Raw genomic sequence first — 52481 nt, 5'->3', positions numbered from 1 at the left:
TCATGTCGGCCTCGCGCCGGCTGCCCTCGAGCTCGATCGTCAGCCCCGGATGCGCCGCGCTCAGCGCGGCGACGGTGGGCATCAGCAGCTCGGCGAGCAGCACCGGCGGCGCCGAGAGCCGCACCCGCCCCGCCATCGGGTCCTGTTCGCGCGCGATGCGCGCAAGGCCGAGGATCTGCGCCTCGACCGTGGCCGCCTTGCCAAGCAGCTCCTCGCCCTCGGCGGTCAGGCTCCAGCCCTTGGCAAGCCGGTCGAAGAGGCGCAGCGCCAGCGCCGTCTCAAGGCTGGTGACGCGGCGCGCGACAGTCGAATGCTCGACCTGCAGCGCGCGGGCCGCCCGCGACAGGCTGCCCGCGCGGGCAAGCGCCAGGAAGAAGCGGATATCGTCCCATTGCAGCGCGGAAAGCTCGTCCATATGGCCCTCGGTCGGTGTCGCGGGGGACAGAAAGCAGGGATCGGCGCCGGCGCCAACCCCTGCCGTGCCGGTCAGGCGCGGGCGCGGGTCAGCGCGTCGCTGTCCTCGTAGAAGTGATAGAGCGTCAGCTTGCCGCCCTCGACCCGGGTAATGAGCGCCCAGTCACTCGCGAAGGGCTTGCCGGTTGCGCGCACGGTGTGGCGGAACTGGCCGTAAAGCGCGGCGTGGTGGTCATCGCCGAAGGCCGCCTCGACGGTGAAGTCGCCCGGCTCCAGCAGCGCGCCGAAGGCGCCGAAGAAGGCCTTTGCCCCCTCGGGGCCGACGAAGGTGCCGTGCAGCGGGTTCGCCGCGCTGTCGCGCGGGCTGACCGAGATGAAGCGCGCCTCGGGCGCGGTCAGGGCGAGGGCCTCCTCGAGCTGGCCGGAAAACACCGCGCCGAGGAAGGATTGGGTCAGGTCGACGGCAGACATTCGTATCTCCTTGTCTTGTCGGGAAAGTCAGAAGCCGGACAGGACGATCTTGCCGATCGTGCGGCCGCTCTCGATCCGGCGGTGGGCTTCGCGCAGGGTGTCGGCCGAGATCGGTGACAGCGTCTCGGTGCCGGTCGGGCGCAGCCGCCCCTCGGCCGCCATCTGTGCGACGCGGGTCAGGATCTCGCCCTGCCGGGCGCGGTCCGGGGTGGCGAACATCGGTCGGGTGAACATGAATTCCCACACCAGCCCCGCGCTCTTGCGCATCAGCGCGCCGATGTCGGGCGGGCTCGCGAAGGGCACGATGCAGCAGATCCGGCCGCCGGGCGCGATCAGCCGGGCGAGGGCGGGCAAGTGCCGGTCGGGGTCGTTCGCCAGCAAGACGAGATCGGGCGGCGCAAGGCCGAGGTCGGCGATCTGCGCCTCGAGGTCGGCGAAATGGTCGATCACCGCATCGGCGCCAAGCGACAGGCACCAGGCGCGCGATTGCGGCCGCGAGGCGGTGGCGATCACGGTGAGCCCCGGCACCAGCCGCGCGAGCTGGATCGCCATCGAGCCGACGCCGCCCGCGCCGCCGACGATCAGCAGGCTGCGCGGGGCGGGGGCGGGCACCGCGCCGGGCGTCAGGCCGAGCCGGTCGAAGAGCGCCTCCCAGGCGGTGAGCGCGGTGAGCGGCAGGGCGGCGGCGGTCGCGGGGGCAAGCGCCGCGGGCCGCCGCCCGACGATCGCGCGTTCGACCAGGTGGTATTCGCTGTTCGCGCCGGGGCGGGACAGGTCGCCCGCATAGAGCACGGGGTCTCCCGGGGCGAAATCGCGCACGCTCGCGCCGGTTGCCACCACCGCGCCCGCCACGTCCCAGCCGAGCACCGCAAAATGGCCGTCGTCGGTCTTGCGCAGCCGGGTGCGGATGTCGGCCGGGTTGACCGAGATCGCCGCGACCCGCACCAGAAGGTCGTCGGGGCCGGGCTCCGGCACCGGGATCTCGCGCTCGACGAGCGCCTCGGGGTCGTCGGCGGGCAGGGCCTTCCAGATGCCGATCGCTTTCATCTTGCGCCTCCGTTGCTGCGGTGGGGCACAGATACGGCGGGCCGGCGCGCGCGGGCAGGCACAGAAAATCGTCGGGGGATGGGCGAAAATGCCCGGAAACGCGCGGCGGGCCGCCGGTCATTGCCGCCGCCGGCGCGAAGCGCGATGATGGCCCGGCATCGACGGAAGGACATCATGGACAGGCTGCGCGACTTTTACCCCGAGATCGAACCCTACGAGACCGGCTTTCTCGACACCGGCGACGGGCACCGGGTCTCTTACGAACGGGTCGGCACGCCCGGGGCAAAGCCGGCGGTATTCCTGCATGGCGGGCCGGGCGGCGGGATCAATCCCGATTACCGGCGCTTTTTCGATCCCGCGCGCTATGACGTACTGCTTTTCGATCAGCGTGGCTGCGGGCGCTCGACGCCGCATGCCGCGCTCGAGGCGAACACCACCTGGCATCTGGTGGCCGATATCGAGCGGCTGCGGGCGCTGGTCGGTTGCGAGAGCTGGCTGGTCTTCGGCGGGTCGTGGGGCTCGACCCTGGCGCTCGCCTATGCGCAGACCCATCCCGAGCGGGTCAGCGCGCTGATCCTGCGCGGCGTCTACACCGTCAGCCGGGCCGAGATCGACTGGTATTACCGTTTCGGCGTCTCCGAGATGTTCCCCGATGCGTGGGAGAAATTCGTCGCGCCGATCCCCGAGGCCGAGCGCGGCGACCTGATCGCCGCCTTCCGCAAGCGGCTGACCTCGGAGGACGAGGCCGAGCGGCTCGAGGCGGCGCGGGCCTGGGCGATCTGGGAGGGCACGACGATCACCCTGCTGCCGCGCGGCGAGGTCGAGGCGCACTATGGCGACGCGCAGTTCGCGCTGGCCTTCGCGCGGCTGGAAAACCACTATTTCCTGCATGACTGCTGGCTGCGGCCGGGGCAGTTGCTGGAGGATGCGCCGAAGCTGGCCGGTATCCCGGGCGAGATCGTCCATGGTCGCTATGACATGCCCTGTCCGTTGCGCACGGCGTGGGAGCTGCACCGGCGCTGGCCGGAATCCCGGCTGCACATCGTCGAGGGCGCGGGCCATGCCGCGACCGAGCCCGGCATCCGCGACCGGCTGATCCGCGCCACCGACCGCTTCGCCGCGGGCGTCTAGGCGCTGCCCCGGTCCGCGCGGATCAGCGCGCGATACGCGGCGGGCGTGCGGCCCATGTGGGCGCGGAAGGTTCGGGTCAGGTGGCTCTGGCTCGAAAAGCCGCAGGCCGCCGCCACCGTGGCGATCGGCATCGGCCCGCCGAGCAGCGCCTGCGCTCGCGCTATGCGGCGCGCCGTGACCCAGGCATGCGGGGCACTGCCGCGCGAGAGCTGGAACATGCGGTGGAAGTGATAGCCCGACAGGCCGGCAAGCGCGGCCAGATCGTCGAGGTGGATCGCCTCTTCGAGATGCGCCTCGATCCAGTCGTCGACCCGGCGCAGCTGCGCCGCGGTCAGCCCGCCGCGCAGCTGCGGGCGGTGGCGTGCAAGCCCGCCGATCAACCCGGCGACCGCCGCCTCGGCCAGGAGCACATCGCCTGTCGCGGCGGCCGCGGCGAGCGTGCGCAGCCCCGCGGCCAGCCCGGTATCCTCGGCGAAGGTGATCTCGCGCAGGTCCAGCCGCCGCGCGTCGCAGTCGTGGATCGCCGAGAACCCGGCGCGCAGCCGGGCGTCCGACAGGTAGAGATGCACGAAGCGGAAGGGCGCGGTGATCTCCCAGTCCGAGCCGCAGCCCTCGGGCATCACGCAGATCGCGCCGGGATGCCCGGCGATGCCCCCGGCATCGAGCCGCCGGGTGCCGGTGCCGCCCTCGAGATAGAGGCTGAAGGTGTGGTTTTGCGGCGTCTCGTAGCGGACCCGGTCATCGTGGTTGTGCCAGACCGCGACCGCACAGCCCGCCCCGAGATCGAGGCGCGCGGTGCTCTGTGCGACGGCAGAGCGGCCGAGGAAATCGTGGACCGTGGGGCGCATGAGACATCGGTAGCGCCGCGCCCTGCGCCGCGAAAGCCCCGCGCGCGATTTCACCGCAAGAACGTGCAAAACAACGGGGGCGCGGATGCGCTAGAGGCAGGGCATGAACACGCTTTTCCTTTTCGCCGCCACCGTCCTGATCTGGGGCACCACATGGATCGCCATCGCTGCGCAGGTCGGGCCGGTGCCGCTGATCGAGTCGATCTTCCTGCGCTTTGCCCTTGCGGGGCTCGTCATGCTGGCGGGGCTTGCGGCGCTGGGCCGGCTGCGGCGTCCGGCGCAGTGGCGCTTTGTCATCGTGCAGGCGCTGTGCCTGTTCTGCTTCAATTTCATCGGCCTTTACAATGCTGCGGCGCTGATCCCCTCGGGGCTCGTCTCGGTGGTGTTCTCGCTCGCCTCGATCTTCAACGCGGTGAACGCGCGGATCTTCTTTGGCGAGCGGATCACCGGGCGCACGCTGCTTGCCGGGGCGATCGGGGCGGCGGGGCTGGGGCTGCTGTTCCGCGACGACCTCGGTGGCGCGGCCATGGGCGACACCCTGCGCGGCATCGGCTGGGCGGGCTTCGGCACGCTGATGTTTTCCTTCGGCAATATGGCGTCGCGCAGGAACGGCCAGCTCGGCGTGCCGCCGGTGACGGCGAATGCCTGGGGGATGGGGATCGGCGCGCTCGTTCTGCTCGTGCTGATGACGGCGGGCGGGCAGGGCGTGGTCTGGCCCGAGGGGGCGCGCTACTGGGCGGCGCTGGCCTATCTCGCGCTGATCGGCTCGGTTGTCGGCTTCACCACCTACCTGCTTTTGGTGGCGCGGATCGGGTCGGCGCGGGCGGGCTATGCGACGGTGGTCTTCCCGGTGGTGGCGCTGCTGCTCTCGACCCTTTACGAGGGCTTCCACTGGACCCCGGGGGCGTTTCTGGGCCTCGGGCTGACGCTGCTTGGCAACGTGGTGATGTTCGCGCGGCGCTGAAACCGTGCGGGACCGTTGCCGCGGGCGGCCCGAGCCGGGATCATCCGAGGGACGGCGCGCCCGGAGGTCATCAGCAGCTGAGCGATCTTTTGCGCCAGCAGGGCACCTTGGCAATTGCCGCCGATGGACAGGGGGCCCGCCAGCGCCGCAGAACGGAGTTCCGCCGCGCACATGAGCGCCATATGCAGGTGGTTCTCGGCGCTGGTCTCGACGACCAGATGCCCCGATCGCATGCCGTAAAGGGGCTGATCCGGCCCCGGGGCGTCGGCAAAGGCGGCAAAATCCGCATACCCCTGGAAGCACCAGACCAGAGGGGGCGGGAACCGCCAAGATTGACGCCGTAGATCAGCCCGTTCTCGCCGACCACCTCGCCCTGCCAGACGCGGCCCCGACCAAACACGCCGATCATTTCGGCTGACCCGACATTGAAAATGCCCAACATTGCCAGCTGTTCCGACCTCTTTGCCCGATCTCGGGCCGCCCATGCGATCGGCGCGCGCCGACCCGGCATTTCCCAAATGGCTTGCCGTTGCGGAAAGGGAAGCATCATCGCGAGATCAGCGGGCCAAGAGCTTTGTGGCGCCCATGGGGGCTGCGGTCGTGGACGCGCCGGTGAGACCGGGGCCGCGGCGCTTTCACTGCCCCGGCGTCGGCACGCGAAACTGGGCGACCTGAGCCCCCTGGGCACCAAGGTGCGCGCCATGCTGGTCTGAGCTGCTGTCGATGAAACCAGCCGCCGCCCTGTGGAGCGCTGGAGAAACTTCAAGCATCTGGTGACGCGCGTATTCTGGGCTTTTTTGGGGGGGGGTCTGGTGCTGCAGGAGAGGATTGAACTCTCGACCTCTCCCTTACCAAGACAGCGTTTCACCTCTTGGACCTAGGAAAGCGGCCGACTTAGACGGCATCGCTCCCCCCTCTGTTTCTGATATGTTCCGCGTTTTCTGTGCGGTTTCTGTGCGCGGCACTTCGCCGGCTGGCGGTGCCGCATGAGCGTTCAGGAACGGTTCCGGGTCTCTGAAACGGAAAACCCCGGCGCGCTGGCGGGCGCGACCGGGGCAGACTTCGAAGCGGCTCGCTTCAAGGGGGAAGGCTATCGGCTGCGTGCCGAATGGGCAAGGGCCGTCTGGTTCGCGCTCGACCACTGCCACCCCGAGGACGCGGCCCAGGTCTGCGCGGGATACCTCGACACGCTGAGCACGGGCGGGCCTGCGCTCGGCGCCCCCTTCGGCACCACGGCGGGCGAAGCGATGATCTGGGCGGAAAGCGCCCCGGTCAACGAACTCGCGGCCTATGTCGCCGCGGGGCTCGACCGGCTGCGCGGGCTCGCACTTGCCCGCAACGCCCGCAAGCGCCTGTTCTGGGCGATCTGGAAGAGCTTCAGCCCGGAGGACCGCCGCGCCTTCCTCGCCCAGGTGAACGGGAGGGGCCGCGCATGACCGATCGGCAGCAACTCCACGGCAAGGATGCCATGCGCGCCGCCCGCAGCTGGGCCGAGGCCGCGAGCGTTGACGAGCTGAAGGCCTACGCCCTCGCCGCCTTCGAGGCGATGACCCCGCAGGATCAGGCGAAGTTTTGGTTTCACATCAGCGAGGTCGAGTTCTGACCATGACGATGCACAGCCAGATTTCCCCGAATGCGCCGAGCCTCGAAGAACTGCTCTGGAGCTGGAAGGCGGTGATCCGTCGCGCCCCCGAGGGGTGGGCCCGGAACTTCGCACTCAGCATCGCCCGGCAAGCCCGGCGCAAGGACTGGGCGCCCTCGGCCAAGCAGCTCGGCATCATGCAGCGCATGGTTGCCGACCTCTACCGCGAGCAGCGCCCCGAAGACGATGACGACTGGAACCCGATCGAGGAGGACGAGGAGGGCACCGGCGCCTGACACGAGACCATGTGTCGCTCGGACGGTTCAGACGGTGGCGTTCGACACATCAAGGCCTGCCACGGGGCGATCCCATAGGCCAACCGCAGCCCGAAAGCTCGAAGCGGGGGATCAGGTGCCAGACCCGGCGCCTTCAAGTCGCGAGCAAGCCCGAGGCGGGGTCAAACGACCTCGGGCGCCCTAAGCGGTGGCCGGCTCCGTCGAGCAGGACTTCACGCGGCGGGATAGGGACCAACCTGAGGCAATGCCTCGGGCTGGTCGCCCTATGCCCGTCACAATGGCCTCACCATCGAGCAGAACAGGAAAGGTTAAGAGATGAGAGACAGCACACACACGAGCGACGACGGAGCCGTGACGGCCTCTGCGCAGATCCCGCCCGATGACGGATGGCAGCACATCGGTCAGCTGGCGGACCAACTGCGCCGCCGCGATCGAGGCCCCCGCCAGCCCGCGCGGGTCCTTCCGCACCCTCGCGCCGCGGGTAATTCGCACCCCGACGTTTCAGCCTATGCACAATAAAATCAAAGGGTTAAATTTATGAAGATCCTGGACGAGTTCGAGCTCGGCGGGCGCGCGGTCCAGCGGATCGGCGGCGCCGACCTGTGCGACCTTCTCGATATTTCGCCCGCCACCCTGACCGACCTCAAGAAGCGCGGCATCGCGGTTCACCTCGCGCATGACAGCTACGACCTGCGCGCCACGGTCCGGGCCTATGCCGCGCATCTTCGCAGCACGGCGGCACGGTGGGGCAACGAGGAACAGGCCGAGAGCCTGACCGCCGCCCGCGCCCGCCTTGCCCGCGAGAAGGCCGACGAGGCCGCGCGCCGCAACGCCGTGGCCCGGGGCGAGCTGGTCGAGGCCGCCGAGGTGCTGCGCGGCTGGACCGAGATCCTGCGCCAGGTGCGATCGCGCATCCTCGCCGTGCCCTCGCGGGTCCGCTCGGCGCTGCCCCACCTCGATGCGGCCGAGGTCGAGACGATTGACCGCGAACTGCGCACCCCCCTGGAGGAACTTGCCCATGCCCACGATTGACGAACTCTGCGCCACCGCGCTCGCCTCGCTGACGCCCCCGCCGCGGCTGCGCCTCTCTGACTGGATCGAGCGCGAGGTTCGCCTGCCCGAGGGGGTCTCTAGCCAGCCCGGCCCCGTCCGCCTCTGGCCCTTCCAGCGCGAGATTGCCGACGCGATCGGCGATCCGCTGATCGAGCGCGTCACCCTGGTCAAGCCGGTGCGCGTCGGTTTCACCACGCTCCTGTCCTCGGCCGTGGCGAGCTTCGTGGCGAACGACCCGGCGTCCATCCTCTGCCTGCTGCCGGCCGAGAGCGACTGCCGCGATTACGTGGTGTCGGATATCGAGCCGATCTTCGCGGCCTCCCCGGCCGTGGCCAGCGCCCTCGGGACCGAGCAGGACGAGGCCGGCCGCAACACCCTCCTGTCGCGCCGCTTCCCGGGCGGCTCGCTCAAGGTGGTTGCCGCGAAGGCGCCGCGCAACCTGCGCCGGCACAACGTCCGCTTCCTGCTGATGGACGAAGTGGACGGCATGGCCCCCACGCCCGAAGGCTCGCCGCTGCTGCTGGCCGAGCGCCGCACCCTGTCCTTCCCCGATCGCAAGATCATCCTCGGTTCGACGCCGGTGCACGAGGAAACGAGCCACGTCCTGCGCGCCTACGCCCAGTCGGATCAGCGCGTCTTCGAGGTGCCGTGCCCGCACTGCGGCACCTTCACGGAAATCGCGTGGGCGCAGATCAGCTGGCCCGAGGGGCGGCCCGAGGCGGCGTTCTGGTGCTGCCCGCATTGCGCGGCCGAGGTGAGCGAGCGCCACAAGCCCGCGATGATCGAGGCCGGCCGCTGGCGCATCACCCGCCCCGAGGTCGAGGGCCACGCGGGCTTTCGCATGAATGCGCTGATCAGCCTTCACGCGAACGCGGCATGGGGCAAGCTGGCGGTCGAGTTCATTGCCTCGAAGGACGATCCCACCTTGTTGCAGACCTTCGTGAACACGATCCTCGGCCAGGGCTGGCGCTCGGAAGGCGACGAGCTCGACGAGGACAGCATGGCGGCGCGGGCCGAGCCCTTCGGCCTGGCACAGATCCCGGCCGAGGTGCTGGCGCTCACCCTGGGTTGCGACGTGCAGCACGACCGGCTGGAACTGACCTATGTCGGCTGGACCGAAAGCGGCGCCATGCTGGTGCTCGGCCATCGCGTGATCTGGGGCCCGTTCGACGCGGAAGAGACCTGGGCAGAACTCGATGCCCTCTTGCGCGAGCGCTTCCCGCACGCCCTCGGCGGCAAGATGGCGATCGACGCCACCGCGATCGACGCGGGCGACGGCACCTCGATGAACATGGTCACCGGCTTCTGCCGCCCCCGCACCGCGCGCAAGGTCTTCGCGATCAAGGGCGCGTCGGGCAACCGCCCGGTGATCGAGCGGGCCGGCTCGAAGACGAAGACCGGCGCCCGGCTGTGGATCGTCGGCGTGGACACGGTCAAGACACAGCTCTTCGCCCGCCTGCCGCGCCCGGGCCAGGTCCGGTTCTCGCAGGATCTGCCCGCAGTCTGGTATGAGCAGGTCGCCTCGGAACGGGCGGTGGTGCGCTATTCCCGCGGCCAGCCGCTGCGCAACTTCGAGCGCATCCCCGGGCGCCGGGCCGAGGCGCTGGATTGCGCCGTCTACGCCTTCGCCGCGCGGCAGATGGTGAACATCAACCCCGAGGTGCGGCGCGAGGAGCTGGCCCGGGCCGAGGCGACGCCGGCCGCCCGCAAGGGGCCGGTGCTGCAGTCGGACTGGATGCGGAGGAGGTGAAGCGAGGACGTAAACTTGAAGGAATCTACCCGGGCAGATCTCCTTTAGCTTCGTCAAACACGTCTCTAAGCTGCCGGGCCAGCATACCAGCCATTAGCTCTTCCATTTCTCTGACAATATCGTCGGGGAAACCGTCGCCCTGCGCGCTCTTCCACTGACGAAGCCGTGCGTCCGCCGCCTCAAGTGCAGAGTAATAAGGCGCCCTATCCCGGACAACTTGTTCTGGTATTGTGTTGGCCCCAGGAAGCAGCGCCCGGGATCGACAACAAAGAACAAGATAGGATACGGCACGGGAGGTTCTGCCATTCCCATCCGTGAATGGGTGGATCCAGTTCAGGCGCCACATGACGAACGACGCCAAATGAATCGCCGTCCTCTTGTCCCATTTTTCGCTAACGTAATCGCAAAGTTCTTCAACAAGATACGGCACTGCGCCAGCAAGCGGCGGCAGGTGAGAGCTAAGATTAATAGCGACATCACCAGGACGCCAATTTCCTGCATAAGGGCTCAGGCCTTGAATGGCCTCACGGTGAAGATCCAAAATCGTGGAAGGACGCAGCTTGAAAGCATGGCGCTCCAAGCTGGACATGACCATTTCGATCACACGCTCTGCTTGCCGGAGACCATTAGCCGCCTCCGTACGCGCGCGCGCTTCCTCTCCGTCTACAACGCCAACCTCTTCAGCTTGGCTATGCCGGCGTTCATCAGACAAGATTTCTACTCCGCATCCGACGGCATCAAAGACCAAGCCGCGTGGCTTCCTCTTCAACCATTTGCTTGGTGATGTAGGGATTTTCTATTGCAGTGTTCCCATAGGCAAAACTGCGGCGCTGAGCTGTTGTCTGCTCAGGTGTCATACGCACCTTGCGTGCCCACTCAACGAGGTAGTCAAGGGCGGCCATGTCTTGTTGCGTCATTCTTTTCCCCTGTTCAGCTACTTAGCTCGTATTTCAGAAAAGCACGTGCGTGTCTGATTTGACCAGCACCTTGTGCGTCACCGCTGGTAATTTCCCGTGAACACTCGCGTGCGCCTCCGGCCCGCCATTACAGACCGCCAATGCCTTCCGCAACAGCAATTGCGGTATCAGTTCAGATCTTGCTCCGTTCTCGCCGCAACCGAACACCGGCACCACCGCCGTTCTCTGGGATAAACTCGACGCCGGCAGCTTCAAGGGCGGACTGAAGCTTGCGGAGCGTTTCGGCTTGCCCGCCTGACTGCCCGTTCTCGAAACGACTGATGGTCATGGTGGAGACCCCGGAAAGGTCTGCAAGTTCTCTGACCCCGAGGCGCAGCGCCGCCCGTGCCATCCGACATTGCTCAGGTGTTATCATGGTATTCAAAACCGTTGACAGGGTATGCAGTCTGTGCTTTTGAATACAGTGTAGTAGAAACCGCATGCCATGACAACGGAGTCCCATGATGCCGAACCATGTTCCGGCAGCCGCCCCCGGCTTGCCTGCCGCCCGCCTGGACGTCATCCACGATTGCCTCGCGCTTGCCCTCGACGCGACCGAGCGCCCGGCCGGCTACACCCGGACCGAACGCGAGGCCCGCTCCTATATCCGCTCGGCCCTGCGCCAGACCTGCAAGCTGATGGAGGCCCGGGCATGAAACGCCGCAGCTTCCTCGCCGCCGCACCGGCCTTCGGCCTGATCGGCCTTCCCGCGCCCATGCTCGCCCGCCCCGCGCCGAGCTTCGAAGAGCGCGCCGAGGAAATCGCCGAGATGATGCGCCAGCACTTTCGCCCGACCCTGCCCGAGGGGGTCGAGCGCTACGCCATCACCATTCAGGACGCCCCGGGCATCCCCATGGGGCCGAACGACTGCCGCATGATCGGTTACGCCGGGGCGCTGAACTGGTTTCCGGTCGGGGGCGGGTGGCGCTGAGCGGGTGGCGGCAAAAAGTGGTTTCACCAAACAGGGTTTGCATAAAACCGTTTCAGTGTTATTGTGGGTTCAGAAAAACCCCTTTTAGGAGCCTATTCCATGGCCAGCACGACCGTTCGGCTTGATCCCCTGTCGAAGATCACCCACCGCCCGAAGGAGGCGATCCGCAACATTCAGAAGGGCAAAGATGCCCCGTGGCATGACGAAGAGGAGTTCGGCGACGCGACGCAGCGCCGCTACACCGGCTTTCACGCGCTCGCGCTGGTGCTGGCCGAGATGATCGGGGCGCAGGGGTGTTCGGTCAGCCTCACGGGTGAATTCATGCGCGCCCACAAGTCCGCGATCAACAAGTTCCTGGACGAGATCGAAGGCGACCTGCCGCCCAAGCCGCGTTTCGTCCTGGCTCTGCAGACTGCCATTGAGGATGAGTGGGTGGGCATCACCTGGCAACCGATGATCCTGTGCGGTTACGGTTCTGTCGAAGAGGTCGAAAGCGCCATTGCGGCGGAGATCGCGAAGGTCGGCCGCGTCATCGAAACGCGCGACGGCCGCGTGAAGGATCGCGTCGTCGGCGGCCCGTGGATCGCGCTCGCCTCCATTCCCGAAGCCTATCGCCTCCTGCGCCAGCGCGCCAAGGCGGAAGGCTACATGATCGAGGGCCGCCAGATCTTCAAGATTGCCGACGATATCGAGGGCGAGTGAGGAAGAAATGGCCTTCCTCTTCAACATCATCGAGAGGCTGTTCAAGCGCTCCGGCATCGAGGCGGGGGGCGGCGGGGATCGCTGGAAGGGGGTTGCTACACTGACGGCCCCTCAGCAGCAGACCCTCGCCGCCCGGATGGCGTCGAAGGGCCGGGCGGCCGCGCTCTACCTCAACACCGCGCTTGGCAACCGGATCGTGGAGTGTCTGGCCTCGGCGCTGGTCGGCAAGGGCTGGCAGGCGCGCCCGCAGCACCCCGATCCGGTCGAGCGCCGCGCCCTGTCCGAAGCCTTCGAGGCGCTGACCCGCCCCATCATGCAGCCGATCGCCCGCGCTATCGTCCGTGACGGCGAGGCCTTCGTTCAGCTTGTCGTTGGCGAGGGCGGCACGTTCCGCCCGAAGCTGCTGGCCTCTGACCAGATTGACCCGTCCCTGACCCGCGACCTTGGCGACGGGGCGCGGATCGTCGCCGGGGTCGAGTTCGACGCGGCCGATCAGGTCGTGGCCTATCATGTTCTGCGCGACGCCCCGGGAACGCCCTTTGCCACCTACAGCGCCCCGGTCCGGGTTCCCGCGCAGGACATGCTGCACATCTTCGACACGCTGTTCCCCGGCCAGGTGCGCGGCCTGAGCTGGCTTACGCCGGTGCTGCTCAAGCTGCGCGACCGCGACGAGGCTTCGGACGCCATGCTGATGCAGCTCAAGGTTGCCTCGCTGATCACCGGCTTCATCCGCGACCCCGAGGGCGGCGCGGCGGGCTTCGCGGCAGAGGACGGGACGATGAACGTCGCCCTCGAACCCGGCGCGATGCGCATTCTGCCGGTCGGCGCGGATGTGACCTTCTCGCAGCCAGGTCAGGGGCTCGCCCAGGCGATCGAGTTCTTGCGCGCCCAGGACCGCGAGATCGCGGCCGGTGTCGGCCTGACCTTCGAGGCGCTGACCGGCGATTTGGGCGAAGCGAACTACAGCTCGGCCCGCGTCGGGATGCTGGAATTCCGCCGCCGCGCCGAGGCGATGCAGCAAAACCTGATCGAGGCGCAGTTCCTCCGCCCGCTGTGGAAGCGCTGGACCGACGTCCGCGCCCTTACCGGGGAACTTCCCGCCAACCCCGCCAGCCTCGCCGATTACCATGCGGTGCGCTTCGTGGCGCCGGGCTGGGCCTGGGTCGATCCGCAGAACGAGGTGACGGCCGATGTGGCGGCGATCGCCGCCGGCCTGAAATCGCGCGAGGAGGTCGTGGCCGGCCGTGGCCGCGACATTGACGAGCTGGACGAGGAGCGCGCCCGCGACGCGATGCGCCCGCAGACCGCGGAGGTGCCCGCATGACGCTTCACCTTCGCGCCGCTGCCCCCGCCGCCTCGACCGTCGACACCGAGGCCCGCACCGTCGAGGCGATTGTCTCGACCGGGGCCGAGGTTCGCCGCCCGGGCTACATCGAGCGGCTGGACCTCGCCGGCGCCGACCTGTCGCGGCTGATCGGCACCCCGGTTCTCGATGCGCATCGCTCCGCCTCGACCAGCGACCAGCTCGGCGTTGTCGAGGCGGCCGAGATCCGCTCGGAAGGGCTGTGGGTGCGGATGCGCTTCCGCAGCAACGATGCCGCCAAGGCGGTGCTGACCGATATTGCGGACGGCACCCTTCGCGGCCTGTCCATCGGCTACAGCGTGGCCGAGTGGAAAGACGAGAGGCGCGGCAACGACCGCATCCGCGCCGCAATTCGCTGGACGCCGATCGAGGTGTCCGTTGTCCCGGTGCCGGCCGATGCCGGCGCCCATTTCCGCAAGGGGAACACCACCATGCCCGAAGCCCTCGAACAGACCACCCAGACGCGCGCCGAGATCAACGGCGCGATCCGCACCATCGCCGAGACTGCCGGCCTTACGCGCGCTTGGGCGGATGCCCAGATCGACGCCGAGGCGAGCCTCGACGACGTTCGCATTGCCGCGCTCGATGAGATGCAGCGCCGGTCGGCCGCCCAGGCCACGCGCACCACCCGTGCCACGATCGGCACCGACAACACCGACCCTGCCGTGATCGCCGCCCGTGCCGGTGAGGCGCTGTTTGCGCGGTCTCACCCCGAGCACGATCTTTCCGGCGCCGCGCGGGATTTCGCGCATATGAGCATCATGGATCACGCCCGTGCGTCGGTGCAGCGTTCTGGTCAGGCGACCACCGGCCTGTCGCAAGACGCGATCCTGACCCGCGCCATGCCCGGGCTGCACGGCACCTCTGACTTCCCGCTGATCCTGGGCGATGCCGTCGGCCGCGAGTTGCGCCGCGCCTATGAGGCGGCGCCCTCGGGTATCCGCCAGCTCGCGCGTCAGTCCTCCGCCCGCGACTTCCGCGCCAAGAGCTCGATTGCCATGGGGGAGTTCTCGACGCTCGAAAAGGTCCCGGAAGGTGGCGAGTTCAAGAGCAGCACGATCGACGAAAGCGCCGAGAGCTACAAGATCGAGACCTTCGGCAAGATCTTCGGGATTACCCGTCAGGCCATCGTGAACGATGACCTCGGCGCCTTCACCACGATCCCGAACAAGATCGGCACTGCCGCCAGCGCTTTCCAGGCTGATATTCTCGTCGGCATGGTGACGAAGAACCCGGCCATGTCGGATGGCAAGCCGGTGTTCCACGCCGACCGCGGCAACCTCGCCGAGATTGGCGCGGCGCCGAACCTCACCACGCTTTCGGCTCGCCGCTTGGCGATGCGCCGTCAGACCACCCCGCTCGGCGTCCTGATCAACGCGACGCCGCGCTTCCTGCTGGTCGGCCCCGAGCTGGAGACCCTCTCCGAGCAGATCCTGACCCAGATCAACGCGACGAAGACGGAGGACGTGAACCCCTTCGGCAACCTGTCGCTGATCGTCGAGCCGCGTCTGAATGGCACGGAATGGTATCTCGCGGCCGACCCCGCCACGATCGACGGGCTTGAATATGCCTACCTTGAAGGCGCGCCGGGCCCGCAGGTCGAAACGCGCACCGGCTTCGAGGTCGATGGTGTCCAGTTCAAGGTGCGCCTCGACTTCGGTGCCGGCTGGCTCGACTTCCGCGGCTGGCAGAAGAACGAGGGTGTGTGATGGCCGTTGATCTGTCCGAACTGATCGAGCTGCGCGACAGGCTGGTGATGGAACGAGGCCGTGGGGTCTCTGCTCTCCAGCTGGGAGACGAACGGATCGAGTTCAAGAACGATGCCCAGATGGCCGCGGCCATTGCCGATCTGGAGGCGCGCATTCGTCGCGCCTCCGGCACCTCGCTCACCTCGAACGTGGTCAGGTTTTCGACCTCAAAAGGCATGTGAAGTAAAGGCTTAGACTGATGGACTTTCGCCTGATGACCATAGAGGAAGCCGCTTCCGAGCTTCATAATGGCATCCCCGCGACGGCGCTCCACAAGGCGCGCCGCAACGGGAAACTGTGGGCAAAGAGGATCGGCAAGCGGTTTTACACGAACGAACAGGCGTTGAAGGAGTTCCTTGCATGCCCCGACACCGAAAGCCCGCTCGCCTCTACTTCCGAGACGACGAACAGCAATGGGTCATTCGTGACGGAAGCACCCAGAAGCGGACAGGATTTGGCCCTCGCGAGCTTGCGGAGGCTGAAAACGCACTCGCCGAATACGTCGCGCGAAAGCAAGTCTCAGCCCGGCGCGGGCCGGCTCACCCGGGGGAGCTGACCGTGGGGGAGGTTCTGGCGCGATATGCTGATGACAAGGGGGCGACTGTGGCTGCGGTCAAGACGCTCATTTATTCGATCCAAGCCCTTGTCCCGTTCTGGGGCAACCTGACTTGCGATGCGGTGAAGGGCTCGACCTGCCGTCGCTATCAGCGTGAGCGCGGGAAGCCCCGCCTGTCGGAGATGACGACGAAGACCGGAAAGACGATCTCGCGCTTGCGCACGGCCAGCGCCTCGACGGTGCGTCGCGAGCTTGGGGTTCTGCAGGCTGCGCTCAACCATGCCCATTCCGAAGGCCTGCTGATCCATCCGATTGCGGTGACGCTCCCGGAGGCAGGTGAGGTGCGGGACCGCTGGCTGACCCGGTCGGAAGCGGCGAGACTGGTCTGGAACGCCGAGCCCCACGTCCGCAGGTTCATTCTGCTGTCCCTCTACACCGGGCGCCGGGCGACGGCGATCCTCGAGCTTTCCTGGACCCGGGTCGACCTCGAGAAGGGGACGATTCGCTTTCGCGCCGATGGCGAGCAGGAGACGAATAAGCGCCGGGGCAGCATCCGCATTCCGCGCCAGCTCTGGGGGCATCTGCGGCGCTGGAAATGCTACCGGGGCGCGAATGTCGTGACCTATCGGGGAAAATCCGTTGAGAGCGTCAAGACCGGCATCCGGCGCGCTGCCGAGCGGGCGGGGCTGGAAGGCGTCACCCCGCATGTTCTCAAACACACTGCAATCACTTGGGCGGTGATGAAGGGCCTCGGGGTCGAGGACGCCGCCGAATACTTCAACACGTCCCCTGAAACCATCCGCAAACACTATTGGCATCACAGCCCGCACCACCAGGAACGGGCGCTCGAAATCATCGAGCGGCGCTGATGCTGTGCGGATAACTGTGCGGAAAGGATCGCGAAAGTTGGATAAGTGCTGGTGCTGCAGGAGAGGATTGAACTCTCGACCTCTCCCTTACCAAGGGAGTGCTCTACCACTGAGCTACTGCAGCGCCGTTTCGGTCGGCGTCGACCGTGGGCGGGGATTTAGAGGACATCGCGCGGGTGCGCAAGGGCAAATTTTCACCCTCTCTCGACACAAATTCCCGGCCGGGGTAGAGAGGGCCAATGACAGAGGATACCCCCGAGAAGAAACCCGGCAAGGGCGGTGCGAAAGCCGCGCCCGAAACCCGCGAGGAGCGGCTGCGTGCCGCGCTGCGGGCGAATCTGGCGCGGCGCAAGGCGCAGGCGCGCGGGCGCGCGGCGGATGCGGCCGAGACGGAATCGGGTCGGGGCGGGCAGGAGAACGAGTAGATGGATTCGATCATCGTGCGCGGCAACGGGCCGCTTCACGGCCAGATCCCGATTGCCGGGGCGAAGAACGCCTGCCTCGCGCTGATGCCGGCGACGCTGCTGAGCGAGGAGCCGCTGACGCTGACGAACGCGCCGCGGCTGAGCGACATCCGCACCATGACCGAGCTGCTGGCCAGCCTCGGCGCCGAGGTGACGGGGCTGCAGGACGGCAAGGTGCTGGCCACCTCCTGCCATGGCGAGATCACCCCGGTCGCGGATTACGACATCGTGCGCAAGATGCGTGCCTCGAATCTGGTGCTCGGTCCGCTGCTGGCGCGGCTTGGCCATGCCGTGGTGTCGCTGCCGGGCGGCTGCGCGATCGGCGCGCGGCCGATGGACATCCACATCGACGCGCTCTCGGCGCTCGGCGCCGAGATCGAGCTGAAGGACGGCTATCTGCACGCGCAGGCGCTTGGCGGGCTGCGTGGCGCGCTGCACGAGATGCGATTCGCCTCGGTGGGCGCGACCGAGAACTTCCTGATGGCCGCGGTGCTGGCGAAGGGCACCTCGGTGCTGAAGAACGCCGCGCGCGAGCCCGAGATCGTCGATCTCGCCCGCTGCCTGCGTGCGATGGGGGCCGAGATCGAGGGCGAGGGGAGCTCGACGATCACCATTCAGGGCGTCGACCGGCTGCATGGCGCGACCCATCCGGTGGTCACCGACCGCATCGAGCTGGGCACCTACATGCTCGCCCCGGCGATCTGCGGCGGCGAGGTCGAATGCCTCGGCGGCAAGATCGAGCTGGTCGAGAGCTTCTGCGAGAAGCTCGACGCGGCCGGGGTCTCGGTCGAGGAGACGGCGACCGGGCTGAAGGTGAAACGCAAGAACGGCCGGATCCGCGCCGTCGACGTGGTGACCGAGCCCTTCCCGGGCTTCCCGACCGACCTGCAGGCGCAGATGATGGCGCTTCTGGCCACCGCCGAGGGCACCTCGGTGCTCGAGGAGAAGATCTTCGAGAACCGCTTCATGCACGCTCCCGAGCTGATGCGCATGGGCGCGCGGATCGAGGTGCAGGGCGGGCAGGCGACGGTGCATGGCGTCGAGAAGCTGAAGGGCGCGCGGGTGATGGCCACGGACCTGCGGGCCTCGGTGTCGCTGATCCTCGCCGGGCTTGCGGCCGAGGGCGAGACCGTGGTGAGCCGCGTCTACCACCTCGACCGCGGCTATGAGCGGGTCGAGGAAAAGCTCGGCGCGGTCGGCGCCAAGATCGAACGGGTGAAGGGCGAGTGAGGACGCAGGGGCGTGCCGCGACCGGCACGCTTGAAGGGAAAACCTACAAGGAATGGGAGGCCGAGACGCTCTCGGTGCTGCCGCAGGAGGACGCATGACGACTGACGCGCGATTCGAGGACGGGGCAGAGGGCGCGCTCGCGCTGCGGGCCGAGACGGCGGAGGACCTGAAGGTCATCGCCGCGCTGGTGCAGGACGCGGTCTTCTCCGCCGCCGACATCGCCTGGGAGGCGAAATCGCGCCGGCTTGCGTTGCTCGTCAACCGCTTCCGCTGGGAGGACAAACCCGCGGCCGAGGCGGAAAAGCGCCCCTACGAGCGGGTGCGCGCGCTTCTGGTGATCTCGGGCGTCACCGGCATCGCCTCGCAGGGGATCGACCGCAAGGACCGCGATCTCGTGCTGTCGCTCCTCGATCTCGGCTGGGAGCCGGGCGAGGAGCCCGCCGGCCGCGTGCTGCTGACGCTGGCGGGCGACGGCGCGATCGCGGTCTCGGCCGAATGTCTCGAGGTCGACCTGCACGACGTGACGCGGCCCTATCGCGCCGTCTCGGGCGCCGCGCCGCATCACCCTGACTGATCTGGCCTTTTTCTTGGCCGAAATACTCTCGGGGGTCCGGGGGGCGAGCCCCCCGGGCGCCGGCCCGGGCCGAGAGGCCGCATGAGTATTTGGGCCAGGAAAAAGCCGGGCGCATCGGGGCGGGGACACGAGCGCTTGCCCCGCGCGCGGCAAGGTCTTAATCCATTGGGCAAGAAGGAGCCTCCCCATGCCGCATTTCCTTGCCACCGCCGACGCCGATTTCGAGACCCGCTTCACCGCGCTTCTGGGGATGAAGCGCGAGGACAGCCCCGATGTCGATGCGGCCGTCGCCGCGATCATCGCCGATGTGCGCACGCGCGGTGATGCGGCGGTGATCGCGCTGACCGAGAAATTCGACCGGCTGTCGCTGACCCCCGAAACGCTCGCCTTTTCGCCCGCCGAGATCGAGGCGGAAATCGCCAAGGTGCCCGCGGCCGAACGCGCGGCGCTCGAACTCGCGGCGGAACGGATCCGCACCTATCATGCGCGGCAGATGCCGAAGGCCGAGGAGCGCTGGAACGAGCCGAGTGGCGCCGAGCTTGGCTGGCGCTGGACGCCGGTCTCGGCGGCGGGGCTTTATGTGCCGGGCGGGCTGGCCTCCTATCCGTCCTCGGTGCTGATGAATGCGATTCCCGCCAAGGTCGCCGGGGTCGAACGGCTGGCCATCGCCTGCCCGACGCCCGGGGGCGCGGTGAACCCGCTCGTGCTGCTTGCGGCGCGGCTCGCGGGCGTCGACACCGTCTACCGCATCGGCGGTGCGCAGGCGATCGCGGCACTTGCCTATGGCACCGAGACGATCACCCCGGTCGACAAGATCACCGGGCCCGGCAATGCCTTTGTCGCGGCGGCGAAGCGGCGGGTTTTCGGCAAGGTCGGCATCGACATGATCGCCGGCCCCTCCGAGATTCTGGTGATCGCCGACGGCACCGCCAACCCCGACTGGGTGGCGATCGACCTGCTCAGCCAGGCCGAGCATGACCAGTCGGCGCAGGCGCTGCTGCTGACCCCCGACGCGGGCTTTGCGACGGAGGTCGTCGCGGCGCTCGAGGCGCGGCTTGCCACGCTCGAGCGGCGCGAGATCGCCGGCGCGAGTTGGCGCGATTTCGGCGCCGTCATCGTCACCCGCGATCTGAGCGAGGCGGCGGCGCTGTCGAACCGCGTCGCGCCCGAGCACCTCGAGCTGTGCGTTGCCGATCCCGAGGCGCTGAGCGCCGAGATCACCCATGCCGGCGCGATCTTCCTTGGCCAGTGGACGCCCGAGGCGATCGGCGATTATGTCGGCGGGCCGAACCATGTGCTGCCCACGGCGCGCTCGGCGCGCTTCTCCTCGGGGCTGAGCGCGATGGACTTCCTCAAGCGCACCACGCTCGCGAAGATGACGCCCGAGGCGCTGCGCGCGATCGGCCCCTCGGCCGAGATCCTCGCCACCTCGGAAAGCCTGCAGGCGCATGGCCTGTCGGTGCGTGCCCGGCTCGACGCGCTGAACTGCGCCGAGGCGCTGACGGAAGGGGATGCCTGATGGCCCGCATCACCCGTCTCGAGATCGATGACAGCGGCCTGCCGGCCCCCGCCCCGGAAATCGAGCAGGAGCGCCGCGTCGCGGTCTTCGACCTGCTCGAGGACAACAGCTTCACCATCCCGGGCCGCGACGGTGCGCCCGCGCCCGCGGGGCCCTTCGCGCTGACGCTTGCGGTGCGCGACGGCCGGCTGGTCTTCGACACCGCGACCGAGGCGGGCGAGAAGGTGGCCGAGTTCCACCTCAGCTTCGGCCCGTTCCGGCAGGCGGTGAAGGATTACTTCCAGATCTGCGCCAGCTATTTCGACGCGGTGAAGAAGCTGCCACCGAGCCAGATCGAGGCGATCGACATGGCCCGGCGCGGCATCCACAACGAAGGCGCGCGGATCTTGCAGGAGCGGCTCGAGGGCAAGGCCGAGCTCGACATCGACACCGCGCGCCGTCTTTTCACTCTCGTCTGTGTTCTTACTCCGGTAAAATGATGGCGTCTCTTCCCCATTCGGTCCTGTTTTGCTGCGACCACAATGCCACGCGTTCGCCGATGGCCGAGGGGATGATGAAGAAGTTCTACGGCCGCGAGGTCTATGTGCAGTCGGTGGGGCTGAAGTCGGATCTGGAGATCGACGGCTTCACCATCGCCGTGTGCCACGAGATCGGCGTCGATCTGACCCGCCACCGCGCGCGCGATTTCAACGAGCTTGCCGATTTCGGCGATGAGCTTGAATCCTTCGATCTGGTGGTGGCGCTGACGCCTGCCTCGCGGGCGCTGGCCGAGGAGATGGCGCGGGCGCATCACGTCTCGGTCGAATACTGGCCGATCACCGACCCGACCGGCGTCGGCGAGGGGCGCGAGGCGCGACTGGCCGCCTATCGGCTGACCCGCGACCAGATCCGCGCCCATATGGTCGCGCGCTTCGGCGCCCCGAAACAGCCGATCTGAGCCAGCCTTCCCGGTGACGGTTTCGCGCGCCCGCGCGTCGGTTGCGGGGTTTGACGCGGGCCCCCGCCCGTGCGACATCTCGGTCAGTTTCATCCGACCGGAGTTCGCCGATGCCCCGCGCCGAAGCCCTTGCCGCCGTCACCCGCTATTACGAGGCCTTCAATGCCGGCGATACCGCCGCGATGGAGGCGCTGATCGCCGATGAGTTCGAGCATCACGTCAACGAGGGCGAGATCCGCCGCGGCGCCGAGGCCTTCCGCGCCTTCAACGCCCACATGACGCGCTGCTACCGCGAGCATCTGGCCGATGTCGTGGTGATGGCGAATGACGCGGGCACCCGCGCCGCGGCCGAATTCGTCGTGCATGGCGTCTATGTCGAGTCCGACGACGGGCTGCCCGAGGCGCGCGGGCAGAAATACGTGCTGCCGGCGGGTGCCTTCTTCAGCCTGACGGACGGCCGCATCACCCGGGTGACCACCTATTACAACCTCTCCGACTGGGTCCGGCAGGTCAGCTGATGGTCGAGGTCCGCAGCCTGACCGGCGCGGCGCTCGACGCGGCGCTTGACGACGTGGCGCGGCTGCGCATCGCGGTGTTCCGCGACTGGCCTTACCTTTACGACGGCTCGCTCGACTACGAACGGCGCTATCTCGAAAGCTATCGCGCCTCGGAGACGGCGGTGGTGGTCGGCGCCTTCGACGGTGCGCGGCTCGTCGGCGCCGCGACCGGCACGCCGCTCGAGGATCACGCCGAGGATTTCGCCGCGCCCTTCGGGGACACCGGGCTGCCGCTCGAGACGGTCTTCTACTGCGCCGAGTCGGTCTTGCTGCCCGAGTATCGCGGCCATGGCCTCGGCCACGCCTTCTTCGACGCGCGCGAGGCCCATGCCCGGGCGCTCGGCCGCAGCTTCTCGGCCTTCTGCGCGGTGATGCGGCCGGCCGATCACCCGCTGCGGCCCGCGGACTATCGCCCGCTCGACGGGTTCTGGCGCAAGCGCGGCTATGAGCTGATGCCGGGCGTCGTGGCGCGGTTCCGCTGGACAGATCTCGGCGACAGCGCGCAGACCGAAAAACCGCTGCAATTCTGGGGGCGCGCGCTGTGAGACATGTGACCGTGGCGGCCGCCGCCTATCCGTTCGATCAGGTCGCCGATGTCGCGCAATGGGCGGCGAAAGTGCGGGCCTGGGTGCAGCAGGCGGTGCTGAAGGGCGCCGATCTGCTGGTCTTTCCCGAATACGGGGCGATGGAGCTTGCGGCGCTTGGCGGGCCGCGCGTGGCCGCCGATCTCGAGGCGGCGCTGAACGAGGTGGTGCGCCACCGCGCCGCGATGGAGGCGACCTTCGAGGGGCTGGCGATCGAGTTCGGGCTGACGATCCTCGCCCCCTCGGGCCCGGTGATCGAGGCCGGGCGGCGGCTCAACCGCGCCACGCTCTTCGGCCCGGCGGGCCGCATCGGGCATCAGGACAAGGCGATGATGACCCGCTTCGAGCGCGAGGAGTGGTCGGTCGAGGCGGGCGCGGGGCTCGCCCTTTTCGACACCGCGCTTGGCCGCATCGGCGTGCTGATCTGCTATGACAGCGAGTTCCCGCTGCTCGCCCGGGCACTCGCCGAGGCGGGGGCCGAGATCCTGCTTGTGCCGTCCTGCACCGACACCGAGGCGGGGTTCTGGCGGGTGCGGGTGGGGGCGATGGCACGCGCCCTCGAAAGCCAGTGCGTCGTCGTGCAGGCGCCGACCGTGGGCGAGGCGCTGTGGTGCCCGGCGATCGACGTGAACCGGGGGGCGGCGGCGATCTACGGCCCCTCGGACACCGGCTGGCCGGCGACGGGGGTGATCGCCGAAGGGGCGATGGACGTGCCCGGCTGGGTCGTCGCCACCGTCGATCTCGAGCAGGTTGCGGCGAGCCGCGCGGGCGGCGCCGTTCTGCCCTTCGCGCATTGGCCCGAGCAGGCGGCACAGGCGGCGCGCCTTCACATTGTGCGGGAAAAGCTCCGCGACGCTTGACATTCTCCTTGAATTTTGCCGCCTCCCGGCGCATGTATCGCGCGCCCGCGGAATCTGGCGGGTGTGTCTTCAGGAGTGAACATGGCCAAGGAAGAAATGCTCGAATTCCCCGGCGTCGTGAAGGAACTCCTGCCGAACGCGACTTTCCGGGTCGAACTCGAGAACGGCCATGAAATCATCGCGCATATGGCAGGCAAGATGCGGAAGAACCGCATCCGGGTCCTCGCGGGCGACAAGGTACAGGTGGAAATGAACACCTACGATCTGTCGAAAGGCCGCATCAACTACCGCTTCAAGTGAAGCTGATCCTCGGTTCCGCAAGCCCGCGCCGGCGGGAGCTTCTGGGCCAGCTCGGACTGGTCCCGGACGAGGTGCGCGCCCCCGACATCGACGAGACGCCGCTGAAAGGCGAGCTGGCGCGCGATTACGTCGCGCGGATGGCGCGCGAGAAAGCCGCCGTGCTCGATTGCGCGGCGGACGAGGTGATCCTCACCGCCGACACCACCGTGACCTGCGGCCGGCGCATCCTCGGCAAGCCCGAGGACGAGAAGGAGGCGGCCGAGTTCCTCTGGCTGCTGTCCGGCCGGCGCCATCACGTGCTGACCGCCGTCGCCGTGCGCAGCGCCACCGGCCTGCGCGCGCGGCTGGTCGACACGATCGTGAAATTCCGCCCGCTCTCGAATGCCGAGGTGAACGGCTATCTTGCCTCGGGCGAGTGGCGGGGCAAGGCCGGCGGCTATGCCATTCAGGGCCGCGCCGGCGCCTTCGTGCCCTGGATTCAGGGCTCCTTCACCGGCGTCGTCGGCCTGCCGCTGGCCGAGACTGCGCTGCTTCTGCAGGCGGCGGGAGTGGACGCATGAAGGGCCGCATCGTCGTTTTGGGGGAGCTGCACGGGCTCGAGGCCGCGGCGCTGATGGTCGATGGCCGGCTCGAGGATCTGCTCCTCGACAGCTCAGACGCGGTGACGCTGGCGCCCGGCGCGATCTGCCGCGGCCGGGTCGAGCGGCAGATGAAGGGGCAGGGCGGTGTCTTCGTCCGCCTGCCCGGCGGCGAGAAGGGCTTCCTGCGCGAGGCGAAGGGGCTGGCGCCGGGGCAGGGGGTGATCTGCCAGGTCACCGGCGGCACCGAGCCCGGCAAGGCGGTTCCGGTTTCACTGCGGCTGCTGTTCAAGGGCCGCTACGGCATCGTCACGCCCGGCGCGCCGGGGCTGAACATCTCGCGCCGGATCCATGACGAGGATCTGCGCGAGGGGCTGCAGGCGATCGCCGCGGTGGTGATGGAAGGCTCCGGGATGGGCCTCATTCTCCGCTCGGCCTGCGCCGAGGCCGAGGAAGGCGAGATCGTCGAGGACGTCGCGGCGCTGCGCGAGCTGGCCGAGGCGGTGACCGCCGACACCACCGGCGAGCCCGAGCTGCTCGTCGACGCGCCGACCCCGCAGGAGGAGGCCTGGCGCGAATGGGCCGATCCTGCGCCCGACGAGGTGGTCGAAGGGCTGGCCGAGCACGGCGTGCCCGAGGCGGTGGATGCGCTGCTTTCGCCGCGCGTCGAGCTGCCCGGGGGAGGACACATGATGATCGAGCCTACCCGGGCGCTGATCGCCGTCGATGTCAACACTGGCACGGACACCTCGCCCGCGGCGGGGCTCAAGGCCAATATCGCCGCGGCGCGCGAAGTGCCGCGGCAGCTGCGGCTGCGGGGCCTGGGCGGACAGGTGGTGATCGATTTCGCGCCGATGCCGAAGCGGGAACGCGTCACCCTGGAACAGCAGCTGCGCACCGCCTTCAAGGGCGAGGCCGCCGAGACGAGCCTTGCGGGCTGGACCCCGCTCGGGCTTTACGAGCTGGTGCGCAAGCGCGACCGCGTGGCGCTTGCGGCGCTGCTGGAGGGGCGGGAATGAGCTGTCCGATCTGCGGCAAGACGAGCGAAGCAAAATACCGCCCGTTCTGCTCGAAACGCTGCGCGGACATTGACCTCGCGCGCTGGCTGAACGGGTCTTACGTGATTCCGGGCGATCTGGCCGAGGAAGAGGAATGCGCCCCCGAAAGCCCGCCCGGCGGGGTCTCCGATCGACCGCACTGAGCCCGGCCAAGCCTCTGAAATGCCCGCCTTTCGGCGGCGAAAGGCCCTCCGGACGGAGGGCCTTCCGGTTTTCGAGGAGGGGGGTAAACTTTCCGGCGCGCGGGACGAAAAAATCCGCAAAATCCTCTGGACAGCTCCCGCCCGCTCGATTAGGAAGCCCACACCAACGCCGGACCACGGCCCGGTGCCCAGATAGCTCAGTTGGTAGAGCAGCGGATTGAAAATCCGCGTGTCGCTGGTTCGATTCCGGCTCTGGGCACCACTTCAAATCCATGACACTGCTGGATCAAGTCGACCGCCTTGTTCGGCTGTCTCCGCTGTTTTCGCACCGTTGACGCTTACGTCAACCCTGCTCCCGCAGGATGCCGAGGATCTGCGCTTCCGCGAACGTCGATCTCTTCCTGCTCCGGTCCTCTCATCGGGCCGGACACCGGCGTCAGATGGCGGAGGTATCGGGGCACGGCACCGTGCCGCGCCTTTTCCTGCGCGCGGCCGGCGCTTTGACGGAAATGTCACCTGACGGCCGGCGGAGGATCGGCTACCTTGCGGGCATGTCATGCGTGACCGCCCTCCTGCGCCTCGTGATCGTTGCGGTTTTCGCGGCGGGGCTTGGCCTGCCTGCGGCGCCTGCCACCGCGGCGCCGATGCCGGAGCGGGCGATGGCACAGATGCACGCCGCTCATCATGCGATGCCGGCCAAGGCGCCGATGCCGGCCGACGAGAGCTGTCGGGCGCATTGCCTTGGCGTCAGTGTGCTGGTCGTGCCGGCGATGCCGGCACCGCGTGCGGCGCGCGTCGTGCCTGTGCACGTGGTGGCGCTGGTCGAGGCGGCGCCCTCGCTCTGGCCTCTGCCCGAGGGCCATCCGCCGCGCACCTGATCCTCCGCCCCGACTCTCGTCGACACTTTTTCCGGAGATCAACATGACCCGACTTTCCCGCCGCGGCTTTCTGGCCGCTTCTGCGGCTGCCTCCGCATCGCTTGTGCTGCCCGCGCGTGTTCGCGCCGCGCCCGACAGCTTCGCCCTGACCGCCACCACCCGGGTGATCGAGGTGCAGGGCCGCGCCGCCACCGTGATGGGGCTGGTGAACGCGCAAGGCGGCCTTGGCCTGACGCTCGATCCCGGCCAACGCTTCCGCACCGATCTGACGAATGCGCTCGACATCGAGACCATCGTGCACTGGCACGGCCAGATCCCGCCCAATGCCCAGGACGGCGTGCCGAACACCAACCCGATGCTGAAACCGGGCGAAACCCGCGCCTATGACTTTGCCCCGCGTCCGGGCACCTTCTGGATGCACAGCCACATCCCCGAGCAGGAGATCGGCCTGCTTGCCGCGCCGCTGATCGCGCGCCGGCCCGAGGAGGTCGCGGCCGACCGGCAGGAGGTGGTGATGTTCCTGCACGATTTCGCCTTCCGCACGCCGCAGGAGGTGCTGGCCGAGGTCACCGGCGGCACCGCGATGGATCACACCACGATGGACCATTCGGCGATGCCGACGGGCGGCGGCATGGCGGGCATGTCCGGGATGTCGGGCATGGGCGACATGGCCGCGATGATGCCCGGTGCCGGCGGCATGTCCGGAATGGGCGGCATGATGGGCGGGGGCATGGCGATGGACCTGAACGATTTCGACTTCGACGCCTATCTCGCCAATGACCGCACGCTTGACGACCCCGACGTGATCGCGGTCGAGCGTGGCGGCCGGGTGCGGCTGCGGGTCATCAACGGCGCCTCGATGACGGCGTTCTGGATCGACCTCGGCACGGTGACCGGGCGGCTCGTTGCGGTCGATGGCGAGCCGGTGGTGCCGCTCTCGGGCTCGCGCTTCTCCGCCGCGCCGGCGCAGCGGCTCGAGATCGAGATCGACCTGCCCGCGGAGGGCGCGGCGCTGCCGGTCCTTGCGCTGCGCGAGGGCGCGCGCGAGCGCACCGGCATCGTGCTGGCGCCGAAAGGCGCCGCGGTGCCGAAACTCGCGGCCCTGTCCGAGGCCGATCACCCGCCGGTTTCGGGCGACATGGCGCAGGAGCTTGCCTTGCGTGCGGTCACGCCGCTGCCCGATCGCCCGGTGCAGAACGGGCAGATGGTGATGCTGACGGGGGCGATGCAGCCCTATCTGTGGACGATCAACGGCCGGACCTGGGAAAACCGCATTCCGGTTCCGGCGAAGAGCGGCGAGCGGGTCGAGCTGATGTTCCACAACATGTCGATGATGGCGCATCCGATGCACCTGCATGGCCATGTCTTCCAGGTGGTCGAGGTGAACGGCACCCGCTTCGCGGGGGCACTGCGCGACACCGTGCATGTGCCGGCGATGGGCAGTGTCACCGTCGCCTTCGATGCGGGCGAGGCCGCGCCCTGGATGCTGCATTGCCATCACATGGGGCATCTGGCGAGCGGGATGATGACCGAACTTGCCGTCTCGGCCTGACAGGACAAGGGCCGCCCCGGTGACGGGGCGGCCCCGGTTCTTTCCCGCCGCTCAGGCGGCGCGGGCAAGCCCCGCGGGCTCGAGCGTCACGCGGTTGCCCCAGGGGTCGGTGAAGGCGCGGCCCGCGGGCCCGGCACCGGGCGCGACGCCCAGCACCAGCTCGGCAAGCCCCGCCGAGCCCTGCGCCCGTGCGCCCGCCCCGGTGCTGCGCCAGGTATTGGTGGCGAGGTGGTGGTGATAGCCGCCCGTGGCATAGAAGGTGGCGCCCGGGCTGCGCTCGGTCACGTCGAAACCGAGGGTGCCGGCATAGAAGGCCTCGGCCGCGGTCAGATCGCCCACCTGAAGATGGACATGGCCGATGACCGTGCCTTCGGGCGCGTCCCGCCACTCGCCGGGCGCTTCCTGCATCAGCCCCTGCACATCGAGCGGGCGCGAGGTCATCTTCACCCGCGTGCCGTCGGTCTGCCATTCGGCCCGCGGCCGGTCGGCATAGATCTCGATGCCGTTGCCCTCGGGGTCGCGCAGATAGGCGGCTTCGCTCACAAGGTGGTCCGAGGCACCGTCAAGCCGCAGCCCGGCGCCGATCGCATGGCGCATCCAGCGGCCGAGATCGGCGCGGTCGGGCAGCAGGAAGGCGGTGTGGAAAAGGCCCGCCCCGCGCGGCGCGAAGACCGCGGCCGGGTCGCGGCGCAGCTCGACAAGCGGCGTGCTGCCACGCCCGAGCGTCAGGCTCTCGCCGTCGCGGCGCAGCGCCGCAAGGCCGATCGCGGTCTGGTAGAAATCGCCGACCCGGTCGAGGTCGCGCACCGTCAGCGCCACACGGTTGACGGTCATCGGGGCATCATTGCTGGCCATGGTCCTGTCTCCTGTGTCGGGTTGGGGGCGAGAGGCCGGGCGCATGGCCCGGCCGGTCGTGACGATGTTCCGGGCGATCAGGCCAGGGTGAAGGCGAGGAAGCCGCCACCGATCAGCGCCTGAACGAAGAGGGCGAGGCCCCAGAAGGCCGGGTATTCCCAACCGCCGTTCGGGTTGGTGAACCAGAAGCCGTTCTTGCGGTGGCCGAACCAGGCGGCGCCCAGGATCACCGGGATCAGCGCCAGCGCCACGAGGCTGGTCTCGAAACCGACGATCAGCGCGATGCCGCCCAGCACCTCGGCGGCCATCGTCGCATAGGCGAACCAGCCGGGCAGGCCGAGCGAGCGGAAGTAGCCCGCGGCGCCCGCGGGGGTGAAGACGAAGATCTTCAGCCAGGCATGCGCCAGGAAAAGCCCGCCGAGGCTGACGCGCAGCAGCAGCGCGGCGAGAGCGATGGCCCCGGCCGAGCCGAAACCGAAAGTCGAGAGAAGCGAGGTCATGATCCGTATCCTTGTCCGTGTCGGCGGCCGCTGTGGCCGTCCCGTTGATGGGACAGAGATAGCGCCTTGCATCACGGCAAAGAATGGACATTATCATTCAATCAATTTCGCCAAATTGGAGATAATTGGCATGGACCTGCTCGACGGGATCCGCACCTTCGTCGCCGTGGCCGAAAGCGGCTCGTTCACCGCCGCCGCGGCGCGGCTTGGCATCACCAACAAGGTCGCCAGCAAATACGTCGCGGCGCTCGAGGAGCGGCTGGGGCATACGCTGCTTTACCGCACCACGCGGGCGGTTTCGCTGACCGATGACGGGGCGCGCTGGCTGCCCTTCGCGCGGGCCGCGATCGACGCGGTCGAGGCGGCTCAGGGCGCCTTGCAGGAACCGGGCGAGGGGCTGACCGGGCGGTTGCGGCTGGCCTGCGGCACGACGCTCGGCGAGCTTGTCGTCGCGGGCACGGTGCGCGCCTTTCTGGCCGAGAACCCGGGGATGCGGATCGAGATGGTGATGTCGGACGGGCTGACCGACCTTGCCGCGGGGGGCTTCGACATGGCGGTGCGGATCGGCATCCCGCTCGATTCCAGCCTGCGGATGCAGCGCGTGGGCGAGACCGTGCCGCGCATCGCCGCCAGCCCGGCCTATCTGGCGCGGGCGGGTGTGCCGCTGCACCCGGCCGATCTGGCCGGCCACCGTGCGGTGATCGACCTGAACGAGACCCGGCCGGGCCGCTGGGCCTTCGAGACCCCCGAGGGGCCGGTGACGATGGCGATGACCGGCGCCATGGCGGTGAACAGCGCGGCAATCACCATCCGCATGGCGCTTGCGGGCGACGGGCTGGTGCGGGCGCCCGACATCTTCCTGGCGCCGCATCTGGCGGCGGGAACGCTGGTCGAGGTGCTGGCCGATTTCACCGGGCCGGCGCATCCCATCCACCTGCTGACCCTGCCCACGGCCTTCCGCCAGCACAAGACGACGGCCTTCGCCGCGGTGCTGCGGCGCCGGCTTGCCGCGCTCTAGCCGCGGGCGCTGAACTCGAAGGAGAAGCGCGCCGGCGTCTCGGGCGGCGGCGGGAAGGGGGCGGCGCGGCGGATGTGGTCGAGCGCCGCGGCATCGAGCGGCGCCGAGCCCGAGCTGCGCAGGATCGTCACCCGCGCCAGCCCGCCGCGCGGCCCGATCTCGAAGCCCACCAGCGCCGTGCCGCGGCCCGAGCCGCGCTGCTGCGGCACGGCGCGGATCTGGCGGATCACCGCGGCGGCATAGCGCGCGGGCGTGGGGGCGGCACCGGCGCCGCCCCCGCCGGCCGCGCCCTGCGCCTGCGTGCCGCGGCCCGCCTCGCTGCCCTGCGCGGCGCCGCGGCGGGTATCGCGATCAGCGTTGCCGCGGGCCTGTGCCTTTTGCGGCGCGGCGGCGGTCTTGCGCGGCGTCTCGGCGGCTTTCGGGGTGGGCTTCGGTTTCTGCGCAGGTTTCGCCTGCGGCCGGGGGGCGGGATCGGGCCGGGCGGTCAGGGGCTCGGGCGCCGGCACCGGGGCCTGCGCGGCCGGCACCACCAGGTCGAGTGCCTCGGCCACCGCTGCAAGGGCGGCCGCCGGTTCGACCGGCGGTGCCGCCTCGGCCACCTCGGCCGGCGCCACCGGGGCGAGCGTGCCCTGCGCGAGATCGGCGAAACCATTGCCGAGAAGGGCGATCTCGGTGCCACCGCCGCCGCCGGGCGGGGCCTCGCTCAGGCCCGGCGCGGCGCCGGCCAGCACCAGCGCGTGGACCGCGCCCGAAACCAGCAGCGCGCCAAGCGCCACGGAACGGCCGAGGATCGTTCTGCGGGTCATTCTTCCCCCTCCCGTTCGGCGAGAATGCGCACCTCCTGCGCCCCGGCGGCCTGCAGCGTGCGGGCAAGCGCCACCAGCGCGGCCGCCGGCGCGGCACGGTCGGGCAGGATCCGCGCGGTGCCGGCGGTGTCGGCGGGCAGGGTGGCGATGAAGCCCGCCGCATCCGCCACCCCCTCGGGCCAGAGGGCCGTGCCCGCAGCATCAAGCGCGACGGTGCCGCGCATCGGGGCGGGGGCGCCGTCTGCCAGCCGCGCCAGCCGCAGCCCGGCGGGCGGGCGGGCGCCGATCGCGCCGGCGACCAGAAAGAAGGTCAGCAGCAGGAAGACCACGTTGATCAGCGCGATCGTCGGCTCCGAGCGGCGGCGGGCGAAGCGGCGCATCGGTCTAGCCCAGCACCTGCACCCGGGCGCCCGGCACGCGGCGCAGGGTGGCGAGAAGATCGGCGAGCCGCTGGCTGCTGACGCCCGGGGCCAGCGCCACCAGAAGGCGGGGCGCGCTCTGCCCGGCCAGCGCCTCGGGCAGCGCGTCGGCGCCGAGGGCGCGGCCGTTCAGGCTGAGCCCGTCCTCGCTGAGCCGCACCAGCAGCGGCCGCGCGTCCGTCGTGGCCGCCCCCGCCGCGCCGGTTGCAAGCGGCAGCTCGGTGGTGCGGGTGAAGGTGGTGGCGAGCATGAAGAACATCAGCAGCAGGAAGATGACGTCGATCAGCGAGGTCATCGACAGCGGGCGGCGGCGGCGGGGACGCATGGCCATGGCTCAGCCCTGCACGGGAATGAGCGGGCGGGAGGCGGTCTCGGGCGCTTCGGGCAGCGCCGGGCCGCACAGCATCTCGACCATCAGCGCCGCACCCTGCGCCTCGCGCGCGATGCGGCTTTCGGTCCAGCTGAGAAACAGCGACACCGGCATCGCGATGCCCAGCCCCATCGCCGTGGTCAGCAGCGCGACCCAGATCCCGCCGGCAAGCTGCGACGGATCGACCGAGGCGCCGCCCGCCTGCAGGGTCTGGAACGCCTCGATCATTCCCAGAACCGTACCGAACAGGCCCAGAAGCGGCGCCGTCTGCGCGATCGCGTCAAGCAGGCGCAGCCCGGCCTCGGCGCGCGCGGCATGGGCCTCGGTCTCGGCCTGAAGACGGGGGCGCAGGGCCTCGGGCGCGCCCGCGGCCATCGTGCGCGCTGCGAGCCGCTCCAGCGCGCTGCGCCCCGCGGCAAGCCGCGCCATGGCAGCGCCGCGCTGGCCCGCCTGCCAGTCGGCGAGCGCCGCGGCAAGCGCCGGATGCGGGCCGACCCGCAGCGCGGCAAGGTCCCACAGCTTCCACAGCACCGCCGCCCCGGCGATCACCGAGATCGCCAGCAACAGCGCCACCACCCAGCCCCCGAGGGCCACGAAATCGGCAAGCGCCGCCTGCGCCGCCGCGAACCATCCGCTCATCCCGTCACCTCCATGCCGTCAACGCGCGAGGCGGGGGCGAGGGCGCCGATGCAGGCCCCCTCCGCCACGCCCTCGCAGCGCGTCGCGCCGTTGATCAGAACCTGGCCGATCGTGCCGCAGTCGGTGCCGGCCAGATCGAATTGCCGCAGCCGCGGCTTGCCCGCCGGCAGATCGCGGAAATCGAGCAGCATCAGCCGCTCGACCTCGCCCGCCCTGGTGAACACCACCGCCTCCAGCACCAGCGCCGAAAGATCGGCGCCGAGCCGGTTCTCGGCCAGAAAGCTCAGCCGGCAGGCCGCGCCCTCGGGCGCCGCACCGGCCAGCGTCAGCCCGAGCCGGGGGGCCTGCTGCGCGGCAAGCGGGGTCGCCGCCGCGCAACAGGCCGCCAGAAGCGCCGCCCTCACCACGTGATCGCCTTCGCCAGCGACAGCTTGACGTTGCGCCCGGGCGCATTGTCGAGCGACAGGTTGTTGCGATAGGCGCGGTCGAAGACGTTCTCGACGGCGAGGTTGACCTCGAGCCCCTTGAGCGCGCCGTCCTGCGGTGCCCAGGTGACGAAGAGGTCATGCACCGCATAGCCGGTGCCCGAGGTCGTGCTCGAGGCGGTGGTGATGCCCGAGAAGCCCTGCACCCGCCAGCCGGCGCGGAGGCCCTGATCGGGGAACTTGGTGCCGAGCGTCAGCGCGATGTTCTCGGCCGGCGTGTCGGTCAGGGTCTTGCCGGTCGCGTCGTCCTTTGACTTCACCTTCGAATAGGCGAGCTGGCTGAACCAGCGTTCGGCCTCATAGGCGGCCTCGATCTCGCCGCCCCAGATCTTCGCCGAGTCGATGTTGTGGAAATAGGGCACATTGACCGAGTTCGAGGGATTCGCCGCGATCAGGTCGGTGAGGTCGTTGTGGAAGAGCGTCGCCTTCGCGGTCAGGCTGTCGCCTTCGCTGAGCAGGCCCTGGGTCTGATAGGTCAGGCCGGCCTCGATCGTGGTCGCCTTTTCCTTGTTCAGGTTGAGGCTCGGCGTGCGGCCGGCGGCGCCGCGGCCGTCGCTCTGGTAAAGCTCGTCAAGCGTCGGCATCCGCTCGGTGCGGGCGACCGAGCCGAAGACGCCCCAGTTGTCGTTCAGCTCGTAAAGCGCGGCGATCTTCGGCGACACGGCGGTGCCGCTCTGATCGGTGCCGCCGGCGGCCGCGGCCGCGCTGTCGGGGCTCAGCCAGCTGCGATCGGCGCGCAGGCCCGGGGTGATCGTCAGCCGGTCCTTCCAGACGAATTCGCCCTGCACGTAGAGGCCGAGCTTGTCCTCGCTACCGCCCGGGTGGAAGGCCAGCGCGCCGAGCGAGGAGGTGGCGAAGCGGTTCTGGTGCGAGAGCTGCGCGCCGAAGGTGACGTAATTCTCCCAGGCGCCACGGCTCATCTCGACGGTGTTCTCGAGCTTGAGGGCGGTGGTCTCGTAGCTGGCGGTGTTCGGGCACAGCACCTGATAGCTGCCGGGCGAGCAATAGCCGCCGAGCGAGAAGTTGTCGCGCTCGGTCGAGGTCTTCGAATAGCTCAGCGTCGCGTTCAGGTTCAGCCACGGATTGCCCGCGCCCTCGTGCGCATAGGCAAGCGTCACGGTGTCGTCGATCGCGTGCAGGTCCGAGGTGCCGAAATAGCTTGCCACCGATCCGCCGGTCTGCGCCACAGCGGCCTTGTCGAGGTCGCTGTCGGTGCGCGACAGGCTGAAGGTCAGGCGCTGGTCCCCCGCCTCGCCGAAGTGGTAGTTGCCCTTGATCAGCCCCGACCAGCGCTCGCCCGCCGTCGCCTGGATGGTCTTGCCGTCGCCGTCCTCCATGTCGCCCGAGGAGCCGGTCGAGAAGCTGGCGAGCAGGTCGGCGTTCGCACCGAGCTTCTGCGCCAGCGTCACCGTGCCGACGGTGCCGTCGCCGTTGCTGTCATAGCTGCCCTTGAAGCGCAGCGCGCCGGTCTGGCCCTCGGGGATGAAATCGGTGGCGTCCTTGGTGGTGAAGTTCACCACGCCGCCGATCGCGCCCGAGCCGTAGAGGGTCGAGGACGCCGGGCCGCGCAGCACCTCGACACGCTTGTAAAGCTCGGGGTCGCCGAAGAACGAGCCGGTGCGATACTGCTCGAAGAACTTCACCGCGCCGTCGACGGTGACGATGATGCGGTTCTGGCTCGAGGTCTGCTCGGCATTGCCGATGCCGCGGATGTTGAAGGCCTGACCAAGGGCGCGCGCCGAGGCGCCCGCCGCCTGCACGCCCGGCACATTGGCGAAAAGATCGCCGATGCTGCGCGGCTGCTCGCGGTCGAGGTCTTGCTGATCGAGCACGGTCACCGCCTGCGGCGTGTCGATCGCCACTTTCGGCGTGCCCCAGCCGAAGACCAGCCGGCCGAGCAGGGTGAAGGCGCTTTCCGCCTCCTGCGCCGCAAGGGCGCCGGGCTGGGCGGCAATCAGCGCCGCAGTGGTGACGGTGAGCAGAAGGTGCCCGCGACGGGCGGAAGGCAAGCGTGCCATGGTGTCCCCTTTGTGTCTCTGCGGGGGGCTGGCACGAAGCTGGCGGTGCAGAATCTGGCTTGATCTCTCTGGCGACGGGCCTTAAGGAATCCGAGTGAATTAGTCAAGTATGTCTTCCGACATCTCATCGCGCCCAGCCGAGGCCCTGCCTCCCGCCAGATCCGCGCCTCCATCGACAAGAGGAACGCCATGGCCGCTGACGGCACCCTGACCCATCCCCTGACGAGCGATCGCATCCGCGCCCTGCGCGCCGAGGAGCCGAAACTGCGGGCGCGCGATTTCGCCGCCCGCCACGGCCTTGCCGAGGCCGAGCTGGTGGCCGCACAGGTCGGCCATGGCGCGACCCGGATCGCCGCCCATCCCGATCAGCTGATCCCGCTGGTGTGCACGCTGGGCGACGTGATGGCGCTGACCCGCAACGAGAGCTGCGTGATCGAGCGGCGCGGCACCTACGAGAAATACCACTCGGGCGCGCATGCGCAGATGGTTCTGGGTGACGAGATCGACATGCGATTCTTCGGCAAGCACTGGCTCCATGCCTTCGCGCTGGAAGACGGCGACAGCCGCTCGATCCAGGTCTTCGATGCGGCGGGCGATGCCGTGCACAAGGTGCATCTCAAGCCCGCATCCGACGTCGCGGCCTTTGCCCGGCTGGTCGGGGCGCTGCGGCTTGAGGACCAGTCCGACCGTCTGGCGCTCGAGCCCCGCACGCTGACCGAGGCGCCGAAGGGCGATGCCGCCCGCGTCGAGATGCTGCGCGCCGAATGGGCGAAGATGACTGACACGCATCAGTTCCTGCGCCTCGTCTCGAAGCTCAAGTTCAACCGGCTGGGCGCCTATCGCCATGCGGGGGAACCCTTCGCCGCGGCGATGGCGACCGAGTCGGTGGGGCTGCTGCTCGACCGCGTCGCCGCGTCGCAGACGCCGCTGATGATCTTCGTCGGCAATCAGGGCTGCATCGAGATCCACAGTGGCACGATCGAGACTGTCACCCCGATGGGGCCCTGGATCAACGTGCTCGATCCGCGCTTCAACCTGCATCTGCGCGGCGACCACATCGCCGAGGTCTGGCTGGTCGACAAGCCGACGAACAACGGCCCGGCGCTGAGCCTCGAGGCCTTCGACGCCGACGGCGGGCTGATCCTGCAGATCTTCGGCTCGCGCAAGCATGGCGGCATCGACGCCTTCAACGCGACGCTCGCCGGGCTGCCGCGCAAGGGGGCGGCGCAATGATCGGCGCGCGCCTTGCCGCGGCTCTGGCCGCGGTGCTGCTCGCCGCGCCGGCACTGGCCGCCCCGCCCGAACGGGTGGTCAGCCTTGGCGGCGCGGTGACCGAGATCGTCGTGGCGCTTGGCGCGCAAGACCGGCTGGTGGCGCGCGACAGCACCTCGGACTATCCGCCCTCGGTCACCGCGCTGCCCGATGTGGGCTATGTTCGCGCGCTGTCGCCGGAAGGGGTGCTGGCGCTTGGCCCTGACCTGATCCTCGCCGAGGCGACGGCGGGGCCGCCCGAGGCGATCGAGGTGTTGCGCGCCGCCGGCGTCGACTTCGTGACCCTGCCGGGCGATGCCTCGCCCGAAGGGGTGCTCGAGAAGATCGCGGTCGTGGGCCAGGCGCTCGGCCGCGAGGCGGCGGCGGCCGAGCTGGCCAGCAGCTTCCGCGCCCGGATGGCGGCGGCGGAACGTGCCGCGGCCGAGGTCGGGCAGCGCAAGCGCGTGCTTTTCGTGCTGGCGATCCAGGGCGGGCGGGTGATGGCGGGGGGCGAGGGCTCCTCGGCCGATGCGATCCTGCGCCTCGCCGGGGCCGAGAACGCCGCGACCGGGGTCTCGGGCTACAAGCAGATGACCGACGAGGCGGTGCTCGCGGCCGCGCCCGATGTGATCGTGATGATGGACCGCGAGGGCGATCTGGCGGTCACCGATGCCGATGTGCGGGCGCATCCGGCCCTTGGCGCGACGCCTGCAGCGCGGGCGGGCGCGGTGATCCGGATGGACGGCATGCTGCTTTTGGGCTTTGGCCCGCGCACCCCCGAGGCGGTCGAGGCCCTGCATGCGGCGCTGTATCCCCCGGCGGAGGGCGACTGAGATGGTGATGGCGCTCGACCTGCCGCGGCCGGGGCAGCCGCGGGCGGCGCGGCTGCGGCCGTGGCTGGTGGCGCTGCTGCTCGCCGCGGCGCTCGTGTCGGTGGGCAGCGGCGCCGCCGGCGTGTCGCTGCACGGCGTGCTGGGCGATCTGCTCTCGGGGCAGGGGATCGCGGCGCGCGACAAGGTGGTGCTGCTCGACATCCGCCTGCCGCGGCTGGCGATGGGGATCCTCGTCGGCGCCGGGCTTGCCGTGGCGGGTGCGGTGATGCAGGGGCTCTTCCGCAACCCGCTTGCCGATCCGGGCATCGTCGGGGTCAGCGCGGGGGCCGGGCTTGGCGCGGTGGCGGCGATCGTTCTGGGCGGGCTTTTGCCCGGGGCGCTGGTCGCGACCTTCGGGCAATACCTCGTGCCGGTCGCGGCCTTTCTCGGCGCCTGGGGCGCGACGCTGCTGCTTTACCGCGTGGCCAGCCGCGGCGGGCGGACCTCGGTCGCGGTGCTGCTGCTCGCGGGCATTGCGCTGGCCGCGATGGCCGGCGCGCTGACCGGGGTCCTGACCTATCTCGCCGATGACCGGCAATTGCGCGACCTGACCTTCTGGGGCATGGGCTCGCTGGCCGGGGCAAGCTGGCTGCGGCTCATTGCCGGGGCGGCGCTGATCGCGCCGGCGCTGGTGCTGGCGCCGCGGCTTGCGCGCGGGCTCGGTGCGCTGGCGCTTGGCGAGGCGGCGGCGGCGCATATGGGCACGGATATCGAGCGGCTGAAGCGGCACAGCGTGCTGGTCGTTGCGGCGCTTGCGGGCGCCTCGGTCGCGCTCGCGGGGGGCATCGGCTTCGTCGGCATCGTCGTGCCGCATCTGCTGCGGCTGCTGGCCGGACCCGGCCATCGCCGGCTGCTCGTCGATGCGGCGCTGCTGGGCGCGGCGCTGCTGGTGCTGGCCGATCTCGTCGCGCGCCGCGTCGTGGTGCCGGCCGAGCTGCCGATCGGCATCGTCACCGCGGTTCTCGGCGCGCCGGTTTTCCTGTGGATCCTGCTGCGCCGGCGCGGCTTCGGGGGGCTGTGACATGCTGCGCATCGCCGATCTCAACGTGCGCCTTGGCCGGGCCGAGGTGCTGGCAGGCATCGACCTGAATGCCGCGCCGGGCGAGGTGACGGTGATCCTCGGCCCGAACGGCTCGGGCAAGTCGACGCTTCTGCGCGCGGTCTCGGGCGAGATTGCCTATGCCGGCTCGGTGCGCCTTGCCGGCCACGAGGTGGCGCAGACTGCGCCCTGGCGGCTTGCCGCGCTGCGCGGCGTGATGGAGCAGGCGAGCACCGTCGCCTTCCCCTTCACCGTGGCCGAGGTGGTGCGCCTTGGCCTGCAAGCGGGGATCGAGGCGGGCGAGGAGATCGTCGCCGCGGCGCTGGCCGAGGTCGGGCTTTCCGCCCTTGCCCACCGGCCGATTCAGGAGCTGTCGGGCGGGCAGCAGGCGCGGGCGCATCTGGCGCGGGTGCGGGCGCAGGTCTGGCACCCCTCGGGCCATGCCGGGCCGCGCTGGCTCTTGCTCGACGAGCCGGTGGCCAGCCTCGACATCGGCCATCAGCTCGAGGTGATGGCGATCCTGCGCCGCTTTGCGCGGGGCGGCGGCGGTGTCGTCGCGGTGCTGCATGATCTGAACCTTGCGGCCCGCGTTGCCGACCGGATCGTGCTGATGGCGGCGGGGCGGATCGAGGCGGCGGGCCCGCCCGAGGCGGTGCTGCGCGACGAGCTGCTGTCGCGCGTCTACGGCTGCCCGCTGCGGGTCGGCGTGGCGCCGGCGCGCGGCCCCTGGGTGCTGCCGCCGCCGATCGAGGTCGGGGCGGACTGAGCCCCCGGGGCGCATGAAAAAAGGGGGCGGTCAGGCCGCCCCCTTCGTCGTTTTCGCGGTGCCGGCGCTCAGTTCGCCGCGCCCTCGGCCGCGATCTGCGCGCGCGCGACGTCGGTCAGCTTCGGCGAGACGCTTTCCGCCGCGCTCAGCCCTGCGGGCTTCGGCAGCGGCGCGCCAATGTCGCCCATCTTGCCCGCCGGCGTCGTCAGCCCGTAGGTGTTCGAGCCGCGCTGGAAGAAGCGGCGCGTGTCCGCGACCGAGCCGAGCCAGCGCGGGTCCTGCGGCCGCTGGTGGCTGTCGATGTAGAGCGCCACGTCCCAGGCGTCGGTATCGCTGAGATCGGCATTGCCGAGCGGCATGTTGTGCTTGATGAAGCCCGCGGCCTTTTCAAGGTCGTGCATCCCCGCGCCCCAGTTGAACGAGTTTTCGCCCCACAGCGGCGGGAAGGCGACGTGATCGCCGTTCTTCACCCCGGCGCCGTCGCTGCCGTGGCAGGCGGCGCAGCGCGCCTCGTAGACGGCCTCGCCGCGGGCGTAATCGGGTTTCTGCTCGGGCACCGGCAGATAGATATAGCCGCGCGGCTCGACGATCGCGTCCGAGGGGATGCCGGTCGCGAGCCACTTCATGTAGGTCTCGAGCGCGACCATCACCTTGCTGTTCGGCGCCGGCGCGGTGCCGTTCATCGAATAGGTGAAGCAGCCGGCAAGACGCTCGTAGAGCGTGTTCACATGCAGGTTCTTCGAACGATACTGCGGGAAGTCGACGGTGGTCGCCCAGATCGGTGCGGCATCGGCCTTGGCGCCGGCGTTCAGGTGGCAGTTGGTGCAGGCGAGGTCGTTGCCGACATAGGTGCCGCGCAGCTGCTGGGTGTTGATGAAGATGTCGCGGCCGAAGCGGATCATCTCGCCCTCGGGCCCTTCGGGGATCTTGTCGACCGAGGGCGGGGTGTGGGTATAGACCTTCGGGTTGTTGATCCGCTTTTGCTGCTTCTCATAGGCGGTCTGCGCGGCGGTCCAGTCGATGGCGTCGGCGAGCGGCGAGGCCTTCATCTTCGGCACGTCCCAGGCGAGGTTCGCCGCGGTGTAGCCGGTGACATGGCCCGCACTCGGGTCGAGCGTGGCGACGAAGGCCGCGAGCGCGGCGCGGTCCTCGGGCGTGAGCTTGCGCGCGACCGAGGCCATCAGCGCCACGGTGCTGTCATCCGAGGGCTGCGGGTCCTCGGCCAGCTGCTCGAGCCGGGTCATCACATAGGCGGGTTCCTGCCCGGCGATGCGCGGGAAGGTGGCGTTCTGGCCCTCGCCGTTCTGGCCGTGGCAGCTCGCGCAGGCGGGCACGCCCGCATCCCAGGCGCCATTGCGGAAGATCGCCTCGCCGCGGGCGACATCGGCGGGCGTGTCGGTCTCGGGCAGCGGCCAGTCCTGCTTTTCGGGCGAAAGCGCGGCGAAATGCGCGGCAAGCGCGTCGATCTGCGCTTCGCTCAGCTCGGGGGCGATGCCCGACATCGTGTCGCCGCGCCGGGTGCCGGCGGCAAAGCCGCGCAGCGCGCCGGCGAGAAAGCCCGCGTCCATGCCGGCGATCATCGGCGCGCCGACGTCGGCACTGCCGAGCCCGGTCTCGCCGTGGCAGGTGGCGCAGGCCGGAACGGTGTCGGTGCCCTCGGTGATCAAGGTGGTGATGTCGTCTCCGGCCTGGGCTGTGCTCGCGGCGAGCAGCAGCGTCAGGCCGGCAAGCGTCTGGCGACGGGCGTGCATGGCTGGACCTCCCTGTCCTGTCCCTGAAATGCGTGGTGCGATGTTTTGTCCTATTGGATCATGATCTGCCGGGGTATCGGGGTATACCCCTAGGGTGCCGCAAGGGCGGGCGATCTGCACGGAATATCATCAATCCATGGTTGCGCCGGGCCCCGCGGCGGCGCGTAGCGCGTCGAGCCGGGCGCTCAGCTCGGCATGGAGCGTGCGGCGCTCGGCGGGGGTGAGGAAGGCGCCGAGCTCGACCTCGCGCGGGCCGCCGGCAAGGGTCAGGTAATCGGCGACCGGCCCGCCGCTCGGGTGCAGGCGGGGGTGCACCCACCACGGGTTCGCCTGCCATTCGCGCGGCGCCGCATCGCGCGCAAGCCGCGTGAGGGTGATGCGGTCGGGGCTCAGCTCCAGCCGCTCGACGATTTCGCCGGCCCGCCACGACCGGCCAAGCGCGACCCAGAGCGCCCAGAGCGTGGCGCCGATGAAGGGCAGCAGGCCCCAGAGCACCGGCGAGCCGAGCGCGGCGAGCAGCGGCAGGCTGAGCAATGCGGCGGTGATCGAGATGAAGGTGACGAAGCCCGCGGGCGGCAGCGAGCGATGGGGCCAGAGCAAGAGCCTGACCTCGGGCGCGGAACCTGACCAGCGGTAGGGCATTGGGTGCCTCATACGATCGCGCCCTCCAGCCTAGGCGGGAGGGCGCGATGCGGCAAGCCTGCAAGGCCCCCGGGGGAGGATCAGGCCGGTTGCAGGCTGCGCCGGGCGGCGAGGCGGGCGTGCACGATCATGCCGCCGGCCATCGCGAGGGTGAAGGAGAGGCCGGTGACCCCGCTCCAGCCGAGCGAGGCAAGCGCCGGGCCGGGGCAGAAGCCCGCCAGCGCCCAGCCCGCGCCGAAGAGGACCGAGCCCGCGACGAGGCGCGCGTCGATGCGCGGGGCCGGGGCCGGCGGGAAGGCCGCACCTGAAAGCGAGCGGCGGGCGCGCGCGGCGATGCGCCAGGCAAGCACCATCGGCAGCACCGCGCCGCCAAGCACGAAGATCAGCGTCGGGTCCCAGGCGCCGGCGAGGTCGAGAAAGCCCTGCACCTTCGCCGGATCGGTCATCCCCGAGACCAGCAGCCCAAGGCCGAAGAGGGCGCCCGAAAGGGCGGAAATCACGAGACGCATCAGATCGCTCCGAGCAGATGGCGGACAAGGAACAGGGTGACGAAACCGGCGCCCAGATAGACGAGGGTGGCGACGATCGAGCGCGGCGCGAAGCGCGCCATGCCGACGACGCCATGACCCGAGGTGCAGCCGTTCGCCATCCGCGTGCCGATGCCGACCAGCAGCCCCGCCAGCACCACGAGCGGCAGGTCGCGCGACTGACCGAAAGCCGGCGCGCCGAAGGCGAGGGCGGCAAGCGCCGGCGCCGCGATCAGCGCCGCGACGAAGGCAAGCCGCTCGCGCGCCGGATCCTCGCCCGCCAGCAGCGTGCCGAGGATGCCGCTTGCGCCGAGGATGCGGCCGTTGCCAAGCAGCAGCAGTGCCGCCGAGGCACCGATCATCAGCCCGCCGGCAAGGCCGGCGATCCAGTCATGGGGAATCATCGCAAACATCGCGGTCCTTTCGTTCCTGCACTGGAATCTGGGGCGGGGCAGGGACCAAGTCCACCATGCGCGGCAAATAAGGACCACGGCACGCGGCCGGGCCGGGGCGCCGGAACCGGGTTCGGCGCACCGGCGCGATGCGGAACGATCAGCTGCGAAAATGGTGCCCGTCCGGGTCATCGTTCCGCCGAAGCGGCGCGAATGTCCGCTCTCCGACATGTTTTTCCCGCCAGATGGCAAAAGGCCCCGGGGCTGCCGGTGCCTTTCTCTTTTCCGTGTCAAAGCCTCAGTGTCTGTGGACGTGGTCCCAGTCCTCGCGCTTCGGCAGTTGCTCGAAGGTGTGCTCGGGCGGCGGGCTCGGCAGCGTCCATTCGAGCGTGTCGGCGTATTCGTTCCAGTAATTCGCCTTCGCCACGCGCCGTCCGGCGAGCAGCGTCCAGGCCATGATCCCGAAGAACAGCAGGAACGAGGCGAAGCTGATGAAGGCGCCGATCGAGGAGACCTTGTTCCAGGTGGCGAAGGCCTCGGGGTAGTCGATGTAGCGCCGCGGCATGCCCTGCCGGCCAAGGAAGTGCTGCGGGAAGAAGATCAGGTTCGAGCCGATGAACATCATCCAGAAATGCAGCTTGCCCGCCCATTCGGGGTATTGCCGCCCCGACATCTTGCCGATCCAGAAATAGATGCCGGCGAAGATCGCGAAGACCGCGCCGAGGCTCATCACATAGTGGAAATGCGCCACGACATAGTAGGTGTCGTGATAGACCCGGTCGAGCGGCGCCTGGCTCAGCACCACGCCGGTCACGCCGCCGATGGTGAACAGGAACAGGAAGCCGAAGGCCCAGAGCATCGGCGTCTTGAACTCGATCGAGCCGCCCCACATCGTGGCGATCCAGCTGAACACCTTTACGCCCGTGGGCACCGCGATCACCATGGTCGCCAGCATGAAATAGCTCTGCTGCGTCAGGCTGAGGCCGACGGTGTACATGTGGTGCGCCCAGACGACGAAGCCCAGGACCCCGATCGCCACCATCGCATAGACCATCGGCAGATAGCCGAAGATCGGCTTGCGCGCGAAGGTGGCGATGACGTGGCTGATGATGCCGAAGCCCGGCAGGATGATGATGTAGACCTCGGGGTGGCCGAAGAACCACAGGATGTGCTGGTAAAGGATCGGGTCACCGCCGCCCGCGGGGTTGAAGAAGGTGGTGCCGAAGTTGCGGTCCATCAGCAGCATGGTGATGGCACCGGCAAGCACCGGCAGGCTGAGCAGGATCAGCCAGGCGGTGACGAAGACCGACCAGGCGAAAAGCGGCACCTTGTGCAGCGTCATGCCCGGCGCGCGCATGTTGAGGAAGGTGGTGATGATGTTGATCGCGCCGAGGATCGAGCTTGCCCCCGAGACATGGACGGCAAAGATCGCCAGATCCATCGAATAGCCGCCTTCCGAGGTCGACAGCGGCGGATAGAGCACCCAGCCCACCCCCGCGCCGGTCTGCCCGCCGCCGCCCGGGGCGAAGAACGAGGCGATGCCGAGCGCGACGCCCGCGACATAAAGCCAGTAGCTGAGGTTGTTCAGCCGCGGGAAGGCCATGTCCGGCGCGCCGATGTGCAGCGGCATGAAGTAGTTGCCGAAGCCGCCGAAGAGCGCCGGAATCACCACGAAGAACATCATCAGCACGCCGTGATAGGTGATCATCACGTTCCACAGATGGCCGTTCGGCGTGCAGGGCTGGCTCGGGTCGGCGATCAGCCGCGCCCCTTCCTCGCACATGTATTGCACGCCGGGGTTCATCAGCTCGAGCCGCATGTAGACCGTGAAGCCGACCGAGATCAGCCCGACAAAGGCTGCGGTGATCAGGTAGAGAACCCCGATGTCCTTGTGATTGGTGGACATGAACCAGCGCGTGAAGAAGCCGCGGCTGTCATGCGCACCGCCGTGAAGGGCTGCGTCCGCCATGTATTTCCTCCCTGTGCTGCGGCCGGGTCTCCCCTCCCGTTTGTGCCGCATGAGGGGAGCCTAGGGTGCAATTTCGCGCCGGGCAACGATTTCGAGAGAGGGGATGCGAAAAAATGTCGCAGCTGCGCGGGGGGCAGGGGGCGCGCAGGCAAAGGCCCGGGCGGATCGCGCCGCCCGGGCCCCGTCGGGAAGATCCCGATCTTACTTCTTGACCGAGGCCAGGTAGGCTGCGACCTGCTCGCCGCCCTTCGGCAGCTTGAAGGTCATCTTCGAGGCGCCGGTGCCGCCGTGGCTGTCGATGAACTTGGTCGGATCGACGACATATTCGGCGATCAGCGCCTCGTCCCAGACAAGGCCGGCGGCCGCGGCGCCCTTGATGCCGTCGCCGTAGTTGAAGTCGGGATAGCTCGCGGCCGGGCGGCCCACAACGCCGTAAAGGTTCGGGCCGACCTTGCCGCCCTTGACGATCGCGGTGCCGTCATCGGCAACGATCGAGTGGCAGGCCTTGCACTTGGTGAAGAGCTTGGCACCGGCTTCGACATCGTCCGCGAAGGACGGGGCGGCGAAGGCGACGGCGGCGAGAGTGACGTAGAGGCTGAGCTTCATCGCGGGTTCCTTGGTTCTTGTCTCGGCCCGGGGTCCGGCCGGGCTGGCTGCTCTTAGGCAGCCGGTCCCCCTCAATACCACGGGTCAAATGGTCGCGTTATTCAATTCTTCGCATGAAACCCGCGGGGTGTCGAAAATTGCGACGAAAGTCTTGTGCAGCGCGGCGTCGAGATCGGCCATTGCCACCGGCAGGCCGAGGTCGACGAGCGAGGTCACGCCGTGATCGCGAATCCCGCAGGGCACGATTCCCGAAAAATGGCTCAGATCCGGCTCGACGTTGATCGAGATGCCGTGGAAGCTGACCCAGCGGCGCAGCTTCACCCCGATCGCGGCGATCTTGTCCTCGGCCATGGCGCCATCGGGCCCGCGCGGCCGGTCGGGGCGGCTGACCCAGACCCCGACCCGGCCCGGGCGGATCTCGCCGGTCACGTTGAACTCGGCCAGCGCCGCGATCACCCAGCGTTCGAGATCGCGCACGAAGCAGCGCACGTCACGGCCGCGCCGGTTCAGGTCGAGCATGACATAGACCACCCGCTGGCCGGGGCCGTGATAGGTGTATTGCCCGCCGCGCCCGGCCGCATGGACCGGGAAACGGTCCGGCTCGACCAGATCCTCGCGCCGGGCCGAGGTGCCGGCGGTGTAGAGCGGCGGATGCTCGAGCAGCCAGATCGCCTCGTCCGCCTCGCCGCGGGCGATCTTGGCCACGCGGTCCTCCATGAAGGCGAGCGCCTCCTCATAGGGGACGAGACGGTCGGACTGGATCCATTCGGGCATCGGCACCTCCTGCGGCTGTCCCCGAGGTAGGGGAAGACGCCCCTTGTCTCAAGGGGATTCACCGGCGGCACCGGCACGCGGGCGGGGCCCGGGAATGATCCGCGCGAGGCGGGACGGATTCGCGGTGCAGGCACGGGCACGGGCACGGGCACGGCGGCGGGGCAGGCCCCGGCGCGGCGCGGTGGCCCGCGGGCTGCCCTCATGTCGCCCTGAAACGGAATTTTCCAAGGAACATTGGGGGTTTGCGGGGTGGCGCGCAGACCGTCGCGTTTTTTTCGCAAAGAAATGCGGGGAAGCGAAATTTTCCGCTTTTCATTCCCGGCGGGCTCCGCTAAATGCCTCTCCACCAAGCCAGAACGTGCGGTTGTGGCGGAATTGGTAGACGCGCAGCGTTGAGGTCGCTGTGGGGTAACTCCCGTGAAAGTTCGAGTCTTTTCAACCGCACCATTCTAAACCCCCGGGGGCGCAAGCCCCCGGGGGTTTGGTTTTTCGGGCGGGCGTTTCCAGAAGGTTTGACGCCGGGCGCCGATCACGGGGCAGGGCTTGCATGCCGCCGCGCCGTCGTTCTAAGAACGGCGCAGCCGGGTGATTAGCTCAGTTGGTAGAGCGCCTCGTTTACACCGAGGATGTCGGGGGTTCGAGTCCCTCATCACCCACCAGTCCCCATCCGAGGCCGGTCGCGGCCGCCAGACATAGTCGCGCCGGCGGCCGCCTGTCGTCAGTTCGCCTCGAACTGATAAAGCCAGGTCTCGGTCAGCGGCTTGCCGTCGAGCTCGAGATACATCCGCAGGTCGACCACCGTGCCCGGCGACACCTCGAGATCGAAGTTGCCGCGCCAGACGTTGCCGTTCGGCACCGGCTCGGCGAAAGCGCGGCTGATGGCGCCGGCGCTCGCGCTCGCCACCACCTTCGGGAAAACGCCATAGGGGATCTGCGTCATCACCGAGGGCCGGTCGAACTCGACCGCGAAATGGTGCACGTTCGCCGGCCGCTCATGGCCGGGCTGGCCGCCGCGGCCGATCCGGGTGGCAATGGTGCGCGCGATGTTGGTCGCCGGGAAGGGCTCGTCGCTCAGCCAGTAGAGCCGATAGTGCAGGTCATAGCTCGCCCCCTTCAGCGCCGGCCCCTCGGGCACCCAGAAGGCGCCGATGTTGTCGTTGATCTCGTCGTCGGTCGGGATCTCCATCAGCTCGATCGCGCCCTTGCCGAGCGGCTTGATCGGCTCCACCCACAGGCTCGGGCGGCGGTCGTAGAAAACGCCGTCGAGGAAGTGGTCGAAAGTGCGGTCGCGCTGCAGCAGGCCGAAGCCGCGCGGGTTCTCGTCGGCGAAGGCCGAGATCCGGGTCTCGTCGGGGTTGTTCAGCGGCCGCCAGATCCGCTCGCCGGCGCCGGTCCACATCGCGAGCCCGTCCGAATCGTGCACCTCGGGGCGCCAGTCCTGCATCCGGCCCTTGCCGTATTCGCCGAACCAGAACATCGAGGTCAGCGGCACGAGGCCGAGCCGCTCGACATCGGCACGCAGGAAGACCTTGGCCTCGATCTCCATCACCACGCCCTTCGAGCGGTCCAGCCCGCGGGTCATGCGGAAGCGGTAGGCGCCGGTGACGCTCGGCCCGTCGAGCAGCGCGCAGACGGTGACCGGGGTGTCGGGCGTCGAGCCCGGTTCCTGCGCGATGTAGAACTCGCGGAAATCGGGGAATTCCTCGGGCAGCGCCGAGGCGGCATTCAGCACGATGCCGCGGGCGGAAAGCCCGTATTGGCCATCGGCCCCGATCGCGCGGAAGTAGGAGGCGCCCTGGAAGGCGACCCAGTCCTGCCGCACCCAGTCCTCGGTCTGATACCATTCCTGCAGCCGGAAGCCCGCGAAGCCCGCATCCGAGGGCAGCTGCCGCGCCGGGTTGTCGGCCGGCATGTCGAAGAGATCCGGGCTGTAGCGGATCTCGCTCGCCATGCCGGCCTCGACGAGGAACATCTGCACCCGCTTCGGCGCATACATGCCGAGCGGGAAGAACTCGAGCGGATAGCCCTGTTCCTTGCCGGTATCGGGCTGGCCGGAGAAGAGCGCCCTCTGCGTGCGGAAGACCAGCTCGCCGTGGCGGGCGTAGTTGATCTGCTGCACCACCGCCGGGTCGGGCATCAGCGGCGGCACATAGGCGCCGCCGGCCATCTTCTGCGCCCGGGCGATCAGTGCATCATAGGAGAAGGGCTGCGCGTCGGGGGCGGCGAGGGCCGCGGCCGAGGGCAGGATCAGGGCGCCGGTGAGGAAGGTTGCGCCCTGCAGGAAAGTTCGTCTGTTCATGGTTGTGATCTGCGTTGAGATGCGTCGCGCGCACCATATTTCCGGGCGGCGATCTTGTGCAGATGAAAGCGTGCGGGCGGCGATCACGGCGCGGTCATTGTGGCTTTCGCGCCCGGGCGTCAGGGGGTGCGAGCGGTCGCGAAGTGTGCCGCTGCGGGGGAGCGAGCGGACGGGCGCCTGATCTGCATTGATTTCGGGCAGATGGGGTGGTGGTGCGGCGATGCGCGCGGCCGGTGCGGGCCGACTCGGGCGCGTGGGGGCAGGGGCGCGCAAGGGGACGGGCGCCGCGGTTGCGGCGCCTGTCCGTGTCTCTCACCGGGCGAGGTCGAAGCGGTCGGCCTCCATCACCTTGGTCCAGGCGGCGGCGAAGTCATGCACCACCTTTCCGGCATTGTCGTCCTGGGCGTAAAGCTCGGCATAGGCGCGCAGGATCGCGTTCGAGCCGAAGACGAGGTCGAGCCGCGTCGCCGTCCATTTCACCGCGCCGCTCTTGCGGTCGCGGATCTCGTAATGCTCGCCCGCCTTTACCCAAGTGTTCGCCATGTCGGTCAGGTTGACGAAGAAGTCGGGCGTCAGCGCGCCGACCCGGTCGGTGAGCACCCCCTGCGCCGATCCGCCGTGGTTCGCGCCGATGACCCGCAGCCCGCCGAGCAGCACCACCATCTCGGGCGCGCTCAGCCCCATCAGCTGGGCGCGGTCGAGCAGCAGCTCCTCGGGGGCGACGACATAGTCCTTCTTCAGCCAGTTGCGGAAGCCGTCGTGGATCGGTTCGAGCGGGGCGAAGCTCTCGGCGTCGGTCATCGCCCCGGTCGCATCGCCCCGGCCGGGCGAGAACGGCAGATCGAGCGCCACGCCGGCGGCGGCGGCCGCCGTCTCGACGCCGACATTGCCGGCAAGGACGATGGTGTCGGCCAGGCTTGCACCGGCTTCCGCGGCCAGCGGTTCGAGCACCGCCAGCACCTTCGCCAGACGCGCGGGCTCGTTGCCCTCCCAGTCCTTCTGCGGCGCGAGCCGGATCCGCGCGCCATTCGCGCCGCCGCGATAGTCGGACTGGCGGAAGGTGCGGGCGCTGTCCCAGGCGGTGGCCACGAGCTCGGCCGTGCTCAGCCCCGAGGCCGCAATCCTCGCCTTCAGCGCCGCCACGTCATAGCCCGTCGGGCCCTGCGGCACCGGGTCTTGCCAGATCAGATCCTCGGCCGGCACCTCGGGCCCGATGTAGCGCGCCTTCGGCCCCATGTCGCGATGCGTCAGCTTGAACCAGGCGCGCGCGAAGGTGTCGTTGAAATAGGCCGGATCGGCGATGAACCTCTCACAGATCGCGCGATAGACCGGGTCGAGCTTCATCGCCATGTCGGCGTCGGTCATCATCGGGTTGTGGCGCTTGCCGGGGTCGGAGGCGTCGAGCGGCTTGTCCTCTTCCGCGATCGCGACGGGCTCCCATTGCCAGGCGCCGGCGGGCGATTTGCTCAGCTCCCACTCATGGCCGAAGAGCATGTCGAAGAACCCCATGTCGAAGACCGTGGGATGCGTCGTCCAGGCGCCCTCGAGCCCCGAGGTCACCGCATTCGCCGCCTTGCCGTGCTGGTTCGGGTTCGCCCAGCCGAGGCCCTGCATCTCGGGGCCGGCGCTTTCGGGATCGGGGCCAAGGGCGGCGGCCGAGCCGTTGCCATGGGTCTTGCCCACGGTATGCCCGCCCGCGGTCAGCGCCGCCGTCTCCTCGTCGTTCATCCCCATGCGGGCGAAGGTCTCGCGCACCTGGGCCGCGGTCTTCAGCGGGTCGGGCTTGCCGTTCACCCCCTCGGGGTTGACGTAGATCAGCCCCATCTGCACCGCGGCGAGCGGGTTCTCCATGGTCTCGGGCTTGTCGACGTCGCTGTAACGCTCGTCCGAGGGCGCCAGCCATTCCTTCTCGGCGCCCCAATAGGTGTCGATCTCGGGCGCCCAGATGTCGGCGCGGCCAAAGCCGAAGCCGAAGGTCTTCAGCCCCATCGTCTCATAGGCGACGGTGCCGGCCAGCAGGATCAGGTCGGCCCAGCTGACGGCATTGCCGTATTTGCGCTTGATCGGCCAGAGCAGCCGGCGCGCCTTGTCGAGCGAGACGTTGTCGGGCCAGGAGTTGAGCGGGGCGAAGCGCTGGTTGCCGGTGCCGCCGCCGCCGCGCCCGTCCGCGGCGCGATAGCTGCCCGCCGCGTGCCAGGCCATGCGGATCATCAGCCCGCCGTAATGGCCCCAGTCGGCCGGCCACCAGTCCTGGCTGTCGGTCATCAGCGCCGCCAGATCGCGCTTCAGTGCCGCGACGTCGAGGCCCTTCACCGCCTCGCGATAGTCGAAGCCCGCCAGCGGGTTCGTCTTGCTGTCGTGCTGGTGCAGGATCTCGAGCTTGAGGGCATTCGGCCACCATTCCATCACCGAGCGGCCCTCGCTGGTGATCGCGCCGTGCATCACCGGGCATTTGCCGGCGGTCTTCATCTCGTTGCCGTCCATTGTCTCCTCCAAGGCTTGGGTCGTGATCTGAAAGGGGCCGGCGCTGCGTCCGGTTCCCCGATGGATGCAGGCTAGCGGAGGTGTGAGATAAAGGATAATTGCATTTCCTTACGTCATTGATAAGTTCACCTGATGAATCCACTGACGATGAAACACCTGCGCTATTTCGAGGCGCTGGCGCGGCTGGGCCATTTCGGCCGCGCGGCCGAGGATTGCGCGATCACCCAGCCGGCGCTCTCGATGCAGATCCGCGAGCTCGAGCAGATCGTCGGTGCGCCGCTGGTCGAGCGCGCGGCGCGGCAGATCCGGCTCACCGCCCTTGGCGAGGATTTCGCCGCCCGCGCGCGCGAGATCCTGCGCGCGGTCGACGAGCTGGGCGACCTTGCCCGCGCGGCGCGCGGCAGTCTGGCCGGCCGCTTCCGGCTGGGCGTGATCCCGACCGTCGCGCCCTATCTGCTGCCGCGCATCATCCATGCCCTGGCCGAGACCCACCCGGGCCTCGATCCGCGCCCGCGCGAGGCGGTGACTGGCAAGCTGATTGCCGATCTGCTCGCGGCGCGGCTCGATGCGGCGATCGTCGCGCTGCCGGTTTCCGAGCCCGCGCTCGACGAGGTGGCGCTGTTCGACGAGGAATTCGTCCTCGTCCGCCCGCCCGCCGATGCCGGCAAGCCGGTACCAAGCGCCGAGAAACTGCGCGAGATGCGGCTTTTGCTGCTGGAAGAGGGGCATTGCTTCCGCGATCAGGCGCTGTCCTTTTGCAAGATTCCGCCTTCGGCGCCGCGCGCGCTGATGGAAGGCAGCTCGCTTGCCACGCTGGTGCAGATGGTGGGGGCGGGGATCGGGGTGACGCTGATCCCCGAGATGGCGGTGCCGGTCGAGACCCGCTCGGCCGAGGTTTCGATCGCGCGCCTGCCCGAGCCGCGGCCGCGGCGCACCATCGGCATGGTCTGGCGCCGCTCCAGCCCGCTTGCCGATCAGCTGGCGGGCATCGCCGCGATCGTGCGCGGCGTCGGCTGCGGCGAGGGGGCAGGCTGAGGCGCTCTTTTGCGGTTTCGCGCCGGCCGGGCATGGACAGCGGGCCGCGAAACCGCGACAAAGCAAGGGAAATTGGTCGCGGGCCCCGGCCCGGGGCACACGGGGATTGCGGAAGGAATTTGGGCATGGCCGGAAAGAGCGCTGCAACCGAAGAGCGGCTGTCGCAGAACCCGCACGCGGTGCGCGAGACGCGCGAGAAGAACCTCGAGGTGGCGATCGGCCGTCAGGTGCGCGAGCTGCGCAAGCGGCAGCGGATGACGGGTTCCGATCTGGCCGCGCAGACCGGGCTGTCGGTCGGCATGCTCTCGAAGATCGAGAACGGGGTGATCTCGCCCTCGCTGACCACGATCCAGTCGCTCGCCCATGCGCTGCGGGTGCCGCTGGTGCAGCTCTTTTCGGGCTATGAGGAGCCGCGCGGCTGCATGCATGTGAAGGCGGGCGAGGGGGTCGAGATCGAGCGCGCCGGCACCCGTGCGGGGCATCAGTATCACCTGCTCGGCCATATCGGCTCGAACAATTCGGGCGTGGTGGTCGAACCCTATCTGATCGTGCTGACGACCGAGAGCGACCGCTTCCAGACCTTCCAGCACGAGGGGATCGAGATGCTCTACATGCTCGAGGGCGTGGTCGACTACCGCCATGGCGAACAGGTCTATCGCCTCGAGCCGGGCGACACGCTGCTCTTCGATTCGGATGCGCCGCATGGGCCCGAGGAGCTGATCGCGCTTCCGGCGCGGTATCTGTCGATCATCACCTATCCGCAGGTGGCGTGAGGGTGGGGTCCGGGCGGGGGATCTGCCCGGAATTTTGGCTTGTGCGGGGCGGGGTGCGGGGGGACGTGCCCAAAAACCCGGCACGGCTTGCACCGGAGGAAATTCTTCTTCCTGAGGTGCAAAATAGATTGTGAAGAAAATAAATTGCCTGATAGTCAATCCGTGACGGCTGAAGCCGAAGCTGAACGGAGAAGACCATGTGTGGCATCGTTGGCCTCTTTCTGAAGAAGGACGCTTTGCGGCCCCGGCTCGGGGACATGCTCACCGACATGCTGA

The 52481-nt window shown here is 69.1% G+C and carries 61 protein-coding genes and 4 tRNA genes (1 of these 65 running past the window's edge); 40 read left to right on the top strand and 25 right to left on the bottom strand.

Going from position 1 to position 52481, the window contains the following annotated elements; genetic code table 11:
• The 3 genes from EOW66_RS18750 to EOW66_RS18740 form a co-directional block, all read right to left on the bottom strand.
• On the bottom strand, positions 1-415 hold the 5' end (the start) of the coding sequence (locus EOW66_RS18750; protein WP_128157849.1) for a LysR family transcriptional regulator. Its footprint begins 449 nt before the window's first position; the window shows 415 of its 864 coding nt (coding positions 1-415); the start codon lies at positions 413-415; the stop codon falls past the left edge of the window.
• A 71-nt stretch (positions 416-486) separates the two neighbouring features.
• Positions 487-885: a nuclear transport factor 2 family protein gene (locus tag EOW66_RS18745; RefSeq protein ID WP_128157848.1), complete on the bottom strand. Its 399-nt coding sequence runs from the start codon at positions 883-885 to the stop codon at positions 487-489.
• 27 nt (positions 886-912) lie between these two features.
• A complete protein-coding gene (locus EOW66_RS18740) occupies positions 913-1932 on the bottom strand; it encodes a zinc-binding alcohol dehydrogenase family protein (RefSeq protein WP_128157847.1) in 1020 nt (339 codons plus the stop codon).
• A 174-nt stretch (positions 1933-2106) separates the two neighbouring features.
• Between EOW66_RS18740 and pip the strand changes: the two genes are divergently transcribed.
• Positions 2107-3063 (top strand): prolyl aminopeptidase, encoded by a 957-nt coding sequence (pip, locus tag EOW66_RS18735; protein WP_128157846.1) that lies wholly within the window; start codon positions 2107-2109, stop codon positions 3061-3063.
• Here the strand turns inward: pip and EOW66_RS18730 are convergent.
• The gene (locus tag EOW66_RS18730; RefSeq protein ID WP_128157845.1) at positions 3060-3911 is read right to left on the bottom strand and encodes a helix-turn-helix domain-containing protein; all 852 of its coding nucleotides are present in this window, start codon (positions 3909-3911) and stop codon (positions 3060-3062) included. The genes pip and EOW66_RS18730 overlap by 4 nt on opposite strands.
• A 103-nt stretch (positions 3912-4014) precedes the next feature.
• On the opposite strand from EOW66_RS18730, the gene EOW66_RS18725 reads away from it, so the two are divergent.
• The 6 genes from EOW66_RS18725 to EOW66_RS18705 all read left to right on the top strand — a co-directional run bounded on the left by EOW66_RS18725 (position 4015) and on the right by EOW66_RS18705 (position 9556).
• Complete coding sequence (locus EOW66_RS18725; RefSeq protein ID WP_128157844.1) at positions 4015-4875, top strand: DMT family transporter; 861 nt, start codon at positions 4015-4017, stop codon at positions 4873-4875.
• A 986-nt stretch (positions 4876-5861) separates the two neighbouring features.
• Positions 5862-6311: a hypothetical protein gene (locus EOW66_RS18720; RefSeq protein ID WP_128157843.1), complete on the top strand. Its 450-nt coding sequence runs from the start codon at positions 5862-5864 to the stop codon at positions 6309-6311.
• Positions 6308-6478 carry a hypothetical protein gene (locus EOW66_RS20470; RefSeq protein ID WP_164881194.1) on the top strand — a complete coding sequence of 57 codons (171 nt, stop codon included), beginning with the start codon at positions 6308-6310 and terminating at the stop codon, positions 6476-6478. Before EOW66_RS18720 ends, EOW66_RS20470 begins: the two co-directional genes overlap by 4 nt.
• Positions 6479-6480: 2 nt before the next feature.
• Positions 6481-6753, top strand: a complete 273-nt coding sequence (locus EOW66_RS18715) for a hypothetical protein (protein WP_128157842.1) — start codon at positions 6481-6483, stop codon at positions 6751-6753.
• A 537-nt stretch (positions 6754-7290) separates the two neighbouring features.
• Positions 7291-7785 carry a DNA packaging protein gene (locus EOW66_RS18710; RefSeq protein WP_128157841.1) on the top strand — a complete coding sequence of 165 codons (495 nt, stop codon included), beginning with the start codon at positions 7291-7293 and terminating at the stop codon, positions 7783-7785.
• On the top strand, positions 7772-9556 hold the full coding sequence (locus tag EOW66_RS18705; RefSeq protein WP_128157840.1) for a phage terminase large subunit family protein: 1785 nt from the start codon (positions 7772-7774) through the stop codon (positions 9554-9556). Before EOW66_RS18710 ends, EOW66_RS18705 begins: the two co-directional genes overlap by 14 nt.
• A 25-nt stretch (positions 9557-9581) precedes the next feature.
• Here EOW66_RS18705 and EOW66_RS18700 read toward each other — a convergent pair whose 3' ends face one another.
• The 3 genes from EOW66_RS18700 to EOW66_RS18690 all read right to left on the bottom strand — a co-directional run bounded on the left by EOW66_RS18700 (position 9582) and on the right by EOW66_RS18690 (position 10864).
• Positions 9582-10304 (bottom strand): Fic family protein, encoded by a 723-nt coding sequence (locus tag EOW66_RS18700; protein ID WP_206363747.1) that lies wholly within the window; start codon positions 10302-10304, stop codon positions 9582-9584.
• A complete protein-coding gene (locus tag EOW66_RS18695; protein ID WP_128157839.1) occupies positions 10294-10473 on the bottom strand; it encodes a hypothetical protein in 180 nt (59 codons plus the stop codon). Before EOW66_RS18695 ends, EOW66_RS18700 begins: the two co-directional genes overlap by 11 nt.
• Positions 10474-10645: 172 nt before the next feature.
• Complete coding sequence (locus EOW66_RS18690) at positions 10646-10864, bottom strand: helix-turn-helix domain-containing protein (RefSeq protein ID WP_128157838.1); 219 nt, start codon at positions 10862-10864, stop codon at positions 10646-10648.
• 112 nt (positions 10865-10976) lie between these two features.
• Here EOW66_RS18690 and EOW66_RS18685 point away from each other — a divergent pair, with 112 nt between their 5' ends.
• The 8 genes from EOW66_RS18685 to EOW66_RS18655 all read left to right on the top strand — a co-directional run bounded on the left by EOW66_RS18685 (position 10977) and on the right by EOW66_RS18655 (position 16681).
• A complete protein-coding gene (locus tag EOW66_RS18685; RefSeq protein ID WP_239017632.1) occupies positions 10977-11168 on the top strand; it encodes a hypothetical protein in 192 nt (63 codons plus the stop codon).
• Entirely contained in the window at positions 11165-11443 is a 279-nt protein-coding gene (locus tag EOW66_RS18680; RefSeq protein WP_128157836.1) for a hypothetical protein, read from the top strand. The genes EOW66_RS18685 and EOW66_RS18680 overlap by 4 nt, the downstream gene beginning before the upstream one ends.
• Positions 11444-11542: 99 nt before the next feature.
• Entirely contained in the window at positions 11543-12145 is a 603-nt protein-coding gene (locus tag EOW66_RS18675) for a hypothetical protein (RefSeq protein ID WP_128157835.1), read from the top strand.
• A 7-nt stretch (positions 12146-12152) separates the two neighbouring features.
• Positions 12153-13469, top strand: coding sequence for a phage portal protein (locus EOW66_RS18670; RefSeq protein WP_128157834.1), 1317 nt, complete (start codon positions 12153-12155; stop codon positions 13467-13469).
• A complete protein-coding gene (locus tag EOW66_RS18665) occupies positions 13466-15217 on the top strand; it encodes a prohead protease/major capsid protein fusion protein (protein ID WP_128157833.1) in 1752 nt (583 codons plus the stop codon). The genes EOW66_RS18670 and EOW66_RS18665 overlap by 4 nt, the downstream gene beginning before the upstream one ends.
• Positions 15217-15438, top strand: coding sequence for a phage head-tail joining protein (locus EOW66_RS18660; protein ID WP_128157832.1), 222 nt, complete (start codon positions 15217-15219; stop codon positions 15436-15438). Before EOW66_RS18665 ends, EOW66_RS18660 begins: the two co-directional genes overlap by 1 nt.
• A gap of 17 nt (positions 15439-15455) precedes the next feature.
• Entirely contained in the window at positions 15456-15812 is a 357-nt protein-coding gene (locus EOW66_RS20465) for a helix-turn-helix domain-containing protein (protein ID WP_164881193.1), read from the top strand.
• Positions 15813-15814: 2 nt separating this feature from the next.
• A complete protein-coding gene (locus EOW66_RS18655) occupies positions 15815-16681 on the top strand; it encodes a tyrosine-type recombinase/integrase (protein ID WP_164881192.1) in 867 nt (288 codons plus the stop codon).
• A 49-nt stretch (positions 16682-16730) separates the two neighbouring features.
• Here EOW66_RS18655 and EOW66_RS18650 read toward each other — a convergent pair.
• Positions 16731-16805: transfer RNA gene (locus EOW66_RS18650), tRNA-Thr, on the bottom strand.
• Between the two features lie 115 nt (positions 16806-16920).
• Between EOW66_RS18650 and EOW66_RS18645 the strand changes: the two genes are divergently transcribed.
• From EOW66_RS18645 to EOW66_RS18570, 16 genes are all read left to right on the top strand, one after another.
• Positions 16921-17106, top strand: a complete 186-nt coding sequence (locus EOW66_RS18645; protein ID WP_113901141.1) for a hypothetical protein — start codon at positions 16921-16923, stop codon at positions 17104-17106.
• Positions 17107-18375, top strand: coding sequence for a UDP-N-acetylglucosamine 1-carboxyvinyltransferase (gene murA / locus EOW66_RS18640; RefSeq protein ID WP_128157830.1), 1269 nt, complete (start codon positions 17107-17109; stop codon positions 18373-18375).
• A 94-nt stretch (positions 18376-18469) separates the two neighbouring features.
• Entirely contained in the window at positions 18470-18949 is a 480-nt protein-coding gene (locus EOW66_RS18635; RefSeq protein ID WP_128157829.1) for a DUF2948 family protein, read from the top strand.
• 187 nt (positions 18950-19136) lie between these two features.
• Positions 19137-20468 (top strand): histidinol dehydrogenase, encoded by a 1332-nt coding sequence (gene hisD, locus EOW66_RS18630; protein WP_128157828.1) that lies wholly within the window; start codon positions 19137-19139, stop codon positions 20466-20468.
• The gene (locus tag EOW66_RS18625) at positions 20468-20947 is read left to right on the top strand and encodes a UPF0262 family protein (RefSeq protein ID WP_128157827.1); all 480 of its coding nucleotides are present in this window, start codon (positions 20468-20470) and stop codon (positions 20945-20947) included. The genes hisD and EOW66_RS18625 overlap by 1 nt, the downstream gene beginning before the upstream one ends.
• Positions 20944-21405: an arsenate-mycothiol transferase ArsC gene (locus tag EOW66_RS18620; protein WP_128157826.1), complete on the top strand. Its 462-nt coding sequence runs from the start codon at positions 20944-20946 to the stop codon at positions 21403-21405. The genes EOW66_RS18625 and EOW66_RS18620 overlap by 4 nt, the downstream gene beginning before the upstream one ends.
• Positions 21406-21515: 110 nt before the next feature.
• Positions 21516-21923: a ketosteroid isomerase-related protein gene (locus EOW66_RS18615; RefSeq protein WP_128157825.1), complete on the top strand. Its 408-nt coding sequence runs from the start codon at positions 21516-21518 to the stop codon at positions 21921-21923.
• Entirely contained in the window at positions 21923-22507 is a 585-nt protein-coding gene (locus EOW66_RS18610; protein WP_128157824.1) for a GNAT family N-acetyltransferase, read from the top strand. The genes EOW66_RS18615 and EOW66_RS18610 overlap by 1 nt, the downstream gene beginning before the upstream one ends.
• 5 nt (positions 22508-22512) lie before the next feature.
• Positions 22513-23406 carry a carbon-nitrogen hydrolase family protein gene (locus tag EOW66_RS18605; protein WP_128157859.1) on the top strand — a complete coding sequence of 298 codons (894 nt, stop codon included), beginning with the start codon at positions 22513-22515 and terminating at the stop codon, positions 23404-23406.
• An 81-nt stretch (positions 23407-23487) separates the two neighbouring features.
• The gene (gene infA, locus EOW66_RS18600) at positions 23488-23706 is read left to right on the top strand and encodes a translation initiation factor IF-1 (protein WP_036636451.1); all 219 of its coding nucleotides are present in this window, start codon (positions 23488-23490) and stop codon (positions 23704-23706) included.
• A complete protein-coding gene (locus tag EOW66_RS18595) occupies positions 23703-24266 on the top strand; it encodes a Maf family protein (protein WP_128157823.1) in 564 nt (187 codons plus the stop codon). Before infA ends, EOW66_RS18595 begins: the two co-directional genes overlap by 4 nt.
• Positions 24263-25303, top strand: a complete 1041-nt coding sequence (locus EOW66_RS18590) for a ribonuclease E/G (RefSeq protein ID WP_128157822.1) — start codon at positions 24263-24265, stop codon at positions 25301-25303. The genes EOW66_RS18595 and EOW66_RS18590 overlap by 4 nt, the downstream gene beginning before the upstream one ends.
• The gene (locus tag EOW66_RS18585) at positions 25300-25485 is read left to right on the top strand and encodes a DNA gyrase inhibitor YacG (protein WP_128157821.1); all 186 of its coding nucleotides are present in this window, start codon (positions 25300-25302) and stop codon (positions 25483-25485) included. The genes EOW66_RS18590 and EOW66_RS18585 overlap by 4 nt, the downstream gene beginning before the upstream one ends.
• A 186-nt stretch (positions 25486-25671) precedes the next feature.
• Positions 25672-25747, top strand: a tRNA-Phe gene (locus EOW66_RS18580).
• Between the two features lie 298 nt (positions 25748-26045).
• Positions 26046-26363, top strand: coding sequence for a hypothetical protein (locus EOW66_RS18575; protein WP_128157820.1), 318 nt, complete (start codon positions 26046-26048; stop codon positions 26361-26363).
• Between the two features lie 43 nt (positions 26364-26406).
• Entirely contained in the window at positions 26407-27915 is a 1509-nt protein-coding gene (locus EOW66_RS18570; protein WP_128157819.1) for a multicopper oxidase family protein, read from the top strand.
• 51 nt (positions 27916-27966) lie between these two features.
• Here the strand turns inward: EOW66_RS18570 and EOW66_RS18565 are convergent, their stop codons facing one another.
• The gene (locus EOW66_RS18565) at positions 27967-28770 is read right to left on the bottom strand and encodes a VOC family protein (RefSeq protein ID WP_128157818.1); all 804 of its coding nucleotides are present in this window, start codon (positions 28768-28770) and stop codon (positions 27967-27969) included.
• A 77-nt stretch (positions 28771-28847) separates the two neighbouring features.
• The gene (locus EOW66_RS18560) at positions 28848-29270 is read right to left on the bottom strand and encodes a DoxX family protein (RefSeq protein WP_128157817.1); all 423 of its coding nucleotides are present in this window, start codon (positions 29268-29270) and stop codon (positions 28848-28850) included.
• Positions 29271-29400: 130 nt separating this feature from the next.
• On the opposite strand from EOW66_RS18560, the gene EOW66_RS18555 reads away from it, so the two are divergent.
• Complete coding sequence (locus EOW66_RS18555; RefSeq protein WP_164881191.1) at positions 29401-30288, top strand: LysR family transcriptional regulator; 888 nt, start codon at positions 29401-29403, stop codon at positions 30286-30288.
• Here the strand turns inward: EOW66_RS18555 and EOW66_RS18550 are convergent.
• Genes EOW66_RS18550 through EOW66_RS18525 form a run of 6 tightly spaced genes read right to left on the bottom strand, consistent with a single transcriptional unit; the run spans position 30285 to position 35025 of the window.
• On the bottom strand, positions 30285-31094 hold the full coding sequence (locus EOW66_RS18550) for an energy transducer TonB (protein WP_128157815.1): 810 nt from the start codon (positions 31092-31094) through the stop codon (positions 30285-30287). The two genes, EOW66_RS18555 and EOW66_RS18550, sit on opposite strands and share 4 nt — an antisense overlap.
• A complete protein-coding gene (locus EOW66_RS18545; RefSeq protein ID WP_128157814.1) occupies positions 31091-31474 on the bottom strand; it encodes an ExbD/TolR family protein in 384 nt (127 codons plus the stop codon). The genes EOW66_RS18550 and EOW66_RS18545 overlap by 4 nt, the downstream gene beginning before the upstream one ends.
• Positions 31475-31478: 4 nt before the next feature.
• Positions 31479-31844, bottom strand: a complete 366-nt coding sequence (locus tag EOW66_RS18540; RefSeq protein WP_338054890.1) for an ExbD/TolR family protein — start codon at positions 31842-31844, stop codon at positions 31479-31481.
• A gap of 3 nt (positions 31845-31847) precedes the next feature.
• The gene (locus EOW66_RS18535; RefSeq protein WP_128157813.1) at positions 31848-32522 is read right to left on the bottom strand and encodes a MotA/TolQ/ExbB proton channel family protein; all 675 of its coding nucleotides are present in this window, start codon (positions 32520-32522) and stop codon (positions 31848-31850) included.
• Entirely contained in the window at positions 32519-32926 is a 408-nt protein-coding gene (locus EOW66_RS18530) for a hypothetical protein (protein ID WP_128157812.1), read from the bottom strand. The genes EOW66_RS18535 and EOW66_RS18530 overlap by 4 nt, the downstream gene beginning before the upstream one ends.
• Positions 32923-35025 carry a TonB-dependent receptor domain-containing protein gene (locus EOW66_RS18525; protein ID WP_128157811.1) on the bottom strand — a complete coding sequence of 701 codons (2103 nt, stop codon included), beginning with the start codon at positions 35023-35025 and terminating at the stop codon, positions 32923-32925. The genes EOW66_RS18530 and EOW66_RS18525 overlap by 4 nt, the downstream gene beginning before the upstream one ends.
• Positions 35026-35214: 189 nt before the next feature.
• Here EOW66_RS18525 and EOW66_RS18520 point away from each other — a divergent pair, with 189 nt between their 5' ends.
• The 4 genes from EOW66_RS18520 to EOW66_RS18505 are packed head-to-tail and all read left to right on the top strand — an operon-like array spanning position 35215 to position 38953.
• On the top strand, positions 35215-36258 hold the full coding sequence (locus EOW66_RS18520; RefSeq protein ID WP_206363745.1) for a hemin-degrading factor: 1044 nt from the start codon (positions 35215-35217) through the stop codon (positions 36256-36258).
• On the top strand, positions 36255-37109 hold the full coding sequence (locus tag EOW66_RS18515; RefSeq protein ID WP_128157810.1) for a heme/hemin ABC transporter substrate-binding protein: 855 nt from the start codon (positions 36255-36257) through the stop codon (positions 37107-37109). The genes EOW66_RS18520 and EOW66_RS18515 overlap by 4 nt, the downstream gene beginning before the upstream one ends.
• Position 37110: 1 nt before the next feature.
• Positions 37111-38169: a FecCD family ABC transporter permease gene (locus EOW66_RS18510; protein WP_206363744.1), complete on the top strand. Its 1059-nt coding sequence runs from the start codon at positions 37111-37113 to the stop codon at positions 38167-38169.
• Position 38170: 1 nt separating this feature from the next.
• Positions 38171-38953, top strand: a complete 783-nt coding sequence (locus EOW66_RS18505; RefSeq protein WP_128157808.1) for a heme ABC transporter ATP-binding protein — start codon at positions 38171-38173, stop codon at positions 38951-38953.
• A gap of 68 nt (positions 38954-39021) precedes the next feature.
• On the opposite strand, the gene EOW66_RS18500 is transcribed toward EOW66_RS18505, so the two are convergent.
• The 7 genes from EOW66_RS18500 to lipB all read right to left on the bottom strand — a co-directional run bounded on the left by EOW66_RS18500 (position 39022) and on the right by lipB (position 45614).
• Positions 39022-40704: a c-type cytochrome gene (locus EOW66_RS18500; RefSeq protein ID WP_128157807.1), complete on the bottom strand. Its 1683-nt coding sequence runs from the start codon at positions 40702-40704 to the stop codon at positions 39022-39024.
• Between the two features lie 129 nt (positions 40705-40833).
• Positions 40834-41346, bottom strand: coding sequence for a DUF2244 domain-containing protein (locus tag EOW66_RS18495; RefSeq protein WP_128157806.1), 513 nt, complete (start codon positions 41344-41346; stop codon positions 40834-40836).
• An 80-nt stretch (positions 41347-41426) separates the two neighbouring features.
• A complete protein-coding gene (locus tag EOW66_RS18490) occupies positions 41427-41855 on the bottom strand; it encodes a DUF6691 family protein (RefSeq protein ID WP_113901112.1) in 429 nt (142 codons plus the stop codon).
• Entirely contained in the window at positions 41855-42286 is a 432-nt protein-coding gene (locus EOW66_RS18485) for a YeeE/YedE family protein (RefSeq protein ID WP_338054889.1), read from the bottom strand. Before EOW66_RS18485 ends, EOW66_RS18490 begins: the two co-directional genes overlap by 1 nt.
• 277 nt (positions 42287-42563) lie before the next feature.
• The gene (gene ctaD, locus EOW66_RS18480; RefSeq protein ID WP_128157805.1) at positions 42564-44234 is read right to left on the bottom strand and encodes a cytochrome c oxidase subunit I; all 1671 of its coding nucleotides are present in this window, start codon (positions 44232-44234) and stop codon (positions 42564-42566) included.
• Between the two features lie 201 nt (positions 44235-44435).
• Positions 44436-44840 carry a c-type cytochrome gene (locus EOW66_RS18475; protein WP_128157804.1) on the bottom strand — a complete coding sequence of 135 codons (405 nt, stop codon included), beginning with the start codon at positions 44838-44840 and terminating at the stop codon, positions 44436-44438.
• A gap of 84 nt (positions 44841-44924) precedes the next feature.
• Positions 44925-45614, bottom strand: coding sequence for a lipoyl(octanoyl) transferase LipB (lipB, locus tag EOW66_RS18470; protein WP_128157803.1), 690 nt, complete (start codon positions 45612-45614; stop codon positions 44925-44927).
• A 360-nt stretch (positions 45615-45974) separates the two neighbouring features.
• Here lipB and EOW66_RS18465 point away from each other — a divergent pair.
• Together EOW66_RS18465 and EOW66_RS18460 are read left to right on the top strand one after the other, a co-directional pair.
• Positions 45975-46061, top strand: a tRNA-Leu gene (locus EOW66_RS18465).
• 136 nt (positions 46062-46197) lie between these two features.
• Positions 46198-46273, top strand: a tRNA-Val gene (locus EOW66_RS18460).
• Between the two features lie 59 nt (positions 46274-46332).
• Here EOW66_RS18460 and EOW66_RS18455 read toward each other — a convergent pair.
• On the bottom strand, positions 46333-47913 hold the full coding sequence (locus tag EOW66_RS18455; RefSeq protein WP_128157802.1) for a glucan biosynthesis protein: 1581 nt from the start codon (positions 47911-47913) through the stop codon (positions 46333-46335).
• A gap of 312 nt (positions 47914-48225) precedes the next feature.
• Positions 48226-50397, bottom strand: a complete 2172-nt coding sequence (katG, locus tag EOW66_RS18450; RefSeq protein WP_128157801.1) for a catalase/peroxidase HPI — start codon at positions 50395-50397, stop codon at positions 48226-48228.
• A 132-nt stretch (positions 50398-50529) separates the two neighbouring features.
• On the opposite strand from katG, the gene EOW66_RS18445 reads away from it, so the two are divergent.
• Together EOW66_RS18445 and EOW66_RS18440 are read left to right on the top strand one after the other, a co-directional pair.
• Positions 50530-51432 carry a hydrogen peroxide-inducible genes activator gene (locus EOW66_RS18445; protein WP_128157800.1) on the top strand — a complete coding sequence of 301 codons (903 nt, stop codon included), beginning with the start codon at positions 50530-50532 and terminating at the stop codon, positions 51430-51432.
• A 125-nt stretch (positions 51433-51557) separates the two neighbouring features.
• Complete coding sequence (locus tag EOW66_RS18440; protein WP_113901087.1) at positions 51558-52205, top strand: helix-turn-helix domain-containing protein; 648 nt, start codon at positions 51558-51560, stop codon at positions 52203-52205.
• Positions 52206-52481 lie beyond the last annotated feature (276 nt).

The sequence above is a fragment of the Paenirhodobacter huangdaonensis genome, assembly GCF_004022465.1.
Lineage (GTDB): Bacteria > Pseudomonadota > Alphaproteobacteria > Rhodobacterales > Rhodobacteraceae > Rhodobacter > Rhodobacter huangdaonensis.
The sequence above is the reverse complement of the archived record's forward strand: the minus strand, read 5'-3'. Positions and strand labels throughout refer to the sequence as shown.

What these genes read in the sequence shown, in the direction of transcription:
- EOW66_RS18745 (WP_128157848.1), bottom strand. Translation starts at nt 885, where the DNA reads ATGTCTGCCGTCGACCTGACCCAATCCTTCCTCGGCGCGGTGTTTTCC.
- EOW66_RS18740 (WP_128157847.1), bottom strand. Translation starts at nt 1,932, where the DNA reads ATGAAAGCGATCGGCATCTGGAAGGCCCTGCCCGCCGACGACCCCGAG.
- pip (WP_128157846.1), top strand. Translation starts at nt 2,107, where the DNA reads ATGGACAGGCTGCGCGACTTTTACCCCGAGATCGAACCCTACGAGACC.
- EOW66_RS18730 (WP_128157845.1), bottom strand. Translation starts at nt 3,911, where the DNA reads ATGCGCCCCACGGTCCACGATTTCCTCGGCCGCTCTGCCGTCGCACAG.
- EOW66_RS18725 (WP_128157844.1), top strand. Translation starts at nt 4,015, where the DNA reads ATGAACACGCTTTTCCTTTTCGCCGCCACCGTCCTGATCTGGGGCACC.
- EOW66_RS18720 (WP_128157843.1), top strand. Translation starts at nt 5,862, where the DNA reads ATGAGCGTTCAGGAACGGTTCCGGGTCTCTGAAACGGAAAACCCCGGC.
- EOW66_RS20470 (WP_164881194.1), top strand. Translation starts at nt 6,308, where the DNA reads ATGACCGATCGGCAGCAACTCCACGGCAAGGATGCCATGCGCGCCGCC.
- EOW66_RS18715 (WP_128157842.1), top strand. Translation starts at nt 6,481, where the DNA reads ATGACGATGCACAGCCAGATTTCCCCGAATGCGCCGAGCCTCGAAGAA.
- EOW66_RS18710 (WP_128157841.1), top strand. Translation starts at nt 7,291, where the DNA reads ATGAAGATCCTGGACGAGTTCGAGCTCGGCGGGCGCGCGGTCCAGCGG.
- EOW66_RS18705 (WP_128157840.1), top strand. Translation starts at nt 7,772, where the DNA reads ATGCCCACGATTGACGAACTCTGCGCCACCGCGCTCGCCTCGCTGACG.
- EOW66_RS18695 (WP_128157839.1), bottom strand. Translation starts at nt 10,473, where the DNA reads ATGACGCAACAAGACATGGCCGCCCTTGACTACCTCGTTGAGTGGGCA.
- EOW66_RS18690 (WP_128157838.1), bottom strand. Translation starts at nt 10,864, where the DNA reads ATGGCACGGGCGGCGCTGCGCCTCGGGGTCAGAGAACTTGCAGACCTT.
- EOW66_RS18685 (WP_239017632.1), top strand. Translation starts at nt 10,977, where the DNA reads ATGCCGAACCATGTTCCGGCAGCCGCCCCCGGCTTGCCTGCCGCCCGC.
- EOW66_RS18680 (WP_128157836.1), top strand. Translation starts at nt 11,165, where the DNA reads ATGAAACGCCGCAGCTTCCTCGCCGCCGCACCGGCCTTCGGCCTGATC.
- EOW66_RS18675 (WP_128157835.1), top strand. Translation starts at nt 11,543, where the DNA reads ATGGCCAGCACGACCGTTCGGCTTGATCCCCTGTCGAAGATCACCCAC.
- EOW66_RS18670 (WP_128157834.1), top strand. Translation starts at nt 12,153, where the DNA reads ATGGCCTTCCTCTTCAACATCATCGAGAGGCTGTTCAAGCGCTCCGGC.
- EOW66_RS18665 (WP_128157833.1), top strand. Translation starts at nt 13,466, where the DNA reads ATGACGCTTCACCTTCGCGCCGCTGCCCCCGCCGCCTCGACCGTCGAC.
- EOW66_RS18660 (WP_128157832.1), top strand. Translation starts at nt 15,217, where the DNA reads ATGGCCGTTGATCTGTCCGAACTGATCGAGCTGCGCGACAGGCTGGTG.
- EOW66_RS20465 (WP_164881193.1), top strand. Translation starts at nt 15,456, where the DNA reads ATGGACTTTCGCCTGATGACCATAGAGGAAGCCGCTTCCGAGCTTCAT.
- EOW66_RS18645 (WP_113901141.1), top strand. Translation starts at nt 16,921, where the DNA reads ATGACAGAGGATACCCCCGAGAAGAAACCCGGCAAGGGCGGTGCGAAA.
- murA (WP_128157830.1), top strand. Translation starts at nt 17,107, where the DNA reads ATGGATTCGATCATCGTGCGCGGCAACGGGCCGCTTCACGGCCAGATC.
- EOW66_RS18635 (WP_128157829.1), top strand. Translation starts at nt 18,470, where the DNA reads ATGACGACTGACGCGCGATTCGAGGACGGGGCAGAGGGCGCGCTCGCG.
- hisD (WP_128157828.1), top strand. Translation starts at nt 19,137, where the DNA reads ATGCCGCATTTCCTTGCCACCGCCGACGCCGATTTCGAGACCCGCTTC.
- EOW66_RS18625 (WP_128157827.1), top strand. Translation starts at nt 20,468, where the DNA reads ATGGCCCGCATCACCCGTCTCGAGATCGATGACAGCGGCCTGCCGGCC.
- EOW66_RS18620 (WP_128157826.1), top strand. Translation starts at nt 20,944, where the DNA reads ATGATGGCGTCTCTTCCCCATTCGGTCCTGTTTTGCTGCGACCACAAT.
- EOW66_RS18615 (WP_128157825.1), top strand. Translation starts at nt 21,516, where the DNA reads ATGCCCCGCGCCGAAGCCCTTGCCGCCGTCACCCGCTATTACGAGGCC.
- EOW66_RS18610 (WP_128157824.1), top strand. Translation starts at nt 21,923, where the DNA reads ATGGTCGAGGTCCGCAGCCTGACCGGCGCGGCGCTCGACGCGGCGCTT.
- infA (WP_036636451.1), top strand. Translation starts at nt 23,488, where the DNA reads ATGGCCAAGGAAGAAATGCTCGAATTCCCCGGCGTCGTGAAGGAACTC.
- EOW66_RS18590 (WP_128157822.1), top strand. Translation starts at nt 24,263, where the DNA reads ATGAAGGGCCGCATCGTCGTTTTGGGGGAGCTGCACGGGCTCGAGGCC.
- EOW66_RS18585 (WP_128157821.1), top strand. Translation starts at nt 25,300, where the DNA reads ATGAGCTGTCCGATCTGCGGCAAGACGAGCGAAGCAAAATACCGCCCG.
- EOW66_RS18570 (WP_128157819.1), top strand. Translation starts at nt 26,407, where the DNA reads ATGACCCGACTTTCCCGCCGCGGCTTTCTGGCCGCTTCTGCGGCTGCC.
- EOW66_RS18565 (WP_128157818.1), bottom strand. Translation starts at nt 28,770, where the DNA reads ATGGCCAGCAATGATGCCCCGATGACCGTCAACCGTGTGGCGCTGACG.
- EOW66_RS18560 (WP_128157817.1), bottom strand. Translation starts at nt 29,270, where the DNA reads ATGACCTCGCTTCTCTCGACTTTCGGTTTCGGCTCGGCCGGGGCCATC.
- EOW66_RS18555 (WP_164881191.1), top strand. Translation starts at nt 29,401, where the DNA reads ATGGACCTGCTCGACGGGATCCGCACCTTCGTCGCCGTGGCCGAAAGC.
- EOW66_RS18550 (WP_128157815.1), bottom strand. Translation starts at nt 31,094, where the DNA reads ATGACCCGCAGAACGATCCTCGGCCGTTCCGTGGCGCTTGGCGCGCTG.
- EOW66_RS18545 (WP_128157814.1), bottom strand. Translation starts at nt 31,474, where the DNA reads ATGCGCCGCTTCGCCCGCCGCCGCTCGGAGCCGACGATCGCGCTGATC.
- EOW66_RS18540 (WP_338054890.1), bottom strand. Translation starts at nt 31,844, where the DNA reads ATGGCCATGCGTCCCCGCCGCCGCCGCCCGCTGTCGATGACCTCGCTG.
- EOW66_RS18535 (WP_128157813.1), bottom strand. Translation starts at nt 32,522, where the DNA reads ATGAGCGGATGGTTCGCGGCGGCGCAGGCGGCGCTTGCCGATTTCGTG.
- EOW66_RS18525 (WP_128157811.1), bottom strand. Translation starts at nt 35,025, where the DNA reads ATGGCACGCTTGCCTTCCGCCCGTCGCGGGCACCTTCTGCTCACCGTC.
- EOW66_RS18520 (WP_206363745.1), top strand. Translation starts at nt 35,215, where the DNA reads ATGGCCGCTGACGGCACCCTGACCCATCCCCTGACGAGCGATCGCATC.
- EOW66_RS18515 (WP_128157810.1), top strand. Translation starts at nt 36,255, where the DNA reads ATGATCGGCGCGCGCCTTGCCGCGGCTCTGGCCGCGGTGCTGCTCGCC.
- EOW66_RS18510 (WP_206363744.1), top strand. Translation starts at nt 37,111, where the DNA reads ATGGTGATGGCGCTCGACCTGCCGCGGCCGGGGCAGCCGCGGGCGGCG.
- EOW66_RS18505 (WP_128157808.1), top strand. Translation starts at nt 38,171, where the DNA reads ATGCTGCGCATCGCCGATCTCAACGTGCGCCTTGGCCGGGCCGAGGTG.
- EOW66_RS18500 (WP_128157807.1), bottom strand. Translation starts at nt 40,704, where the DNA reads ATGCACGCCCGTCGCCAGACGCTTGCCGGCCTGACGCTGCTGCTCGCC.
- EOW66_RS18495 (WP_128157806.1), bottom strand. Translation starts at nt 41,346, where the DNA reads ATGCCCTACCGCTGGTCAGGTTCCGCGCCCGAGGTCAGGCTCTTGCTC.
- EOW66_RS18490 (WP_113901112.1), bottom strand. Translation starts at nt 41,855, where the DNA reads ATGCGTCTCGTGATTTCCGCCCTTTCGGGCGCCCTCTTCGGCCTTGGG.
- EOW66_RS18485 (WP_338054889.1), bottom strand. Translation starts at nt 42,286, where the DNA reads ATGTTTGCGATGATTCCCCATGACTGGATCGCCGGCCTTGCCGGCGGG.
- ctaD (WP_128157805.1), bottom strand. Translation starts at nt 44,234, where the DNA reads ATGGCGGACGCAGCCCTTCACGGCGGTGCGCATGACAGCCGCGGCTTC.
- EOW66_RS18475 (WP_128157804.1), bottom strand. Translation starts at nt 44,840, where the DNA reads ATGAAGCTCAGCCTCTACGTCACTCTCGCCGCCGTCGCCTTCGCCGCC.
- lipB (WP_128157803.1), bottom strand. Translation starts at nt 45,614, where the DNA reads ATGCCCGAATGGATCCAGTCCGACCGTCTCGTCCCCTATGAGGAGGCG.
- EOW66_RS18455 (WP_128157802.1), bottom strand. Translation starts at nt 47,913, where the DNA reads ATGAACAGACGAACTTTCCTGCAGGGCGCAACCTTCCTCACCGGCGCC.
- katG (WP_128157801.1), bottom strand. Translation starts at nt 50,397, where the DNA reads ATGGACGGCAACGAGATGAAGACCGCCGGCAAATGCCCGGTGATGCAC.
- EOW66_RS18445 (WP_128157800.1), top strand. Translation starts at nt 50,530, where the DNA reads ATGAATCCACTGACGATGAAACACCTGCGCTATTTCGAGGCGCTGGCG.
- EOW66_RS18440 (WP_113901087.1), top strand. Translation starts at nt 51,558, where the DNA reads ATGGCCGGAAAGAGCGCTGCAACCGAAGAGCGGCTGTCGCAGAACCCG.